At 55.4% G+C, this 48,217-nt stretch carries 41 protein-coding genes (1 of these 41 running past the window's edge); 13 read left to right on the top strand and 28 right to left on the bottom strand.

Annotated elements, in window-relative coordinates; all coding sequences use genetic code 11:
- Positions 1-176 precede the first annotated feature (176 nt).
- Entirely contained in the window at positions 177-4,019 is a 3,843-nt protein-coding gene (locus KQX66_RS37560; protein WP_253957498.1) for a CBM96 family carbohydrate-binding protein, read from the bottom strand.
- 341 nt (positions 4,020-4,360) lie between these two features.
- Between KQX66_RS37560 and KQX66_RS28835 the strand changes: the two genes are divergently transcribed.
- Complete coding sequence (locus KQX66_RS28835; RefSeq protein ID WP_216796326.1) at positions 4,361-5,638, top strand: serine hydrolase domain-containing protein; 1,278 nt, start codon at positions 4,361-4,363, stop codon at positions 5,636-5,638.
- Positions 5,639-5,850: 212 nt separating this feature from the next.
- Here the strand turns inward: KQX66_RS28835 and KQX66_RS28830 are convergent, their stop codons facing one another.
- The 5 genes from KQX66_RS28830 to KQX66_RS28810 all read right to left on the bottom strand — a co-directional run bounded on the left by KQX66_RS28830 (position 5,851) and on the right by KQX66_RS28810 (position 11,027).
- Positions 5,851-7,542, bottom strand: coding sequence for a long-chain-fatty-acid--CoA ligase (locus KQX66_RS28830; RefSeq protein ID WP_216796325.1), 1,692 nt, complete (start codon positions 7,540-7,542; stop codon positions 5,851-5,853).
- 394 nt (positions 7,543-7,936) lie between these two features.
- A complete protein-coding gene (locus tag KQX66_RS28825) occupies positions 7,937-8,689 on the bottom strand; it encodes an HAD family hydrolase (RefSeq protein ID WP_308647294.1) in 753 nt (250 codons plus the stop codon).
- A 261-nt stretch (positions 8,690-8,950) separates the two neighbouring features.
- Positions 8,951-9,391, bottom strand: a complete 441-nt coding sequence (locus KQX66_RS28820) for a flavodoxin (protein WP_216796324.1) — start codon at positions 9,389-9,391, stop codon at positions 8,951-8,953.
- A gap of 224 nt (positions 9,392-9,615) precedes the next feature.
- Positions 9,616-10,371 carry a DUF429 domain-containing protein gene (locus tag KQX66_RS28815; protein WP_216796322.1) on the bottom strand — a complete coding sequence of 252 codons (756 nt, stop codon included), beginning with the start codon at positions 10,369-10,371 and terminating at the stop codon, positions 9,616-9,618.
- Entirely contained in the window at positions 10,368-11,027 is a 660-nt protein-coding gene (locus tag KQX66_RS28810) for an HAD family hydrolase (protein WP_216796320.1), read from the bottom strand. The genes KQX66_RS28815 and KQX66_RS28810 overlap by 4 nt, the downstream gene beginning before the upstream one ends.
- A gap of 201 nt (positions 11,028-11,228) precedes the next feature.
- On the opposite strand from KQX66_RS28810, the gene KQX66_RS28805 reads away from it, so the two are divergent.
- The 3 genes from KQX66_RS28805 (at position 11,229) to KQX66_RS28795 (ending at position 13,972) form a co-directional block, all read left to right on the top strand.
- Complete coding sequence (locus KQX66_RS28805) at positions 11,229-12,107, top strand: hypothetical protein (protein WP_216796318.1); 879 nt, start codon at positions 11,229-11,231, stop codon at positions 12,105-12,107.
- Positions 12,108-12,249: 142 nt separating this feature from the next.
- Positions 12,250-13,437, top strand: a complete 1,188-nt coding sequence (locus KQX66_RS28800) for an acyltransferase (protein ID WP_216796316.1) — start codon at positions 12,250-12,252, stop codon at positions 13,435-13,437.
- Positions 13,438-13,597: 160 nt separating this feature from the next.
- Entirely contained in the window at positions 13,598-13,972 is a 375-nt protein-coding gene (locus KQX66_RS28795; RefSeq protein ID WP_216796314.1) for a hypothetical protein, read from the top strand.
- Here the strand turns inward: KQX66_RS28795 and KQX66_RS28790 are convergent.
- Positions 13,966-14,415, bottom strand: a complete 450-nt coding sequence (locus KQX66_RS28790; protein WP_216796312.1) for an SRPBCC family protein — start codon at positions 14,413-14,415, stop codon at positions 13,966-13,968. The genes KQX66_RS28795 and KQX66_RS28790 overlap by 7 nt on opposite strands.
- A gap of 147 nt (positions 14,416-14,562) precedes the next feature.
- Here KQX66_RS28790 and KQX66_RS28785 point away from each other — a divergent pair, with 147 nt between their 5' ends.
- Positions 14,563-15,372: a helix-turn-helix domain-containing protein gene (locus tag KQX66_RS28785; RefSeq protein WP_216796310.1), complete on the top strand. Its 810-nt coding sequence runs from the start codon at positions 14,563-14,565 to the stop codon at positions 15,370-15,372.
- 65 nt (positions 15,373-15,437) lie between these two features.
- On the opposite strand, the gene KQX66_RS28780 is transcribed toward KQX66_RS28785, so the two are convergent.
- Positions 15,438-16,229: a GntR family transcriptional regulator gene (locus KQX66_RS28780; protein WP_216796308.1), complete on the bottom strand. Its 792-nt coding sequence runs from the start codon at positions 16,227-16,229 to the stop codon at positions 15,438-15,440.
- 230 nt (positions 16,230-16,459) lie between these two features.
- Between KQX66_RS28780 and KQX66_RS28775 the strand changes: the two genes are divergently transcribed.
- Positions 16,460-17,443 carry an N-acetylglucosamine kinase gene (locus tag KQX66_RS28775; RefSeq protein WP_216796305.1) on the top strand — a complete coding sequence of 328 codons (984 nt, stop codon included), beginning with the start codon at positions 16,460-16,462 and terminating at the stop codon, positions 17,441-17,443.
- Positions 17,440-18,762 carry a 6-phospho-beta-glucosidase gene (locus tag KQX66_RS28770; RefSeq protein ID WP_216796303.1) on the top strand — a complete coding sequence of 441 codons (1,323 nt, stop codon included), beginning with the start codon at positions 17,440-17,442 and terminating at the stop codon, positions 18,760-18,762. The genes KQX66_RS28775 and KQX66_RS28770 overlap by 4 nt, the downstream gene beginning before the upstream one ends.
- Positions 18,763-18,838: 76 nt before the next feature.
- On the opposite strand, the gene KQX66_RS28765 is transcribed toward KQX66_RS28770, so the two are convergent.
- The 9 genes from KQX66_RS28765 to KQX66_RS28725 all read right to left on the bottom strand — a co-directional run bounded on the left by KQX66_RS28765 (position 18,839) and on the right by KQX66_RS28725 (position 28,746).
- On the bottom strand, positions 18,839-19,747 hold the full coding sequence (locus KQX66_RS28765) for a polysaccharide deacetylase family protein (RefSeq protein ID WP_216796301.1): 909 nt from the start codon (positions 19,745-19,747) through the stop codon (positions 18,839-18,841).
- Positions 19,748-19,786: 39 nt separating this feature from the next.
- Positions 19,787-20,308, bottom strand: a complete 522-nt coding sequence (locus KQX66_RS28760; RefSeq protein ID WP_216796299.1) for a GNAT family N-acetyltransferase — start codon at positions 20,306-20,308, stop codon at positions 19,787-19,789.
- A gap of 213 nt (positions 20,309-20,521) precedes the next feature.
- Positions 20,522-22,378, bottom strand: a complete 1,857-nt coding sequence (locus tag KQX66_RS28755) for a hypothetical protein (RefSeq protein ID WP_216796297.1) — start codon at positions 22,376-22,378, stop codon at positions 20,522-20,524.
- Positions 22,375-23,529, bottom strand: a complete 1,155-nt coding sequence (locus KQX66_RS28750; protein WP_216796295.1) for an ABC transporter permease — start codon at positions 23,527-23,529, stop codon at positions 22,375-22,377. Before KQX66_RS28750 ends, KQX66_RS28755 begins: the two co-directional genes overlap by 4 nt.
- A complete protein-coding gene (locus KQX66_RS28745; protein WP_216796294.1) occupies positions 23,510-24,715 on the bottom strand; it encodes an HlyD family secretion protein in 1,206 nt (401 codons plus the stop codon). Before KQX66_RS28745 ends, KQX66_RS28750 begins: the two co-directional genes overlap by 20 nt.
- Positions 24,716-24,749: 34 nt before the next feature.
- A complete protein-coding gene (locus KQX66_RS28740; protein ID WP_054972498.1) occupies positions 24,750-25,364 on the bottom strand; it encodes a TetR/AcrR family transcriptional regulator in 615 nt (204 codons plus the stop codon).
- A 230-nt stretch (positions 25,365-25,594) separates the two neighbouring features.
- Positions 25,595-26,422 (bottom strand): carbohydrate ABC transporter permease, encoded by an 828-nt coding sequence (locus KQX66_RS28735; protein WP_054976296.1) that lies wholly within the window; start codon positions 26,420-26,422, stop codon positions 25,595-25,597.
- A 1-nt stretch (position 26,423) separates the two neighbouring features.
- Positions 26,424-27,308, bottom strand: a complete 885-nt coding sequence (locus KQX66_RS28730) for a carbohydrate ABC transporter permease (protein WP_216796292.1) — start codon at positions 27,306-27,308, stop codon at positions 26,424-26,426.
- Positions 27,309-27,369: 61 nt separating this feature from the next.
- Positions 27,370-28,746 (bottom strand): extracellular solute-binding protein, encoded by a 1,377-nt coding sequence (locus KQX66_RS28725; protein ID WP_216796289.1) that lies wholly within the window; start codon positions 28,744-28,746, stop codon positions 27,370-27,372.
- A gap of 258 nt (positions 28,747-29,004) precedes the next feature.
- On the opposite strand from KQX66_RS28725, the gene KQX66_RS28720 reads away from it, so the two are divergent.
- The gene (locus KQX66_RS28720; protein WP_216796287.1) at positions 29,005-29,256 is read left to right on the top strand and encodes a YkgJ family cysteine cluster protein; all 252 of its coding nucleotides are present in this window, start codon (positions 29,005-29,007) and stop codon (positions 29,254-29,256) included.
- A 33-nt stretch (positions 29,257-29,289) separates the two neighbouring features.
- Here the strand turns inward: KQX66_RS28720 and KQX66_RS28715 are convergent, their stop codons facing one another.
- The 5 genes from KQX66_RS28715 to pdhA form a co-directional block, all read right to left on the bottom strand.
- Positions 29,290-29,733, bottom strand: coding sequence for a hypothetical protein (locus KQX66_RS28715; RefSeq protein WP_216796285.1), 444 nt, complete (start codon positions 29,731-29,733; stop codon positions 29,290-29,292).
- An 866-nt stretch (positions 29,734-30,599) separates the two neighbouring features.
- The gene (lpdA, locus tag KQX66_RS28710) at positions 30,600-32,018 is read right to left on the bottom strand and encodes a dihydrolipoyl dehydrogenase (RefSeq protein ID WP_216796283.1); all 1,419 of its coding nucleotides are present in this window, start codon (positions 32,016-32,018) and stop codon (positions 30,600-30,602) included.
- A gap of 6 nt (positions 32,019-32,024) precedes the next feature.
- Positions 32,025-33,368 (bottom strand): dihydrolipoamide acetyltransferase family protein, encoded by a 1,344-nt coding sequence (locus tag KQX66_RS28705; protein ID WP_216796280.1) that lies wholly within the window; start codon positions 33,366-33,368, stop codon positions 32,025-32,027.
- Between the two features lie 34 nt (positions 33,369-33,402).
- Positions 33,403-34,383, bottom strand: coding sequence for an alpha-ketoacid dehydrogenase subunit beta (locus KQX66_RS28700; protein ID WP_025850255.1), 981 nt, complete (start codon positions 34,381-34,383; stop codon positions 33,403-33,405).
- A 19-nt stretch (positions 34,384-34,402) separates the two neighbouring features.
- Entirely contained in the window at positions 34,403-35,473 is a 1,071-nt protein-coding gene (pdhA, locus tag KQX66_RS28695; protein WP_216796278.1) for a pyruvate dehydrogenase (acetyl-transferring) E1 component subunit alpha, read from the bottom strand.
- A gap of 216 nt (positions 35,474-35,689) precedes the next feature.
- On the opposite strand from pdhA, the gene KQX66_RS28690 reads away from it, so the two are divergent.
- A complete protein-coding gene (locus KQX66_RS28690) occupies positions 35,690-36,418 on the top strand; it encodes an alpha/beta hydrolase (protein ID WP_216796276.1) in 729 nt (242 codons plus the stop codon).
- Between the two features lie 19 nt (positions 36,419-36,437).
- Here the strand turns inward: KQX66_RS28690 and KQX66_RS28685 are convergent, their stop codons facing one another.
- On the bottom strand, positions 36,438-37,310 hold the full coding sequence (locus KQX66_RS28685; RefSeq protein WP_216796274.1) for a lipoate--protein ligase family protein: 873 nt from the start codon (positions 37,308-37,310) through the stop codon (positions 36,438-36,440).
- Between the two features lie 235 nt (positions 37,311-37,545).
- Between KQX66_RS28685 and KQX66_RS28680 the strand changes: the two genes are divergently transcribed.
- Complete coding sequence (locus KQX66_RS28680) at positions 37,546-38,430, top strand: RNA polymerase sigma-70 factor (protein ID WP_216796272.1); 885 nt, start codon at positions 37,546-37,548, stop codon at positions 38,428-38,430.
- 91 nt (positions 38,431-38,521) lie between these two features.
- Here KQX66_RS28680 and KQX66_RS28675 read toward each other — a convergent pair whose 3' ends face one another.
- The 3 genes from KQX66_RS28675 to KQX66_RS28665 all read right to left on the bottom strand — a co-directional run bounded on the left by KQX66_RS28675 (position 38,522) and on the right by KQX66_RS28665 (position 41,928).
- A complete protein-coding gene (locus KQX66_RS28675; protein ID WP_216796270.1) occupies positions 38,522-39,061 on the bottom strand; it encodes a GDYXXLXY domain-containing protein in 540 nt (179 codons plus the stop codon).
- Entirely contained in the window at positions 39,054-40,283 is a 1,230-nt protein-coding gene (locus KQX66_RS28670; RefSeq protein ID WP_216796268.1) for a DUF2157 domain-containing protein, read from the bottom strand. The genes KQX66_RS28675 and KQX66_RS28670 overlap by 8 nt, the downstream gene beginning before the upstream one ends.
- Positions 40,284-40,521: 238 nt before the next feature.
- Positions 40,522-41,928 (bottom strand): HEAT repeat domain-containing protein, encoded by a 1,407-nt coding sequence (locus KQX66_RS28665; protein WP_216796266.1) that lies wholly within the window; start codon positions 41,926-41,928, stop codon positions 40,522-40,524.
- Between the two features lie 245 nt (positions 41,929-42,173).
- Between KQX66_RS28665 and KQX66_RS28660 the strand changes: the two genes are divergently transcribed.
- The 3 genes from KQX66_RS28660 to KQX66_RS28650 all read left to right on the top strand — a co-directional run bounded on the left by KQX66_RS28660 (position 42,174) and on the right by KQX66_RS28650 (position 44,957).
- Positions 42,174-42,563, top strand: coding sequence for a metallophosphoesterase family protein (locus KQX66_RS28660; RefSeq protein WP_438804215.1), 390 nt, complete (start codon positions 42,174-42,176; stop codon positions 42,561-42,563).
- A gap of 132 nt (positions 42,564-42,695) precedes the next feature.
- Complete coding sequence (locus KQX66_RS28655; RefSeq protein WP_216796264.1) at positions 42,696-43,613, top strand: NAD-dependent epimerase/dehydratase family protein; 918 nt, start codon at positions 42,696-42,698, stop codon at positions 43,611-43,613.
- Positions 43,614-43,679: 66 nt separating this feature from the next.
- Positions 43,680-44,957, top strand: coding sequence for an ATP-binding protein (locus KQX66_RS28650; RefSeq protein WP_253957497.1), 1,278 nt, complete (start codon positions 43,680-43,682; stop codon positions 44,955-44,957).
- Positions 44,958-45,027: 70 nt separating this feature from the next.
- Here KQX66_RS28650 and KQX66_RS28645 read toward each other — a convergent pair whose 3' ends face one another.
- Together KQX66_RS28645 and KQX66_RS28640 are read right to left on the bottom strand one after the other, a co-directional pair.
- Positions 45,028-46,833 carry a peptidoglycan D,D-transpeptidase FtsI family protein gene (locus KQX66_RS28645; protein ID WP_216796261.1) on the bottom strand — a complete coding sequence of 602 codons (1,806 nt, stop codon included), beginning with the start codon at positions 46,831-46,833 and terminating at the stop codon, positions 45,028-45,030.
- Positions 46,834-46,950: 117 nt separating this feature from the next.
- Positions 46,951-48,217: the 3' portion of a methyl-accepting chemotaxis protein gene (locus KQX66_RS28640; protein ID WP_216796260.1), read on the bottom strand. Its footprint extends 911 nt past the window's final position; 1,267 of the gene's 2,178 nt are visible here — the last part of the coding sequence; its start codon lies beyond the right edge, outside the window; the stop codon is at positions 46,951-46,953.

Raw genomic sequence — 48,217 nt, 5'->3', positions numbered from 1 at the left:
TCCTAGCTACGCGGGGGCTTGGCCCCTCCCGCGACCGGATTTTCACCGGCTAGAAGATGCGTGCCTCTGGGCACGCTTCATAGAAAAGAGACATTCCCTCGTGAAGAGAGAATGCCCCCATGCTAATGTGCCGATTGGTCGCAAGTCATATCAAAGTCAGCAGCTGCTCCCCGCGATTATTTGTTCACATTTTTGTTGTATAAATTGCCGCCGCCGATTCGGACGTCGTCGTGCGCTTTCGTGCCCGTAGCGGCGCTTGTGGCATTGACAACGTATCCCGGCGCGTTATCGAGATTCACCTTATTGTTATAAAACGTATTGTCCTTTCCGGTCGGGTACTTGGAGCCGTGGGTCCGTACCTGAAACGCGTCCGCCACCTTCGCATTCCCGTTCCGATAGCCCTCGTTAAAGCGAATCACGGAATTGACGCCCTTCACGTCAATGAAGCTATCGGCGCTGTTATCTCCCGTCATGCCGGTCCCGTTGAAATAGCAATTCTCCACCACGGTGCCGTCGGCGCCCTCCTTGATATCGATGTGCTCTGCCGTAATTCCGCCGTCGAAGACGGTGTGCCGGATCGTATTTCCGATCACGGTGTGCTCGTATGGCGAGCTCTCATCTGATCCGACATAGGCTCCTTCCCCATACCCCGGCTGGTAGTTGCCCGTATCGTAAATTTTGGAGTATTCCAGCGTATTGTACGAGCTGCCGTCCCGAAAATGGACGCCCTCGTCCCCGATCCGATGCACTTCAACGTTGTTCAGCAGGTTGTTGTTGCCGTTATCGACCACGATCCCCTTTTGGGCGTTCGTAACGATCAGATCGCGGACTTCCCAATAATCCCCCGTCAAATGGATGCCGTAGGACCCGTCGTTTACCGCTTTTCCCGTTAAAATCGCCCGGTTGCCGGGATCGCAGCTTTTCAGCACGATGTGAGCGGCAGCCGTCCCGTTTTTCGGCGAAAAGAACAGTCCGGGCCCATAAGGATCATCCGGCGTTCTGGGCGTATCCCCGGACGTCGACACGTCGCCGAGATAAGTTCCCGGAGCAATGCTGATGATATCGCCGGGCTTCGCGTTTTTCATCGCGTTTTGAATCGCCGGCGTCGAATTCAGCGCGCCCGGGCACCCTGCTCCGACCGCATCCGTCCTCGCGCTGGCCGGAATGCTTGCGCCGGAAGCGTTGCCGGCCGCATCCTTCGCTTTGACCGTGAAAGTGTATGCCGTATTCGGACTTAATCCGCCGACGGTCGCGGTTGTTCCCGTCACCGTAGCGGCCAATGCCGAGCCGTTATACACCTCGTAGGCCGCGACACCCGTATTGTCGGTCGAGGCATTCCATGCGAGCGATACGCTGGAGGAGGTTTTGCCCGTAACGGACAGCCCGGTCGGCACCGAAGGCGGCTGCGTATCGCCGCCGCTTCCTCCTGCATTCACGACAAGAACGGGGCGTATCGCCGCATTGGCATGTTCCTTGGTCGCGTAATCGGCGCCCAAATCCTCGTCCAAGCCGACAAGCCGGAAGCTGACGGTTCCATCGGTATGGCTTTTCACAAAGGCGGTCGCATCAAAGCTGACGTATGCGCCTTTTTGGTTGATAGTTGCCGTGCCTATGAGGGTTCCTGCTTCCGTGGGCTGGTTCGCAGCGTTAATCGTCGCTTCGCTCCATGCGTCGTTTTGCAGACCTCTGGCTTCCAGCTTGTAGGACGTCGTGTTGCTGTGAATATTCGTGACATACAGCTTCAGGATCGCCGAGCTGACATTTCCGCTGATCGAAGACAGGTTGAATTTCAGATAGCCCTTGCGGTCGTAGGAGGCATTGGAGGCTCTCCGCTTGACGCTCATGGTGTCCGAGGAGCCATAGTTGTCGTTGGCATACGTCCCGCCTCGAACAAAGCTGTCTTCCGCTGCCGTCAGCGTAACCGGCACAGGGTTCTGCGTGCCTCCGCTGGTCGTTACCTGAACGGCATTGCTCGCTGCAGAGACATTGCCGGCCGCATCCTTCGCCTTGACCGTAAACGTGTACGCCGTATTCGGGCTCAGCCCGCTGACTGTTGCGCCGGTGCCGGTCACGGTGGCGGCCAGCGCAGTGCCGTTGTAGACGTCATAGCCGGTGACGCCGACGTTGTCCGTGGAAGCATGCCAAGAAAACGACACCGAAGAGGACGTGACGCCGGTTGCCGTCAAATTGGCTGGTGCCGACGGCGCCTGCGTATCCCCGGGGTTGCTGCCTTTGCAATTCAAGACGGCCGTTCCGCCGCCCAACAGAGAGGTTCCCGAAAACGTCAAGCAGTCGTAGACGCCTTTGTTTGGAGCGAGCGCATAGTCCACTTTCTCGTTATCGGTCCAGGTGCCGATCAGCGTCCCGGCCGGCTTCTCCAGGTGCGCCCACTTGCTTCCGTCCCAGCCGATTTGATAGATGCGGTGAGGGTCGTTATAAGGCGCATACGTCGTGTAGCTTCCGCCGTCCGTTTCCTGCTTGCTCATCGTGTTGTTGAAAAACACATTCTGCTCGCCGGTCGAGCCCGACCACTTGGACGCGTGAGGCCCTGCACCGTACCAGATGGGGTACCAGGTTCCGCCTTCCGGCTCCGAGCCGCCTTCTCCCTCGCCCCAGCTGCGATGCCGGAAAGGAACGGTAATCACGTTGTTCTCGATGAGATTGCGGCGCTCCCAGCCGCCGTGCAGATTCATATCCACCGTCATCGTATTGCCCGAAACGACGTTGCCCGTGGCCGACCATTGCAGTGTCAGATGGCGGACGCGGTCGATCGTATTGTTCATAATTTTGCTGTCGTACAATTTGGAGCCTCGGAAGTAGCCGTGGCCGCCTTTGCCTTTGTTCCACGAACCGAAAATGACATTGTCCCGAAACTCCATATATCTGGCGAATTCGGTGACAATCGGGTGCGAGCCCGTCATGTAGGTGCGGATGCCCTTCACCCAGCCGTTTTGCGCCCATTTGAACACAATTGCGTGGATCGCGTATTCCGGGGCCTCGTTCGTAAATTTCAAGCCGACGCCGTTCGGATTCGAGACCGGATCGTAATCGTTTACATTTTTATTGCTGTACTGCGTATAGGAAATATCTTGCGTAAAATAAAAATTTTCAAAACCGACGCCTTCCACAAGCTTGATCGGCATGACCTTGCTGTAGTAGGTCGTTCCCAGAATCGCTCCGCCGTTGCTGTACGGAATGTCAAATTCCAGCGGCTTGTCGATCGTCAGCGTATCCCCGCTCAGACTTGTCACTTTGAACATTTGGCTGCGCATATGCTGATTGATCCAATAATTTTGCGGGGCGCCCATCATTTGATAAAAGTCCGCCGTATTGGCCGCTCCGACGTAGATCGTGTCCCCGGTCTTGAATTTTTTGCCGCCTCCGCTGGCCAGCTTGATTTGATTGCCGCCCTTCGTTCCGCCGCCGGCATTGGCTACCTTGACGCCGGATTTCCAATGAAAGTTGATGCTGCCTTCATAGTCGGGCTCGCCCGGATCTTTGTCCCGGTCCTCCACGCGAAAAGCGCCGTATCCCGGCCACAGCTTGCCGTCGATGACGGGCAGGCCGTTATCCGATGTGTACGTGCTGGCAGGCCTGAACACCATCTTTGTTCCCGTGGCCGGGTCGGTGCCCGCGCCTCGGAAGGTCACCCAGCTGGCGTCCGCCCGGATGAACTTGCTCAGATTGATCTCTCCGGCGGGAAATTGCAGAATCGCCCGGTTCGTCTCGCTGACCTTGGCGCCGTTGACGGTTAACGAGCCGCTGCGAATCGCGTCGATGACTGCCTGCAGCGCATCGGAATCGTCCTTGCCGTCATTGGCCTTTACGCCTTTGGATGCCAGATCGATGACCGTCCCTCCGGTCGGCAGCGGCACCCCGCCCTTGTAGCCCGCATGGGACCAATCCGGAAGCGACGGGTGCACCCCGGCGGCCTCCGCTTGCGAAGCCGAAAAAAAGCCCCAGGAGGTCAGGACAAGCGCCGCGCTCAGCATCAGTGTCAATCCTTTTTTAGCTGCCAATATAAACAATCCTCCTTCTGCTAAATAGGTTTTGCTGCTTTTTTTTGGACGGGTCAGGCCGGATATCGTGCCGGCCGATGAATCGTATGAAATCCCCCCTTTTATCGGCGAATGGAACGCCATTTTTTGGGATGTGTGATAAAATATTACGTTAATTAAGTTGTAATCCCATTTATCCAAATAAGGAAGCGACAAATTCTAGGCGGAGTGTTGTTTTCTTTAGGTACCCTCACTTCGGAAGTATGTTCTTTATTTGTAATATTTTATTAAATATTGTAAAATAAATCATGCAAGCGCTTTCTGCCAATCTATTACTATAATGTTAAGAGGTGTAACAGCACATGTCCAAGAAACCGTGGTTAATGTCAGCAGTTCTCAGCACTTTTGTCATCGGATCGTTTGGCAGCTTCTCTCCTCTCTACTCCGTGTCGCATGCGGAGGAATCGCAGATTGCGAGCTTGGAAGATTACGAGGATGTCCAATTGCCGATTGACAAAGAAATCGTCGGGCCGGAGGAGGAGCAGTTATCCGTTAGCTCGGCGACTTATGATCCGTCCAAATTTTTAACCCTGTTTGACCGAAAGAAGATCGTGCAAAATTTTCGTTCCATGGATAAAGTTTTCCCAAGCCGAACGATCCACCATGATAAACACAATGTGTACCGGTTCAAAAAAGATCTCCGCCAACTGCCCAATTTCACTTACACGTATAATGGACAGACCCGACAGTTTAAAGATTTGCTCGCACGCACCGTAACGACAGGTCTTCTTATCATACAAGACGATAAAATATTGGTGGAAAAGTATTACCTGGGCAATACGGCAAAAACGTTGAATACGTCCTGGTCCATGTCCAAATCGTTTACTTCCGCCCTCATCGGCATTGCCATAGACGAAGGGTACATTCGAAGCGTAAACGATCCGATCACCGATTATTTGCCGGAGCTGAGTCAGTCGGGGTATAACGGCGTGACGATTCAACATATTCTCAACATGGCGTCCGGCGTAAAATATCCCGTTTTTGAAGAGCCTTACAGAACCGTGTGGTACAATGAATTATTTGTGAATAAAAAATCTTTCAACAGCAAAATGGCAACCCTCCCTGCCGAAACCCCACCGGGGACCTTTACTTATAAAGGATCGGACACCCAGGTGCTGGGCATGCTCATTCACAGAGTAACCGGAAAGCAGCCTGCGCAATATTTGGAAGAAAAAATATGGAAGCCCCTCGGCATGGAAAGCCGCGCCTATTGGAACACGGATTTGCACGGCGATGACATGACATTCGCCTTTCTCAATGCAACGCTGCGCGACTATGCCAAATTCGGCCGCCTGTACTTGAATAACGGTCTCTGGAACGGCAAGCGGATCATCTCCGATAACTGGGTCAAAGAAACCTATGTCGGCAGTCCGGGAATGCCATACTATAAAAATCAGTGGTGGCTGCCCGGCGACAGCCAAGAAATTCTTGCAAGCGGCATTTATGGCCAATCCATTTATGTAAATCAAAAGGAAAACATCGTTATCGTCAAGACCAGCGTCAATACACAAGAGAGTGAAATGCTCGAAGAAGTAGTTGCCTTCCGGGAAGCTATTGCCGCCTTAAAGCAGACAAAGTGAACATCCTCCTAATCGCTGCCGAATGATCGAAACGAATAGGAAGAGGGCCGCCCTCCAGTCTTTTTACAAAGACCGATGATGGGCTGGCCCTTTTCGGCTTTCCTTTTGACATGGGGCCGGACGCCGGGGTGCCTGCGGCGGAGAAAGACGGGATTATCGCTCATGAATCGGACGATCCGTCCTTCGGTTCAGGGCCCCGGCCGCACCTGCCGTCAATCGCCGGGCGTTTCGCCTTCCGTCCGTTCCGCCTCTTCTTCCAGCAGCTTTCTGCGAAGCACTTTGCCGACCATCGTTTTGGGCAGATGGTCCCGAAATTCGTAAATGTGGGGCACCTTGTAGGCGGCCAGCCGCTCCCGGCACCACCGGTTGAGCTCCTCGGCTCCCGCCTCGCTGCCTTGCTTCATAACCAGATACGCCTTGACCGTTTCCCCCCGGTACGGATCGCGCACGCCGGCCACCACGGCCTCCGCCACATCCGGGTGCTCGTACAGCACCTCCTCGATCTCGCGCGGATAAATATTGAAGCCGCCGGCGATGATTAAGTCCTTTTTCCGGTCCAAAATGTAAAAAAAGCCGTCTTCATCCATCCTTCCCATATCGCCGGTGTACAGCCATCCGTCCTTCAGCGCCGCTGCGGTATCCTCCGGCCGGTTCCAATAGCCCTTCATCACTTGAGGCCCGCGGACGGCCAGCTCGCCAACCTCTCCGACCGGCAGCTCCTCCAGCGTCTGCGGGTCGACAATCCGCGCGTCCGTATCGGGGAACGGAATGCCGATGGAGCCGATTTTCCGCCGCTCCCAGATGTTGTTCCCGTGCGTGATGGGCGACGCTTCCGTTAAACCGTAGCCCTCGACGAGGCGGCCTCCCGAGATGGCCTCGAACTGCTCCTGCACCTCAAGCGGCAGCGGAGCGGCCCCGCTGATGCACAGCTTCAGCGAGGACAGGTTAAACCGCGGCTTGCGGGCTTGCTGAAGAAGCGCAATATACATCGTCGGCGCACCGGGGAACACGGTCGGCTTCGTCCGGCGGATGGTCTCAAGCAGCAAGCCGGTCTCGAATCGCGGCAGGAGCGCCAGCGTTCCGCCCAAATAAACGGACTGATTCAGCAGCACCGTCAGCCCGAACACATGAAAAAACGGCAGCGCCGACAAGTACGTTTCCTGCCCGGACTTCAAACGGTAGGACCACAGCCGGCTTTGAATCGAATTGGCGATCAGGTTATAATGCGTCAGCATCACCCCTTTGGCTCGCCCGGTCGTGCCTCCCGTATATTGGATCAAAGCCAGATCGCGCTCCGCATCCACCTCCGCTTGCCGAAGCTCCGGGGAACCCCGCTCAATAAATTGCCGGAACGGGTAAACGCCGTTGCCGTAAACGACTCTCCGGTCCAGTCCCTGCTTCTTCGCGAACAACGGGTAGAGCCATTTTTGCGGGACAGGCATGTAGTCCTTGATCGACGTGACGATGACATGTCTTAGCTCGGCGGACTCGGCAATTTCCGATACCCGCCGGTACAGCAGATCCAGCGTGACGATCGTCCGGGCCCCCGCATCCTTAAGCTGATACTCCAGTTCGCGCGGGGTGTACATCGGATTGGTCATCACGACGATACCGCCCATAAGCAGCGTGCCGAAATACGCAATGACCGTTTGCGGGCAGTTCGGCAGCATGAGCGCCACCCGGTCGCCTTGGCGCACGCCGTGCCGGACAAGCGCGTCCGCAAATCGGCTCGCTTGCTCCAGAAGCTTGCGGTAAGTCATCGTTTTGCCCATAAAATCCAAGGCGGCACGCTGCGGATACATACGGGCGGACTCCGTCAAAAAACAAGCCAGCGAATGTCGCGGGTAGTCGAACGTCGGCGGCACCTCGGCAGGATAGTGACGCAGCCAAGGCTTGTCGGGCATTAAAACCACCTCCATGCAAGGTTGCCTGGGTCTGGGGACCGACGCCGACGGTTTCACCGGTCACGCATGATGCCTCGGCGGCGGCCGATTGGGGAAACGGTTAACCGCCTGGCGGCTGAACCGCAGGACCACCCGCTTTGCCCGCTTGCGGCAAACGGCCGGCCAGGTTGTCCGAAAGCGTTGCCATCTCCCCTGTACTTGGTAATTTATGCGCTGTCGGAGGCGTCTATGCCATATACGAGATTCAAGCGAGAAGGTAATCGACTGAACAATGGGGACTAATGGGGTTCTTTCTGAGGAAGGAGAGAAAAACAGAAGCGCACCGGCCGGGCTGCGAATTACGCTTCTGCCCGCAAAGGTGCGCTTCTCAGTATTGGACCGACTACGCGGGAGCTTAAGCTCCCGCTTCGGCGGATGGGATCAGCCTCTCGAGCTCTTCAAGCCGGATCTGGCGGATCGAGCCGACGATCCAATCGGCTTTCGACAAATCCTGCTCCCCGGAATTTGCATTTTGAAACCCGATGCACGTCATGCCTGCAGCTTTGGCCGCAGCCACGCCATGACGGGCATCTTCCAGGACGATGCATTGGTCGGGCGAGGCTCCGAGCATTTCAGCGGCTTTCAAATAAATATCCGGCGCCGGTTTGCCATGGTCCACCTCTTCGCCGCTTATCACAAAATCGAAATACGAAAGCAGATCGAACTTATTCAGCACCGCCTCGATGAACACCCTTGGCGAGGAGGAAGCCAGACCGATCCGCTTGGTGCCATGGAGCGAATGAAGCAGCTCCGTGATCCCCTCGATCGGCCGGTCGTCCGAAGCCTCCAAGTACGCCAGCTTCCGCTTCAGTTGCAATTCGATGATGTCTTCGACGGATGGCGTCAAGCCGTACTTGAGCCGGATTCGGGTCCACATCTCGGGATTGGTCATCCCGACATACCCTTCCAGCTCCTCCTTCGTAATCGGGACGCCAAGCCCTCCCATCACTTCCATATCCACCTTGAAGTGAAGCGGCTCGCTGTCAATGATGACCCCGTCCATATCGAATATAAAGGCCGTAAACATATCGTTTTCCCTCTCTCCTTTCCCGATCTCGATAGCGTGAAATCGATCTTCGACAAAGTTCGTCTGAATTGATTTTATCACGCTCTCTTCGGAGCTCCAAGCCGCATGCCGTAAGATGATCGGGAGGCGAATGCCGATGCCGGGAGAAAACGCGGATCAACGAGGGAAGCAAGCTGCGCACACCGGTCGGCGTGCTTGGGATTCAAAGCGTGAGGCCGTTGCGGAAGAGGAGCGTTCGACCGAGGAAGATGCCGGGGGTAAGACGAGCTGACGGCCGAACTGGATGAGTGGATGCGCCGGCTGAAGCGCTGCGATAAGGCGAACCGGCGCACAGCAGCCGTATCAGGCCAAAGCGTCTGCCACCTGTTTGCCGAGTGCCCGGCAGGCGGCTTTATCCGAATCCGACGGGTTTAACTCCACCTTCAACCCTTCTGCGACAACGTCCGCTCCAAGCTCCTCCAGCTTCTCCTTGAGGAGGTCGACCGCCTTGCCGAACTGCGCGTACGAGGAATCGGCCGAACCGAAGACCGCCGCCTTTTTTCCGCTCAGCTCCAGACCGTCCATCTCCTCGTAGAAGTCCAGAAATTCGTCGGGCAGCTCGCCGTCGCCCCAAGTATAGGCTCCAAGAATAATACCGTCATACTCTCCCAGCTCATGACCGCTTGTATCCATCACGTTTTTGACGACCGGCTCGATCCCCGCTTCGCGGACCCCCTCTGCGACCTCGTCGGCCATCTCCTCCGTATTGCCCGTCATGCTGGCAAACACAATAATCAGTTTCATATCCAAGCCCCTCCGTTTTCCGTAATGTTCCATGTACTTCCTCAACCATATTAAGTGATAATGATTATCATTGTCAATTGTGTTTTTTCAAGAAGCCGCCTATTTTCGGACCCGGTAAAAAGTACAAGGCCGGAATCCCTTTGTTTCAAGGAATCCCGGCCTTTGCAATTGACGCATAATGATTAAGCCAATCCGAACCGCTGTAAACCCCGGTGCCGCCAGATCTACTGCCTCCCGGCAGCAAGCGTGCGTCCCTCCGGCTTGTAAAATGAAATCGTACGCCGCAGCCCCGTTCGGTCCGCATCGCCTTCGGCGGGCACCTGGCGCAATGCGCCGCCGCTGAGCCAGCCGGTGACCGCGAGCACCAGCGCGTCGAGCACGTCGTCGCGGGCCAGCACCTTGCGCGGATACCGCGCGAGCCGCTCGGCGACGATGGCATCGGCGTGCGCGCAGACCCGCCGTAAATGCGCGAGCCGCTCGGCGAAGCCTTCCGGCGTTTTCTTACCGTGGCGCATCGGCCCGCCGAAGAGCTGCGCAAAGCACAGCTCCGGATGCGACTCGCGGAAGCGCCCGCGCGCCTCCATGTTCTGCTGGAGCAGCTCGTCGAGCCGGCGAATTTTCGGCACGAGGCCCCAAGACTGGCGCGACAAGCCGCGGCCGCTAATCTCCCGTTGCAGGGCATTCGCCTCGGCGTAGCCAGCTGCTCCCAGTACCTCGCGTACCGGCGCGGCGAAGATCGAGGAAGCCCGCCCCGGCTTCAACAGCTCCCGCGCGAGCGCGTCGCAAGCCCGCGGCTCCCGGCCGTCGGTCAAGCCGATCGGCATGTCGATCAGCATCAGCTTGGCCTCCCGATGGGCCTCCCACAGGAGATGGGGGTCTTCATATACGTCTGCCGCCCAGCTCTGTCCATCCTCCGACAGCCTCACCGCAAGCCAGCCGCCCGGACAGCCGTCGACGCCGACATAGCCCCCGCGGCTCATCCGCGCAGCAGCTCCGCTAGCGAATGTACCGTTGCGGCGCTATATGCGGGCTGCGCCAGCCTGAGTTCTTCGGCGGTGCCGTAGCCGTAAGCGACGGCCGCCGAATCCATTCCGTGAGCCCTCGCCCCCTCGATATCGTGTTTCCGGTCGCCGATCATCAAGCAGGCGGAAACGGGAGGGAAGCCCGCCAGCTCCAGCGCATAGGCGATCACGTCGGCTTTGTCCGAACGCGTCCCGTCAAGCTCGCTCCCCGCCAAATGGGCGAAATGCCGGTCCAGCCCGAAATGCTCCAAAATTCGCTTAGCATATACGATCGGCTTCGATGTCGCGACGATCAGCTTGCGGCCCTCTGCCCCGAGCTCCGCCAACAATTGCGGGATGCCCGGGTACACTTCGTTTTGAAACATGCCCCGTTCCGTGAAATATTCCCGGTACCAGCCAATGGCTTCCCACGCCTGCTCCGGGGTGAAAACATACCGCTCGCGCAGCGACACCTGCAGCGGCGGACCGATAAACGGCGTCAGCTTGTTCAAATCCGGCTCCTCGATTCCCATACGCCCCAAAGCATATTGAATCGACCGGGTAATACCGTCCTTCGGATCGGTTAATGTCCCGTCCAGGTCGAACAACAAATGCGTATACCGGGTCATCCCCATAAGCCTCTTTCTCCTCTCGTCCAGCAGTCAGGCTGCTCTCTGTTCCAGCTCCATTATACCGTGTTTCCGGGACCGTAGCCTTTTTTTCGTTATAGCTGCCTCGGGGACACCTGTACGTACCATGGGACGACGGGCGACATACCATATATAAATGCAAGCAGGACGTCAGGAACTTACATCGGAATACGGGAGAGGATCGAAGTGGCTAGAGGACTATTCGATGTCGTAGTGAACCCGGAGCACGGCGAGGATACGATGACGGTAGTCGCGAATTGTATAAACGGCTACGAACACGAGCTGCATACACTTCGGGACGGAACGATGGTCGTTTTGAAAAAAGAAGGCAGTCCGGACAAACAAATCCGCATCGTGCGGGGACTCGACGACGAATGCCTGTTTCATTACATCGAAATGGGACCAGCCACGGCCCAAGCCGTCGACCTGCGGGGAGGAGCCCGCTGTCTGCTGGAATATAACGAGCTCGAGCATACCGTGACTCTGACCAAAATTACCGTTAACAAAGAGCGGGTAGTCGTGCTTACCGAAAAGGGCCGAGCGGAACCGAGAGTAAGAATCGGGTATTCGTTATTGAACAAGCTTGGAATGGCCGGCGCACGAAGGAGCGGGACCGTGCGGGCCAGACACGGGAATGCTTCCGTCAAGCTCCGCCTCTCGGTGCCCCCAAACGAGCTTAGCGAACAATTCGTGCTGTCGGCGGGCGCTGCGGCCAAGCTTCGTCTGGGCAACGGGCAGCCGTGCCTGCTTGCTTATGATCAAGGGGCCCGGACGCTGTTGTTCTCGCCGCTATCGGACGTACCTGAATCCGTCGACCCGGCGACCGGTTCTGCACCGAACACTTCAGCTCAGTATATGAGATCGTCATACCGGTCGAGGTCCGCACAACGAGCCGACACCAAAACCACGGCCGCCAGCCGGAGCGGCAAATCGCAGACCCGCAAAACAGCCCCTTCCGGCCTGTTCGTTTCAAAGCAAACGAAGGCTCCAAAGCCAGGACGCTCTTCCAAAACCGGAGAATCCGCCGTGTGGATCAGCCCGACGCTTCATAGAGGACGCCGGTAAATCACTTTATTGTTTTCCTGAAATTCCAGAAATCCTAAACCCTCTTTTCTTTCATAAAGCTATGCTTTTGCACTATAATGATAGAGTTGTTTGAATCATAGCCGTAGGGTTTATTGTCATCAGGGGGTCAGAAAGGATAGAAATGAAAAAAAACAACATCGAAGAAATACATGTTTTACGGGCGCTCGCCTTTCTGGCCGTTGTGCTGCAGCACTCGATCGGCCACTATTTGTCCGAGCCGGATACAACGCTTTCGGATGGCGTGATGTTTACACTTTTTCTTCTTATTTCCAAGTTTGCCGTTCCGGTGTTCATCTTTATTACAGGTCTCGTGCTGTTTTACAATTATGACGGGCCGCTTCGGTACGGTTCGTTTCTGCAAAAACGGCTGAAGGACATCGGCATCCCGTATTTGTTCTGGTCCCTCATCTATGCTGCTCCTGCATTGCTGCAGAGCAACGGCCTCTTCCCAGGCATACAGCAGTTCGCGGGGCTGGCATTCACCGGCAAAGCCTCGTATCACTTATGGTATATCGTGATGATCATTCCGTTTTATGTGACGTTTCCGCTTTGGCGCTGGGCGATCCGGAATGTGCGAAGCCGAATCTTGACATCTGGGCGCGCGATCGCCGCCATGGTGCTTTTGGCTGCCGTGTATGTGTATGGCATGACTCTAATATGGCCGATTTACCAAGCGGCGGAGCAATGGAATGTGCCGGTGCTGACCCCGATGCTGACCGAATATGCAGATCGCAACTCGCTCTATTTCTTCTACTACTTCGTTCTTGGAGCGGTTTCCGGTTTGGCGCTAACGCAATGGAGGGAATGGCTGAGACGCAACGGGCCGCTGGTGTATGCCGTCTTTTTTAGCTTGTCCGCTTACTTGACCTATCGTGTCGTTGCCGGCTTCGAAAATATCCCTGCATCTCAGAATCACTACGAGGACTTGCTTTTGCTGCGCCCAATGACGGCGGTTTTCTTGATCGCTTCGATTCTTGTGGCATATAAGTTCGGCATGAGGGCCGCCGAATCCGCGAAGGGGCTTACGCGCCGTGTGCTCTGGATGGTCAGCCAATATTCCTATGGCGCTTATTTGATCCATGCGCTGCTGCTGACCTGGGCTACCTTGCTCTCTGACGCACTGCTTCCGCAGGTGAACGTCACGCTTCGCATGATCCTAGCCTTTATTCTTTGCTCGGCGATGTCGGTGCTGGCCACATTTGCGCTGTCCAGGCTTCCGCTCCTCGGGCAATGGATGACCGGTTTGGGGAAAGCCAAAAAGAAGCCGCAGCCGATTCCCGGCCTGTCGGCTGACAGCATGAAGGGCTAAAATCGCTAAATTCGGGAGCTTCGTGTCGGGGAGCAGATTTTCGAGCCTCGCCCGGCACCTGCTTTTGTAACCCAATTGTCAGCGGCGCGTCATTGTCACACCGCTTCGTTCTTACTATGCTGAAAGAGACGATATCTTTTGGCAAAAGGAGGATCGCTGTATGCTTTATGCGGCTCTGACGCTGCTTGCCGTGCTGCTGGTCGCAGGCGTGCTCAAGCGGCTGGGCGCGAAGGCCGTCTATTCCACGGCTCTGCTCTTGTCGGTGCTGTTATCGCTTGTCGCTAACTTCGGTCTGGGGCAAAACTACTTTTACAATTTGCTTCCCGGCATGCATGACGGAGGCTTACGTATCTCCAATCGGGTAGCTTATTTTATCATCGGCGACGGCCTGTGGACGCAAGCTCTCTTTCGCATCGCCTTCGAACGGTCCGTCTGGATTACGCTCTCTCTGATCGTTGTCTATGCCGCCGCAAAAATCGCAGAAAGCAAAACGGAACGAAGCAAGTCTCCGTCCCGTTTGACACGATATCAATAACCGAAATCAAGCGTTTTGCCCGTTTCGGCGTAGGTTTTGATGTTGCTCAAAATCATAGGCCAGCTTTGCCGCGTGTTTTCGTACGACGGATGGTCGGCCGGCCACTGGTCGTTGACGAGCGTCAGCTTGGTGCAGCTGCCCATAGGCTCCAGCGTGAACGTGATCCGGGTCTCCAGCTCGGCGTGGTTTTCCCGGTAAGACGGTCCGGCATGCTCGGTCACGCTGAGCAGACGGTTTGGCTCAATGGCGAGCACCTTGCCGTAAACGTGGACGGTTTCGTCGCCGTCGTTTCCGGGTCCCACATACGCGTAATCGGCGCCGACCTCGAAGGTGGAGCGGATCGTACAGCCGAACATTGTCTTTTTCACGCCTTCGTCCGAAATCAATACCTGCCAAACGTCCTCAGGCGACGCCCCGATATAGTAATGGTAAACAAGATCCATTCTTATCCCTCCGCGCAACAATGAATTTTGGAATTGCAATCGGATGTCCCGACTGCTACTCTTACTATACATTCGGCTGCGGACAAGCGTATAGGAAAAACGCGACAGAACGATTTTCCCACTATACCGGAGCAAGGGAGAGATTTGATGCATAGGACGGCCGACGAGACCCCCAGAGGAATATTGCATCCGAAAGCCGGCGAAACAAAGTTTATGCTGTCCCGCTTCCAGCCTTCAGCGGACATTGGTTTTTTTGTGCAGCGCTATTGGATCGTCAAGTGGGACTTGCGCGGAGAAGTGCCGTATCGTCAGACGGTATTGACCCATCCGAACGTCAACCTGGTTTTCGAACCTGAGCTTACGCGCATCTACGGTGTTGCCAGCGCGACCTCCTCGCATTTGCTGCAGGACCGAGGCTGGGTGCTTGGCCTGAAATTCAAGCCCGGAGGCTTCTACCCCTTCCTGAACGAGCCAGTATCCCGGTTGACGGACAGCTCCGTCAGCTTTCGCGAAGTGTTCGGTATGGACAGCGGACCGCTCGAGAAAGAAATTTTTGCCCAAGAAGAGATTGAGCCGGCGCTAAGCCGGGTGGAAACGTTTCTCGGCGAGCGACTCCCGGCACAGGACGACAACGTCAGCTTTGTGAACGACATCGTCAGCCGCATCCGAAACGACCGGACCATCGTCAAAGTGGATGACGCCGTGCGCCAGACCGGAGTGCACAAGCGGACGCTGCAGCGCTTGTTCGACCGCTATGTCGGCGTAAGCCCCAAATGGGTCATTCGGCGCTACCGGCTTCATGAAGCGGCCGAGCAGATGCACCATGGCTCTGTTCCTGACTGGTCACAGCTCTCCTTGGCGCTCGGTTACTACGATCAGTCCCATTTCATCCGCGATTTCAGGTCGATCGTGGGGCCGTCGCCGGAGCAATACGTCAGGAAGCATCATTCCGGCTAACCCGAATAGCGTGGAAATGGTCCGGTTCGTTGGAACCGGGCCGTTTTGTCGTGCCTTTTTTAGAGTCATTCGGCGCCGTCCGGCTCGTGCTGCCACGGATCGGGCAGCAGTCCCGTGTACTTGGCAGATGGCGACTGGAGGTCGCGCTCCAGCACGAACTTCGAACGGTCGCCGCGGAATATTTCCTGCGAATGCTCCAGCGGCAGGCCCGCCGTATCATAGGTGACCGAGCGAACCATCAAGGCGGGAGCCCCGACGGCAACCTCCAAATATTCGCTGTACTGATCGTCGGTCAGGATCGGCTCGATCCAGTCGACGCATTTGCTTAATTGATGCCCGTACTTGCCGCGGAACACATCGTACAGCGAGCCTTGAATTTCCTCAAAGGCAAGACCCGGCGCGACCTTCCACGGAATATACGTAATGGAATATTTCAAAGGTGTCCGGTCTACATACCGCATGCGGATCAGCTTGAAGAGCGGGTCCGTTTCGGCGACGTGCAGCATCTTGGCCAGCTGCGCGGTTGCCGGCACTACGGCGAATTCCAGCACCTTCGTTTCGCCGGATAGCCCCAGGCGCTTCATATAATCGTCAAAGCTGATATAGCTGGACAGCGGCTGCTGAATTTTGGAAGAAGCGACGAAGGTGCCCTTGCCTTGCGTTTGTTCGATATGCCCCTCCAGCTTCAAATGATGCAGCGCCTGCCGCACCGTCGTCCGGCTCACCTCGAACTGCTCGCACAGCTCGTATTCGGTCGGCAAGCGGTCCCCCGGCCGGTACCGTCCCGACTCGATCAGCTCCAGAATGCGGTCCTTCAGTTTATGATAGAGCGGAGCGTCCGCTTTCGTTTTCGTCACGTTGAAACCTCCGATATGAACTCATAGTCATTGTTCCAATACATTCGATACAAATTTAGATACAACTATAGGATACAACGTTGAAGATAGGTATTCAAGAGCCTGTTTTATCCGAAAATGACCCGTTGACGCCGCTCGGAAGGCATGTTAAATTTGTAATGACAAATACAAATTAATAATATTTGTAGTAACAAATGCTTCTTAGGAAAACGAAAGGAGTCGGCTTCAGCATGCGCTACATCATCGGCGTAGACGGCGGCGGAACCAAAACGTACGCGGTCGTTATCGACGAGCAAGGAAACAAGCGGGGAAGCGGCATTGCCGGATGCGGCAATCACCAGATTGTCGGCATCGAGAAGGCACTGGGGCATATCCGGCAATCGGTGGAGCTGGCGATCCAAGGGGCCGGTCTGACCTATGCCGATATCGCCTTCGTCCAGTACGGCCTTGCGGGTGCGGACCGGGAGCACGATTTCTCGATTCTTCGTCCTGCGCTGGCAACGCTGCCTTTTGAGAATTGGGACCTCGTCTGTGATACGATGGAAGGCCTTCGCATCGGCTGTCCGGACAATGCGGGCGTCGTGCTTGTCTGCGGCAGCGGCACGAATGCGGCGGGACGCAACGAGGCAGGCCGCACGATTCAAACCGGAGGCCTCGGAACGCTGTACGGCGACGCCGCAGGCAGCCACTATATGGCGACGCGGACATTCCAAGCGGCGGTTCGCTCCTGGGAATACCGGGAAATTCCGTCCGTTCTGCAGCACAAAGTGCCCCGTTATTTCGGTTTCGACACCGTTGAGCAGATGGTGAACGATTTTCTGGACCGGGATATCTACTCGCTGAGGGAGGGGAATCTCGCGATCGTGCTGCACGAGGCGGCTGACGAAGGCGACGCTCTGGCGATCCGCCTCCTGCAGGAAACCGGCCGGGAGCTTGGCATTGCGGCGTGCTCGGTCATTCGTCGGCTCGGCGGCTTCCGGAAGGAGACGATTCCGATCGTGCTGGTCGGCAGCGTCGTACAGAAAGGCCGCAATCCGCATTTGCTCGCCGCCTTGGAGGAGACGGTCCGGCAGGAGCATGGCTCCATTGAACTGATCATTCCGGAGATGGCTCCGGTTTACGGCGCCGTGCTGCTCGGCATGGACCATCTGGGTCTGGCGGCAGGCGAAGCGATTCATTCCAAATTTGCAGCTTACGGAGGGTATGAAGCATGAAAAAGGAATCGTTAAAAGTAGCCGTTATCGGCGGCGGCTCTTCCTACACGCCGGAATTGATCGAAGGCTTCATCAAACGGTATCCCGAGCTTCCCGTGAAAGATTTATACCTGGTCGATATCGAAGCAGGTAAGGAAAAGCTGGAAATCGTCGGCAACCTGGCCAAGCGCATGCTGGAAAAAGCGAACGTCCCCATCAATCTCCACTTAACGCTGGATCGGCGGGAGGCGATCCGGGATGCCGACTTCGTCACGACGCAGCTCCGCGTCGGCCTGCTCGCGGCCCGCGCCCGGGACGAGCGCATTCCGCTGCGCTACAATCTGATCGGGCAGGAAACGACCGGCGCAGGCGGCTTCGCCAAGGCGCTCCGGACGATTCCGGTTATTCTCGATATTTGCAAGGACATGGAAGAGCTTGCGCCCAATGCCTGGCTGCTCAACTTTACGAATCCGGCGGGAATCGTGACGGAAGCCGTGCTGAAGCATTCCAGCATCCGGACGATGGGGCTCTGCAATTTGCCGATCGGCACCCGGATGCAGATCGCCAAGGCGCTGAACGTCGACGTCTCCCAAGTGGACATCGAGATGATCGGCATTAACCATCTGAACTGGACGACCCGCGTGATCGTCGATGGCGTCGACGTGACTCAGCAAGTGCTGTTCCAAGCGGCAAGCGGGCAAAGCGGGTTTACGATGAAGAACATCCCGGATTTCGGCTGGGATCTCGAATTTTTGAAATCGCTCGGCTCGTTACCGTGCGCTTACCACCGCTATTATTATTTGCGCGACGAGATGCTGAAAGAGCAGCTCCATGCGGCGGAAACGACCGGCACCCGGGCGGAAGCCGTAAAGAAGGTCGAAGACGAGCTGTTCGAGATGTACAAAGACCCGAACCTGAGCGTCAAGCCTCCGCAGCTCGAAAAACGCGGCGGCGCCTATTATTCCGAAGCGGCGCTGAATTTGATCTCTTCCATTTACAACAACAAAAAGGATATCCAAACCGTCAACGTGCGCAACAACGGCATCATCGGATGCCTGCCGGACGACGTCTCGGTGGAAGTGAACTGCGTCATCGACGCGAACGGCGCCCATCCGGTGCAGTTGACCACACCGATCGACGCCAAAATCCGCGGACTGCTGCAAGCGGTAAAAGCTTACGAGGAGCTGACGGTCGAAGCTGCCGTCACCGGGGACTACGGCATCGCGCTTCAAGCGCTGACCCTCCATCCGCTCGTCGGCTCCGCTTCGCTGGCCAAGTCGGTGCTGGACGATATTTTACGGGAAAATCAAGCGGAGCTGCCTGCCTACTGGCAGCGCTAACGCCCCCCCTATACAAACAAGATCCCGCCGGCTCCTTTCGGAGTCTGGGCGGGATCTTTTGATTTTGGAGCTCAAGCTAAGCTTCCTTTCGCATAAGGCGCTGCAGCTCCGACCAGCGTATCGGGCGGATGCCTTCGGAAGCGATCACCTGACGTATGACCGGATCGCGGAACACCTCGAACTCCATTCCCCTTTTTTCCCAGTGGGAATGAATGGCCTTGAGCTCTTCGTCAATCCGCGAAGGATGAATGATGATTTCCGTGATGCCGGGCTTCAGCGAACGAAGCAAAGCCGCCATCCCGTCCCGAAACGACTCGTATGTCTCCCCCGGCCCTTGCACAAAGGGCAAACTGCGCAGGTGATCGATGATCGCGACGCCCTTCCGGTCCGCCAGCGCTGCCCGCGCCTCCGCAATCTCGTACGCTTGCGGCGGAATGCCCGGGTCGCCGGGCTCCAAATACCGCGGCAGGCGGAACGGCAGCCGATAAGCGGCGCAGACATCCAGGACGATCTCCAGAAAGTCCCGGCCCGTATGCAGCCCATACAGGCTACCCATATGATTGTCCGCATGGCTCGGCTTCAGGCCCATTCGCAGCGCCAGCTCGATCTGATTCACGATCTCCCGGCGGATATCGTCCGGGTCCGCTTCGCATTCGACGGTCGCGCTGTCCGCCGGGAAATAGCCCTCCTCCGTCAGGAGCGAAGCGACCGAGCCCGTACGGGTGACGGGTCCCCATTTGTACGTCGGCCATTCGCTGGTGAAGGTCAAATGCACGCCGACATCGCAAGCCGGATGCTTTGCCGCCCAACTCACCGCTTCCTTGGCCCATGGACAGGGCATCATGACCGTGGCTGACGAAACGGCGCCTTCCAATAGCAGCTGCTGCACCGCTTCGTTCGTGGCATGGCACATTCCGAAATCGTCGGCGTTGACGACCAACAGTCTGTCGCTCTTACCGTATCCCAATGCTTCGGCAGTATGCACGGCAATCTCTCCTTATTCGGATTTTTAAACTGCACGTCATTACTCCAAGGAAAGGCTCAAGATGTGCTGCATTCCGATCGGCCCCAGACGCTGCCTTCCCGTATCCCGAAATCCCGACGCTTCATACAGCCGCTTGGCAACAAGGTTTCGTTCGTTGACCGCCAAGACGATTTCTTCCACTCCCGGGAAATGTTCCATTACAAAAGCGGCCGCGTCCTGCATGCCCCGTTTGGCATAACCGCGTCCTTGATGAGCCTGATTGACGGAAAGCGCCCGGAGAAGAATCGCATTCGGATTATCGGAAAACGGGGCTGTTACTTCACCACGATGCAAGACGAAAAAGCCGACCGGCATATCCCCGGCTAAAATAACGACCGGATACCGGTTCTCGTCGTTTAACGAAAGCTCAAGCACCTCGCCTGGGAGCGCCGTAAACCTGGCCTGCTCTTCCGGAAGCTCAAACGCCCGAAGCGCCGCTTCGTGCTCGCCCCGGTAAAAGCTAAGCTGAACGATCTGTTCCTTGGTCTCGTATGTATCTGACCCATAGGTATCGTTGCGCATCGATTCCGTCTCCATCTCCCGTTCGGAATAGAACTCCACATGCTGTTATTTTATCACACGTTTTCCAGCTTCTGAACCTCTGGTCCAAAATAAGAAAAGCTTCTTATCGAAGCTTTTTCGAGGATGATACACTCGTGTCTTAGAGGTATCATTATAAAAAAAGCAGGCCCTCGCTGAGAGAACCTGCTGCTTTCGGAATGCGCAAACGCCGTCCTATTGCTTCAAAACGCCGACAAGCCGCTTCGCTTCGCCCGTCGGGGTCGTGATCACTTCGTAAATATTGATATCCAGCGGATACTCGTGCTCTTCGGTACGCAGAGTATCGAACTGAATAAACTGTACGCCGCTGATCAACCGGTTGACGCCGCTGAACGGCAGCGACTTGGTCGACAATATTCTGCCCGTCTTATCTACCAGCTCCAACTGCATTTTGGACGAATTCGGATCGACGACGACATGCTCGTTGCGGGCAATGTCCATATCGAGCTTCATACGATACGTATAGCTGATTGGCGTGTTCGGAGAAAGCGCCGAAGGTACGTTATACCGTGCGTTCAGCGTCCAGTCGTTGAGCTTCACCTTGAACGGATAGAACGACATATTTGCCAGATCCAGCTTCGTTTCCTGCATTGCCACACGATACGCCCCGATCGCTGTCGAGGCTGGTGCCGCCGTCTTCGCATCCGTGAACTTCAGAACGTATTGCTCGTCCTGATTCTCGGTCGGCATGTTGAACGCATAGCTGACGGCATAGCTCGTTTGCGGCATAATTTCCGTTATCGTCCCCGCTTGCCGATTGCCGGAATACGTCATGCCCTGCGACGTAATCAGCTTCGTCTGGAACGTCGGCACCGGAACCGGCAAATCGCTGTTATTCGTGAGCAGCAGCTTCGCAATCACGGTCTGATAGCCTTCGCCGTCGTTTTCATGACGATGGAACTCGACCATCGACACCGACAGGTGCGGATCGATCGTATCGGACAAGCTGTCGAAGGCAAAAGGCTGGCCCAGTTCGTAAGGCTTGGCCGCATTGAATTCCGTCGTGCTGCTCGTGACCGGCAGCGCCACCTGATAACGTCCCACGCTGTAGGAAACCTGGCTTGGCTGGCCCTTGGGATCAAGCTGGCGGAACGTTTCCGGAGTCAGTACGTTGAAGCTCGTGAGCACGGTATCTTTATCGGTCGGGATGGCAAAATGGATGTACCGCTGCTCCTTCGGTTCAAGCACCAGCGGCGACGCCTCGACCCGTTTCCCCGGGAAGACGGTTTTATCGGTCCTGCCGTTTCCATTCGACTTGCCGTCTAAGGAAAAATCAGGAACAGCCTCTTTAGTCGCGGACGGATTCTCCACGCGCATTTTCACCGTCGTTACCGGGCCTTGCGGCGTATTGTCCCGGTTCACCGAAACCGGCGTGTAAACGAGCGGCGATTCCAGCGCCGGACTTAACGTAAAGGAGCGCTCCCACGGCAGCACCGATGAAGCGGAATTCGCGAAGCCCGACAGCGGTCCGGTCCATTCCTGCCCTTTCACGGGCACTGCAAGCTGCACGCTCTCCTTCTTCGGATACGAGTACCAATCAACAGCATACCAGACCAGCTCAGTCAGCTCCGAAGGATCACGGCGGTCCACCTTGACCAGAAAGTTCAATTCCTCGGTCGTGCCCGGGCGGATGGCATGGGCGTTAAACACGCTCGCTTGCATCGGATATTCGTAGCCGTCGGCGGTTTTAACGCGCAGCTCCAGATCCGGAATTTTCGCCACCTTGGCGTCCGAGCTCCGAACCCGCACGACCGCCGCGATGCGTGTGCCTTCGCTTGTCGTTTCGTTCAGCAAGCTCTTGATTTCGACCTGCAGCTTATCCGTAAGCGCATAGCTTTGCAGCTGCGGCGTTCCGGCGATCGTGCCGGATGCTTGGCCGCCCGAAGCCGCCTTCGACGCGTCCGCCGTTACCGCGGCTTCCGGCGTGGCCGAAGCCGCCATGGCAGACGGAATGGACGCCGTGCCAAGCAGGGAAGCCGTCAAAACGACGGACAGTGCTGTTTTTTTCCATTGGTGGTTCGAATTCGTCATGCTGCAACCTCTCCCACTGTTGAATTTACTTTAACCCGGCGCGTCTCCCATATCGTCAGCAAACCGACGGCAAGCGACATCACGCCGATCATCACTACAAATACACCGAGTTCCCTTGCGAAATATTCAAGCGCTCCGCCGCGGTAGCCGATGCCCCGAATGAATTTGAACAGCCAGGTCAACGGCAGCATGTTGCTGACCGCTTGAATCGGCCCGGGGAAAATTATCGTGGCCACCTGCACACCGGACAGCATGAAGGACGGGTACACAATCGCATAGGTACGGAGCGCCACCTTCGACGGGTCCGCCGCCGTCCAACCGACGACCATGCCCATCAGCGTGACCGTCAGCGTGTAGAGCAGCAGCGGAACCAGAAATTCCAGCGGGTTCCCGACAAACCTCAGCCCGCCAAGCTGCTTCAGAAGTCCGAAGGCCAGCATCAAGCTGATGCAGGAGATCACCGCGTACGGCAGCACGCGCGACCATAGCCCGATCGGCGAACGAAGCGCCTCCTCCAGCCGTCCCTCCACCCGCAGGCGAGGGACGATGGATGCCCCGGCGATGGCGGTAATCCCCAGAGCCACCACATTGACGAAGCCGATGACCATAAAGCCTATAAAATCGGAGGTCGGGTTAAACAGCAGCCGCTGCTGCAGCGAGAGCGGGGAAGCAATCCCCATCGCCGCATCGTCGCCGAGCCCCATCACCTTCAGCTTGCCTACGGACAGCGTCGTATTCTCGATCGTAATCAGCTCCTGCATACCGGAACGTATGTTCCCAATAGCCGACGGCATCGAGTTGTCGATGAGCAAACCTATATTAATTTGCTTCCCTTGGAAACGGTACTGCTCCATTCCCCGCGGCAAATACATGACGACCATATATTTTTCATTGGCCATCAGCTTTTCCGGCGGGATCGCCTCGTGGAACACGTCCACGACGTTGAGATATTGGGACGCGTTCACTTTGTCGATAAACTGCTGGCTGTATAAGCTATTGTCTTCATCGACGACCGCCATCGGCGCTTCGTTGATTTGACCGTTCTTGAACATGTAGCCGAACAGCGCCGCCACGATTAGCGGAGCGATCAGAATCGCCAGGACGAATTTGCCGGATAGCGCGTATTTCGTTTCATCGAGCAGGGATTTCATCGACACGCACCTCCGCTGTCATGCCCGGCAGCAGCTTGTCGGTCCGCTCTACGTAGACACGCACTTGGAACGAGTTCAAATCTGCGGTGCCTTTCTCCCGGCTCATCCGAAGCGCAGCGAATTGCGGCGCGGCCGTAACAAACTGGACTTTGCCCTCCACCTTGTCCGCCAGTGCGGCAAAATGCGTCGGAACAACGGAACCGGCCTGGAACTTGCCGACTTGGCGCTCGTCGACATACAAGTCGTAATAGAGCTTGCCCGTTTCCAATACGACGACCGGCATCCCGGAGCCGACATTCTCGCCCGTCTTCGGCATGATTCTGACCACTTTGCCGTCACTCGGGGCGCGCAGCGTGAAGCGGTCCTTCTGCACCTTCAGCGATTCCATCAAAATGTTCAACTGCTCCAGTTGCTTGTTCAGCGCCTCGATGCCGATCCGCTGATTCGCGATATCGCCCTCGGCGAGCTGATGCTGCTCGACGACTGCCTTGGCGCGGTCCGCTTGCAGCGCCGCCAGCTTGCGTTCTTTATCCGTCGCACCGGCGAGCATTTTATCCAGCACGGCCTGCTGCTGATTTCTCGCATTCTCCAGCGTCGTTACCTGGCTGCGCGCATTCTCGACCGCGTCGCGGTGATCCTTGTACGAATACGGATTATTATCGTACGTCTCCTCCGTATTAAGCAGCTGGTTGTACAGCTTGAGCGCATGCGTGTAGGCTTCCTCCGAAGCCGCGACGGCAAGCTTCTGCCGTTCGATATCTTCGCTTCTCGCGCCGTCCGCCACCTGCGCCTCCTGCGTCTCCGCCTGCGACAAGCCGAGCTGCGCCTGCTTCACCGCATTGTCCAGCTTGCTTTGGGCGACCTGGATGCCGTCTTCCGCCTGCTTGATCTTTAAGGTCGTAACCTCCACATCGGCCTGCGCTTTGCGAAGCTGCAGGTCGATATCCGTCGGATCAAGCGTCATCAGCACGTCGCCCTTGCGCACCGCCTGCTCCTCTTTGATCGGCAGATCGATGATTTTGCCGCCGACGCCTTGAAACGAAACATTCACCTGCTCCGCCGTCAGAATGCTTCCTTTATTGGAAGAAGCCAGCGTTACCGCATCCTTGCCCTGTGCCGCGAGCATCCAGCCTCCTCCGCTGAGCGCTAATGCCAATACGACGATCGCCGCCACTTGTTTCTTCATTTCCTCCGTTCCCCTCTCCCGATGCTTCTCTTCTCTATATCTTGCTTTTGATTCCGTTCAAAATGAATTTGGTTGTCAGTTCGACAACCATTTTTTCGGTCTCAGCCGCCGTAGGCTGGTTCGATTCGTTCTCGTCCTGAAATACGGGGTCCAGAAACGGGCTGCTGCGCGAAAATACGAGCGTACCTACGATAAAATGCACCGTATGGCGGGTCGAATCAAACTCAAACTGCCCCTTGGCTTTGCCTGCTTCAAGAATGAGGCGCAGTTGTCGCCACAGTACGTGGATGATCGACTGAAGCTTCTCCAGCCGCGGGCTCTCCATCATGACCTCCTGTTGAAGGATATTGATCAGCTCCGGCTCCGCCAAGCGGAAGAGCGCAAACTCACGGACGAACGCTTGCAAATCTTGCGCAGGATCTTCGAGGTCGTACTCCGCTGCCAGGAACGCCGGGGCGAACGTTTCGAACAGTGCGTAGAACACGTTTTCCTTGCCGCCGAAATGATAAGACACCAGAGCGAGCGCCACTCCCGCTTCGTCGCAAATCTGCCGTACCGTCGTGCCTTCGAAGCCTTTTTTTGCGAACAGCTTCTTGGCGGCGTTCAATATTTTCAGCTTGACGTCTTTTCCCTGCGCTTCCGGTTTCATGAAGACCTCCCTTTCGATTTGAACACGAATTTGAACGTTTGTTTTGAACATTTGTTCAAGCGATCTCTGATTGGTATTTTATACTGGATAATCTAACCTGTCAATAGAAAACTAACCATTTTTTTTGCCAGCTTCAGGCATCCGCTATTTCGGATGAACGCAAAGAAGCCCGTGCCGAATGCGGCCGGAGCTTCGAAGCTTGACGCAGCGAAGGCGGGCAGAAGGGGCGATTACCCCTTTACGCTACCCGCCGTGACGCCCTCAATAATTTGTTTTTGCAAAAAGGTGAAGATGATAATGATCGGGATGACGCTGATACTGATCGAAGCGCACAGGGCGCCATAGTTCATGTTGAATTTGTCCGCAAACCCGACGACCGCCACTGGCAGCGTCCGGAGCGTCTGTGTAGACAGGAATAGGTTCGCCATGACGTATTCGTTCCAATGGCCGAGGAAGTTAATGATAAACACTGTAACGAGCGTCGGCAGCGACAGCGGGAACACAACTCGGAACAGCAAACCGTAAGCGGACAGCCCGTCCATGATGCCGGCCTCTTCAAGCTCGGTAGGAATAGCTTTCATGAAAGCCGCTACGACAAAGACGGTTAACGGGATCCCAAACGCCATATACGGAATAATGAGCGCCAAAGGGGTGTTGTACAGCCCCATGTCCTTCACCATAATATACAGCGGAATCAGCAGCGAAGCGGGAGGAATGAGCAGCGAGAGCAGCAGCAGACCGTACACCAGCTTGCTGATCGACGGAAACCGCATTCTCGTGACCGCGAAGGCGATCCCCATGGCAAGCAGCAAGGACCCGACCGTAGCGATGGTAGCGATATAAAGGCTGTTAATAAAATACGTGCCCAAATGTGAATTCGTCAGCGCACTCTCATAGTGCGAAAAGGAAAACTCCGAAGGCAAGCCCCATGGATTCGTGATGATCTCGTTATTTTTCTTTAAAGACGAGATCACAATGAAGTAAATCGGGTAAACGACGATAAGCACATACGGAATCAGGACGAGATGAGGAATACTTTTGGCCAACGCTTTCTTCATGTCAGTATTTAACCTCCTCTACCCTGCGTGAGAACAGATGGAAAATGAGCGTGACAACAGACGTAAACACAAAAATGATAATCGCAATGGCATTGGCGTAACCGTATTCGCCGGCCGAGTACGCCTGCTTGTACATATACGTGGCCATGACTTCCGAACTGCCGAAAGGTCCGCCGCTGGTCATAATCAATACGATATCCAGCGCCTTCATCGCGCCCGTGATCGACAGCAGCATGACGACGACAATGACCGATCGAATGAGCGGCACGGTGATGTGCCACGCCTTTTTGAAGCCGACGGCGCCGTCGATTTCCGCCGCCTCCAGCACTTCCGAAGGAATCGCGAAGATGGCCGCGAGCACCAGAACGATATAAAATCCGGTCCACTGCCAAGCGTTCGCTACGAGCACCGCAGTCATAGCTGTATCCGGGTTTCCTAACCACGGCTTGGCCACATCGGCGAACCCGGTAGCGCGGAGAAGCTGATTGAGCAGCCCGGCATCCGGTTGGTATATGAATTGCCATATAATCCCAACGGCGGCCGTCGACAGCACGCTCGGCAAAAATACCGATACTTTATAAAGTCCCAACATTTTTTTCGCCCTGCTGATGATAATGCCGACCGCGATAATGATCGGAACTTGAATAATAAGCGAAAACCCGACAAAATAAACGTTATTTTTAAATCCGATCCAAAACTTTTCGTCTTGGAGCGCTTTAAGGAAGTTATCGATTCCGTTGAACACCGGTTCGTTAATCCCGTTCCAGCTTGTGACGGAATATCTTAAGGACGAGAACAGCGGGACGATATAAAACGTCACATACAAAACCAGGGCCGGGACGACAAAAATCAAGTAGGCCACCGGATTCCTCAGCACCTTATTCATGGATCACCCTCCGATAGCAAAATGCGGGCGCCGCGCGATGGCGGCACCCTCGTTTAGCTGTTTATTTTTTTTCGCCGTCGGCTTTATTCGCTTCTTCCTGCGTTTTTTGCATGCGTTCGGCTACTTTCTCCGGTGCGATTTGTCCGCCTAGCAGCTCTTGCATCGAAGTTTCAAGCGTTACCTTCACTTTCGGCTGAACCAAAGCGTCGAACGCCGGGAATGCGCCTTTGGACGACCCTTGAGCGTCGCTGATTTCTTTAACCAGCGGATGCGCGTCATTCGAGCCTTTAACGTTTTTCATGGCCGGAATCCGGTTCGCTTTGTTGAGCTGATCGGCTTGATTTTCAACCGTGTAGAAGTTTTTGATGAACGTTTTCACGGCTTTCAGTTCATTGTCGTTCAGGTGAGCGGAGAAGCCGTAGCCGTTACTCCAGCCGCCGTTGATGTAGCCGTCGCCTTTGCCGCCCACATCCGGGAGACGGAAGAAGCCGACATTGTCTTTCACGGTCGATTTTTCTTTGTCAAGCACTGCGGAAGTCGCCCATGTGCCGTCAAACAGCATAGCGGCCTGGCCTGTGTAAAACTTCGCCTGACCTTCGGCATATTTCAGCCCCAACACGTTAGGATCGATATAGCCTTTTTCCTTCAATTCCTTCATCCGCTTGAACGCTTCTACAACCGGAGCGTCAGTCCACTTGGTTTTGCCCGGTTTGAAGCCTTCCTGCAGCTCGGTACCGCCTAAGCCGACAAACAAGCTGTTGCCCAGCATGTTGATGGCCCAAGCGCTTTCCGGACCGCCGCCCAATGCGATCGGCGTAATCTTTTTCGCTTTCAAAGCTTCGCATACTTTGAGGAACTCTTCCCAGTTTTTCGGAACCTGTACGCCGGCGTCCTGGAACATTTTCTTGTTGTAGTAGAACCCTTCCACATAACCCGATTCCGGCAGACCGTAGATTTTGCCGTCTACCGTAAATTCACTGAGGTTGTAGAATTGGTCCGACAAGCCAAGCTCTTTAAGAATATCGTTCAACGGGAGCAAATGGCCTGCTTTGGCATAGTTCTGGGTATCCGCACCGCCGAATAAGTTGAAAATATGCGGCGGCTTACCGGAGGACATTTCCGCTTTCAGCTTCACATCGCGGTTGACGGTATCTTCGACGCCGTCGAGGTTCAGCTTGAGTCCCGGAACTTCCTGCTCCGTTTTCGCCGTCACCTTTTGCAGCAGCTCGAGCGTCGATTTTGCCGTGTCCCGGACGTTGATGTGGCGCACCGTCATTTGGAACGAGCCGGCTTTCGCCTCCGTACCGGCTGTCGACTTGCCGGCCTCCGCGCCTTTGTCTTTGTCGTTATTCGCAGCCGGCGTAGAGCTGCCGCAGCCAGCCAGTACGGTGGTCAGCAAGAGCGCTGCGCTTGCGGAACAAAGTACACTTTTCTTCATCTGGGAATCCCCCTATGTCCATATTTGTATCGGTGACCTTCACCTTGCTTTTATTATAAAATCGCGCCATGACGCGTCACAGGTATACATTTCAACTTTGGTGGGATAAAATTATCTACTTCATTATATTTTCCATTTTTAATAGTGTCTTCCTGACATGAAAAGGGACAGCCCGCAGGCTGCCCGATAATCGGAAAGGATATGGTATAATAAGAGGATTAGTCGTAAGAGCACAAAAAAGAATAGGAGGTAAGACCTATGGAGTGCCGGATCGGATGCGCCGCTTGCTGCATCGTCATATCGATTTCTTCCCCCATTCCGGGCATGCCGGAAGGCAAGCCTGCCGGGGTCCGCTGCGTCCAGCTCACGGCGGATAACCGCTGCGGATTGTTCGGGAGTCCGGAACGCCCGGCCATATGCGGCAGCCTGCGGGCCTCGGAGGAAATGTGCGGCCATTCGAACGAAGAGGCCTTTGCGTATTTAGAAGCTCTGGAGCGGGCGACAAGCTGAGGCTGGGACGGCCCGTTTCCAATGCTCCATTATTCACGGTTCATTCGGCACTCTTAAATAACCGTCGCCATAGCATTCCATCGCATGATCCGTTTCGCATTCAAACTTAAGAGAATACCAGTCCGTTCTGGTTGCAGTATAGTATCCCCCAGCGCCTTTTTCCGGAGGCACAACGACTTCGGATTTGACGACACCGTCATTGAGACTCATGAGAGAAACAGTCGTACTATAAACGTTTTCATAGATGCTTACGTAGCTATAAGTAATTACCATTCCTTCCTTGACATAAATGTCTCTGGTTTGTGACCCTCCATAGCCTGGGGGAAGGAATGCCCCTTGACATGAATAGAACTCGTCGCTGCAATCGTACGTAACGCGAGCAAAAGCTTCCCTCGTGCCAAAGCCTGTGGAAAGCGCAAGAATGATAAGCACTACGATTATTTTTTGAACCGCTTTTTCTTTGAACGCCAGATTCATTTCATCCACCGTCCTCTCGAATTATTAAATTTTTAGAACGCTGCATCGGCTAAGGGAGCGTTCTTTCATCTCGTTAGATACAATTTGTATCAAAAATAACAGACTAAGCCGCTTAGCAAGGCGACATCCTATTATTTCGATGTGCGTAAGTAACCTGAGCCGTCACAATCGCCTCCATAATAACATTGTATCGTAAGATAATAATAGTCCGATCTTGGCGCAATCAGTTCTCCTCCGGCTTCGCCCCCTATAGGAACATTCACAGAAGCAACTTGTCGTTGCTGACCCCGGTCGTCATATGAAACTAAAATTTCCGTGTATGAACTGTCATACCTATTTTTCGTTCTGAGATCCATGTAATGGTATGACATGACCTTCCCTTCGGAAATATAGAGTCTAACAGTGTGCGCTAGCTGTGCAAGTTCAGGCACAAGATCGGCTGCTTGACAGTCATAAAGGTTATCGCTGCAATCCCAATACGTCTGATAGGGCGAGGCCAAAGCTTCCCTCGTGCCCATGCCCGTGAAACAAACCGCACTTAGAAGTATGGCAATTATTTTGTTTAACCCTTGCCCTTGAAAGCCAAAGCTCATTTCAAAACTCCCTCCTCTTAAATTGGAAACCGTTAAACTGCATATGTTGTATCGGAAACGGACGGCGCCTTGTCCGTGTTCCTTCGTTCCGCAAATACAAATTGAAAATTATGGTTTTATAGTTTAATACTACCTTTTAATACTTATAAGTAAATATGCCTCTGGGAGTAGGCTTTTAGTTTCAAATCAATCGTCGGAAATCATTTTGAAATAAAAAAACCAAGGCGACGCAGCTCTAAAGCCGGTATCGCCTCGGTTTTTGGTTATGTGGATTTATTTTTTTGCCAGCTGGTGAATCGGATGGCCGAGCGCGCCTTCGGCGGCGTCCATCGTGATTTCGCCAAGCGTCGGATGCGCGTGAATCGTCATCGCAATGTCTTCAAGCGTAGCGCCCATCTCGATGCCGAGCGTCAGCTCCGCGATCAGGTTGGATGCTTCCGCGCCGACCACCTGCGCCCCGATCAAAAGGCCGGTGTCTTTGTCGCCGACAAGCTTCACAAAGCCGTCCGTGACGTTCATCGATTGCGCGCGGCCGTTCGCCCCGTAAGGGAACTTGCCGGTGAACACATTGATGCCTTTGGCTTTCGCCTCGGTTTCGCTGAGGCCTACGCCGGCGATTTCCGGATCGGAGAAGACGACGGCCGGAATGACTTTGTAGTCCACAACGCTCGGCAGTCCGGCAATGGATTCTGCCGCCACTTTCGCCTCATACGAAGCTTTGTGAGCGAGCGCCATGCCCGGTACGATGTCGCCAATCGCGTAGATATGCGGAACGTTCGTCTGGCATTTTTCGTTGACCGGGATCAAGCCGCGTTCGCCGACCTGTACGCCTGCAAGCTCCAGCGACAAGTCGCCGTCGGTATTTGGACGGCGGCCGACGGTAACCAGCACGTAGTCCGCGGTGATTTTATGCTCTTCGCCTTTAACGGTGTAGGTTACCGTTACGTCCTTGTCCGTTTGCTCGCAGCCTTGGGCCATCGCTTCGGTAACTACTTCGACGCCGAGCTTTTTCAGGTTGCGCGCCACCGGCTGCGACAGTTCTTTTTCGAAGCCCGGCAGGATCGAGTCGGAGCCTTCCAGCACCGTCACTTTCGCGCCGAACTTGGCGTACGTTTGTCCCAGCTCGATACCGATGTAGCCGCCGCCGATGACGACAAGGCTCTTCGGCAGTTCACTAAGCGACAGCGCTTCGGTCGACGACAGAATGCGTCCGCCGTACGGGAATGCCTTCAGCTCGATCGGACGGGAGCCGGTCGCAATAATGCAGTGGTTGAAACGATAGCGTGCCGTTTCGTTATCGTTGAAGACGCGCGCTTCATGCTCGTTGATGAACAGCGCCTCGCCGTTAAAGATTTGAAGTTTGTTCCCTTTCAACAGCATCCCTACGCCGCCGCTTTGCTTCTTGACGATGCCGTCTTTCCACTCTTGGATCTTCGCCCAATCGACGGTCACATTATCCGCCGAAATCCCGATCGACGTGGCATGCTTAATCACTTCGTAATGGTGCGCCGCAGAAATCAGCGCCTTGGACGGTATGCAGCCACGGTTCAGGCACACGCCTCCAAGCTCGGATTTGTCCACGATCAGCACGCTTTTGCCGAGCTGAGCTGCGCGGATACCGGCTACATAACCGCCGGGGCCGGCTCCGATGACCAGAACGTCAATTTCAACCGATGCGTCTCCTACTACCATCTTGGATTACACCTCCATGACAAGCAGTTCCGGATCGGCCAGCAGCTGCTTGATATAGTTCATAAAGTTTTGAGCCGTAGCGCCATCGATAATGCGGTGGTCGAAGCTGAGCGACAGCGCCATGACCGGAGCGATGACGATTTCGCCGTTTTTGACGACCGGCTTCTCGCTGATGCGGCCCGTTCCGAGGATCGCCACTTCAGGGAAGTTGATGATCGGCGTAAAGAACATGCCGCCGGCGGAGCCGATGTTCGTAATCGTGATTGTGGAGCCTTTCAGCTCGCTCGGACCGAGCTTGCCTTCGCGGCCGCGCACCGCAAGATCCTTGATCGCGCCGGCAATGGTCCAAATATTTTTGCGGTCCGCGTCCTGGATAACCGGTACGATCAAGCCGTTGTCCGTATCCGTCGCGATGCCGACATGGTAGTACTTTTTGTAGACGATTTCCTGCTTCTCTTCGTCGATCATGGCGTTCATCGCCGGGAATTGACGGGCCGCCGCCACCAATGCCTTCACGATGAAAGGCAGGTAGGTCAGCTTGACGCCCTTCTTCTCGGCAACCGGCTTCGCTTTTTCGCGCAGCGCGACGAGACGGGTCACGTCGACTTCATCCATCAGGGTCACGTGCGGAGCGGTATAAGCGCTCTTGACCATCGCATTCGCGATCGCCTTGCGAATGCCTTTCAGCGGTACGCGCTCTTCCTCGCGGTCGCCGCTGACAGGCGCTGCTGCCGGAGCCGCTGCCGCCGGCGCTTCAGCCGCTTTCGGCGCGGCGCCCGGTGTGAAGCCGAGCACGTCCTCGCGAGTCACGCGTCCGTTTTTGCCTGTCGCGGGTACCTCCGCGATGTTGACACCCTTCTCGCGCGCCAGCTTGCGCACGCTTGGCGTCGCGAGCACTTCGCGCTCGCCGCCTGCCGCTTGGGCACCGCCGGCCATCGGCGTATCCAGCTTCGAGGCGTTCACGTTCGCCGCTACGGCGCCGCCAACCGCGCATTCTGCGTCTGCGCCGCCTTGCGCAGCCGAAGCTTCCGCTTGCGCTGCCGCCGGAGTCGCCGCCTGTGCAGCGCTCGGCGCTTCGCCGTGGCCATGGGCCTGCTGCGGCACCTCGCCGGTCACTTCGATGACGGCGATCACGTCGCCGATCGTACATACCGTACCTTCGGAGACCTTGAGCTCGATGATTTTCCCTTCTACCGGAGAAGGTACTTCCACCGTCGATTTATCGTTTTGAACGTCCATCAGGATCGTTTCGTCATTTACCGTATCGCCGGGTTTTACGTGCCATTTCACGATCTCGCCTTCGTGGATGCCCTCGCCCAGCTCGGGAAAGCGGTATTCAAAGTTTGCCATCGGTCGCTCACCGTCCTTGCGTCTTAGTAAAATATTAGAAATCCAATACTTGATTCAGGCCTTTAACGATACGAGCCGGATTCGGAAGCCATTGATCCTCGACTTGCGCAAAAGGATACACCGTATCCGGAGGCGCTACGCGCAGCACCGGCGCTTCGAGATGCAGAATCGCCTTCTCGTTGATTTGCGCGATCACTTCCGCAGCGATACCTGCGGTTTTTTGCGCTTCCTGCACGACGATCGCACGGTTCGTTTTCTTGATCGACTCGACGATGGTGTCGATGTCCAGCGGCATCAGCGTACGCAGGTCGATCACTTCGACTTTCGCGCCGCGCGTTTTTTCGATCTCCTCGGCCGCTTTGAGCGAAGTGTGCACCATGGCGCCGTAAGTAATGATCGTGACATCCGATCCTTCGCGAACGACGTTCGCCTTGCCGATCGGTACCGTATATTCGCCTTCCGGCACTTCCGCGCGGAACGAGCGGTACAAGTTCAGATGCTCCATGAAGAACACGGGATCGTTGTCGCGGATCGCCGAAATGAGCAGCCCTTTTGCATCGTAAGGGTTGGACGGCACAACAACTTTAATACCCGGCGTTTGCACCATCAGCCCTTCCAGCGGGTCGGTGTGCAGCTCCGCCGCTTTAACGCCGCCGCCAAAAGGCGTACGGATCGTAATCGGCGCGTTGTAACGGCCGCCGGAACGGTAGCGCATGCGCGCAGCTTGTACGGCGATTTGGTCGAACGCTTCAAAAATAAAGCCGACAAACTGGATTTCCATGATCGGACGGAAGCCTTGAATCGCCATCCCGACCGCCATCCCGCCAATCGCGGATTCCGCAAGCGGCGTATCGAATACGCGGTTTTCCCCGAATTCGGCCTGCAGACCTTCCGTTGCGCGGAATACGCCGCCGACCTTACCTACGTCTTCCCCGAATATGACCACGTTCGGATCGCGCTGAAGCTCGACTCGCATCGCGTCCTTGATCGCTTGAATCATTGTCATTTGAGCCATGGCTGAAAGTTCCTCCCCTTTACGCTAAGTAATCCGCTTTTTGCTCTTCCAAATGCTGCGGCGTCGTTTCGAACATGCTGTCGATCAAGCCCGGCACCGTCATTTTTTCCGTTTCTTCGGCCTTCTTGATCTGCTCAGCGACGGTGTTTTTCGCATCCTCGACGACTTTGGCTTCTTCCTCTTCGGACCACAAGCCTTTGGAAACGAGGTACGCGCGGAAGCGGTTCAGCGGATCCCTAAGCTCCCATTCAGCCGTTTCTTCTTTCGTGCGGTATTTGGACGGGTCGTCCCCGGACATGGAGTGCGGCAGGAAACGATAAGTTATCGCCTCGATGAGCGTCGCGCCTTCACCCTTGCGGCCGCGCTCTGCTGCGTCTTGAACGGCTTTCACAACCGCGAGCACGTCCATCCCGTCTACTTGTACGCCTTCGATACCGGCAGCAACCGCCTTGTGCGCTACAGAAAGCGCAGCCGTTTGCTTGGAGAACGGCGTCGTAATGGCGTAGCCGTTATTTTGCACCATGAAAATCGACGGCAGCTTGAACGCCCCCGCGAAGTTCATTGCTTCGTAGAAATCGCCCTCGGACGATCCGCCGTCACCGGTGTACGTAATGGAAACGCGTTTTTCCCCACGCTGTTTGAACGCCATCGCCACGCCCATTGCATGCAAATATTGCGCGCCGATGATGATTTGCGGCATAAGAACGTGTACGTCTTGCGGAATTTGTCCGCCGTGCTGATGTCCGCGCGAATAAAGGAACGCTTGGTACATCGGCAGACCGTGCCATACGATTTGCGGCATGTCGCGGTAGCCCGGGCAGATGAAATCGTCTTTGTTCAGCGCGAATTCGCTGCCGACCATCGTTGCTTCCTGGCCGGAAACCGGCGCATAAAATCCGAGGCGTCCTTGACGCGTTAAATTGACAGCGCGCTGGTCCCACGTGCGCGTGAACACCATGCGGCGCATTAATTCTTTCAATTGGTCATCCGTCAGGTTCGGCATAGCTTCGGGATTCGTAACGGTACCGTCGGTGCCCAGAACGGACAACGGCTGTACTTCCTGTACGCCTACAACATAAGGCTTGCTCATTTCCATATTCACCTCAGCGATAGATTTTGAAGGGATGTCGAAATTGGGGTGTTTCTGTTATAGTATTATTATAAACCTGTTTTAGTGAATTGCACAAGAACATACTTGTAAAATATGATTTCTTTTCGATTAGACGTATATAACAGTTTATAAAAAATAATAATACAGATTAATAAAATCCATAAAACTATTATAATACAATGGGAGGTTTGTCACATGGACGACAGCTTGTACTACAAGCGCACCATCGTAAAAGAAACCGTATTTTCCAGCGCGCTCGGGCAGGAAAGATCCTTGCGCGTTTACCTTCCGCCAGGCTACAACGAGCTGTTGTCGTATCCTGTTATCTATTGCCAGGACGGCGAAGATTTTTTTAATTTCGGCCGAATTGCTACAACGATGAACCGGCTTATTTTCGATGATAATGTAGAGCCTGCCATCATCGTCGGCGTAGACGTGGACAAAACGGTCCGCACTTCCGAGTACGCGCCCGAGGGAGAGCGTTTCGCCGCTTACTGCGCGTTTTTTGCCGAGGAGCTGATTCCGTTTATACAAGATCATTACCCGGTCCGCGCGGATTTGAACGAGCGGATTTTGGCCGGCGATTCCCTCGGAGGCACCGTATCGCTGCATCTTGCCTTAGATTATCGTAGCCTTTTTTGCCAAGTTATATCCTTATCCGGCGCATTTTTACAAGCGACGCAAGAGCGGATCGAAGCCGAGGACGACTTGTCGTGGCTGAAGCTGTCCATGGTTATCGGACTCGACGAAACGGAAGTGACGACGGAGCGCGGCACGTTCGATTTTGTGGAGGCGAACCGCAAAACAAAACAGCTCCTCGTCACGAGAAGCTGTTCGCTGCATTATGAAGAAAAGCCGGGAAAACACATTTGGGGCTTCTGGCAAAATGAACTGCCGGGCATGCTGAAGCGATTTTTGGCTTAAAAGTCCGTTACAGACCCTCTTATTCGCCGGACCCCTTCCCGCGAATACCGTAACGTTCGCGGAGCAGGGCCGCCATTTCCCGCACCCGGGAGGGTTCCGGAACCCACAGTCCCGCAGCCGCCCGCTCCATCCCTTCGGGGGTTTGCCGCTCGCGCACGACCCGCTTCACCGCCTCGATGAACTTGAGCGCCGCGCCGTTGCCCAAATCGGTCAGCTCTTCCAAGCTGGCCATGCTGTCGGCCGTCACCCGCGGAAAATCGATATTCTGCGCCCCGGCGGAGGCCCGCTCGTAAAACTCGCGCGCTTGCCGCGCCTTCTCCGCCCCGGCCCCCTCGGCAATAACGAACGCCTGCACGACGTACGCATGGGCTTGTCGCCGCTGGGCGATGCCGCAAAATTTGCGGCCGCCGATGCTCAGATCGTAATCTCCGGGGCAGTAGGCCCCTTCAATTTCCCCTTTGCGCACTTCGCATCCGGTCGCTTGAAGCGCCAGCCGGATCAGCTCGAACATCCGTTCGAAGTCGTCCCGGAAGTCGATTTCCCCGGCCCGGCGTTTCGGCATGATCAACGACACGTTGACGACGCCCAGATCAAGCGGCACCGCCGCCCCGCCCGAATTGCGGACCGCGACGTTGTAGCCCTGCGCTTCCAGATGCCGCGCCGCTTCCGCCGCGCCGGGCAGCCGGCTGTCGCGCAGCCCCATGACGAACGCGCGCGGGTGACGCCACAGATGGCACAGCGGCGCCCCGCCTTCACCCACTTGCTTGCACAGCAGCTCCTCCAGCGCAAACGGATACAGCACGTCCTGCTCCGTTACGTCTTGCGAACGGTCCAGCAACAGCAAATCCGAAAGCCCGTTCTTCTTCGGCTGCGTCATCTCTTGCTTGTCCATAGCGGCTAATCCGCTCCTTTCCCGATTCCGCTTCGCAGGCTCGTCTAAGCTACCCCCATTCTAAAAGCGTCCGGCGTCCGTTGCAAGTACCTCGGATTTCCCTGCCGGCGGAAAGCGATCCGTGCTACAATGAAAGGACTTGTCACAAACCGGCCCGCCGTCTCGTCTTATTTTCTTACGAGCGAACCGCGCCGAACCCGGCAGTTCGATGTTTACCGCAAAGGAGAATCCGCCAATGACACAGCTTCCGTTGGAAGACTGGTATACCGAGTATAAACCGCTGTTGTTTTCAATCGCATACCGGATGTTGGGGACGGTATCCGAAGCGGAGGACATCATCCACGATCTGTTTCTGGCCGTATCCCGCACGGACCCGGGCGCGATTCAGAACCCGAAGGCGTATTTGTGCAAATCCGTTACCCGCCGCTGCATCGATCAGCTCAAATCCGCCCGCTCCCGCAGGGAAGTGTATGTCGGCCCGTGGCTTCCCGAGCCGTTGCAAACTTCGGACAAGGAAGACCCGCTGCTGCAGGCGGCTCGAAATGACGACATTTCCTTCGCCTTCCTGCTGCTGCTGGAGCAGTTGAACCCGGTTGAACGGGCGATATTCGTCCTGCGCGAAGCGTTCGATTACGATTATAAGGAAATCGCCGACATGCTGGACAAAAGCGAAGCCGCCTGCCGGAAAACCTACAGCCGTTTGAAGCAAAAGCTGCATCCCGAGGCGGCCCTGCCCCCTCAGCCCCGCCTCCCGGAATCGGAATCGCTCGTCCGCAGCTTTTTGAAGGCGGTCAGTACGGGAGACGTGCTTCAGTTCATCCATCTGCTGACGGAGGATGCCGTCCTGCACTCCGATGGCGGAGGCAAGGTGCGCGCGGCGCTCCGGCCGATTCTCGGCGCAGACCGGATCGCTGCCTTTCTGCTCGGCATAGCGTCCAAAGGCACCGTCCTGACGCGGAGCGTCACCGTTTCGTTCAATGGTGGAGCCGGGCTGCTGGTTGACGGCTCCCGCTCCCGCATCGCCATATTATTCGAATTCGAAGGTACGCGGATCCGGACGATGTATTTTGTGAACAATCCGGAAAAGCTGAGCCATCTGCCGGAACCCTCGGAGCTTTAAATCCTTGCCTCAGCTGCAAAAAAGCAAAAAACTCGATTTCCCCTGGACAGCGGGAAGCCGAGTTTTTTTATATCATTTCATCGCCGCGGCGCTACGACCGCTCTTCGAGCCCTTCGATTTTTGCTTGACCCCACGGGGCCACTTTCATGTGCACGATCAACCGGCTGGCCTTATCCTCAAGCGATTTGCCGGTCCCCTCGGGCACGTAATATTTTTCGACTCCGTATTTGACGAAAATCTCTTCCCTCCAGCTATTGTCGATCCGGCCTTTCATCACAACCTCGCCTTCCTGCACCGCGGGCTTCGAGCCATATGCGGCCACCGGCTGGGCAATGCCGTCCGTTCCCGGCTTCAAAACCACGTAGACGGGTTGGCCTTTCTCCGGCTTCTTTGCCGTGTCCTTCCACAGCGACGGGTCAAGACGGCTGATGTCATAGCCGAGGGTAACGTAATCGCCGTACAGCAAATCGCGCGGGTCCACCGGCACCGTTCGGACGCGGATGTCTTTTCCGAACCAGCCAATCGCGTAGAAGGAAAGGGCGATTCCGATCAGCACAAGCGTCTGCAGCAGGACTACGACGACCTTAAGCAGAGAACGCCGGCTGCCGCCGGTAACAGCTTTGTCAGACATGTCCGTTCCCCTCCTTCGTATCGTCGAAAAACCGTTTTTTCCGCCGGTTCAGGAACCAGCTGAGGCCAATCAGGATACAGCCTCCGAGAATGAAAAACAGCGATTTGTCCATAAAATCCCAGGTCAGCTTGCCGTAAGCCACCATCGTGCTGCAGATGAACAGAACCGTCCCAAAGTTGATCTTGAACCGCCATTCCTCCGCATAGCCGCGCCACAGCACGTACAGCGAGAAGAAAAAGAGCGCAAGCAGATACAGAACGTCGACGCCGGAAGGCAGGTAAACGAACGGTGCGAGCAAAATCCACTCGAAGGCGCTGGAGGCCCGGCCGTTTCGCAGCTTGCCGGCCAGCGAGATGGCAAAAAGAAGGAGGAGCGCCCCGAAGTAATAGAGCGGTTGGGCAAGTAGCCAGCCGTCATCGACAGCCCCTCTTTCATGTCCGATCATCACCATGGCGATCGCGAAAATAAAGGCTGCGGCAAGCGGAGCCGTCTGCAGCGCATAGCCCCCGTGACGCTCGTCCTTCAGCCAATCGCCGAGGACGTAGAGCGCCATGGCCGGAATAAACATCCAGAGGAACGGTACGTCCGCGGCGATCGCCCACATCAGCGCCTGCACCGTTACGCTGAAGCTGAAGCACCAGATCAGCAGCGGATGACGCCATTTCCAGCCGTACAATCCGAGACCGGCAACCAGAAGCGCGAATGCGGTATAGCTGAAGGAACCGAATTCCGCCACGCCGTACCATTGGGCGATATCAAAGAGAAGCAGGCTTAGCAAATACAAGTAACGGCTGCGGTATATAAAGGTCGCGACCATTCCCGCGCACGCCCACAAAATAAACGTTCCCGCGTTGTAAGCGACCAAGTGAAACATCTGGCCGATCAACACGATGCCTCCACCGAAGCTGACAACCCCGAGGCTGATCAGCGCGATGCCCAGCTTATCGTGACCGCGACGCAGCGCCAGCTCGCCTCCGGCGTAAAAACCGATCATCAGCAGCACGATCATGGCAAGGCGGACAAGCTGCGGGATATCCTGCCAGTTGGCTGCTATAAAACTGAGAATGCCCAGTCCGACCAAAATGCTTCCGAGGATCGGCAGCAGGCCGACGGCATGCTGTTTCGTTTCGTACATGCTTAGAAGCTGATCTGCCTGCTCGCGGGTAACGATGCCCCGCTCCACCCAAATCGGGGTTTCTTTCTCCAACCACTTTCGGCTCATCGGAATGCACCCCTTGTTTGCGTAAAATCTTGTGCGAGTGTTGATACCTCAAGTATATCCCGTCCAAGAGGAAAAGGAAGTACTAACTTCCGCTAGTACTGCGAACGTTCGTTCCCACAAACACATGCACAAAACTCTAGCGGATCGTATGCTTCTTTACCCGGTCGGCCGGTCCATAAACCTAATAAACCTCGTCCCGCATTCACGGGACGAGGTCGGATCGAACAAGCCATTAAGGTTAAAAGGTGCTCTGCGGCGTAGTTGTCGGACACCAGCGGGAACTGAGCAGGAAACGGATCAACACCTCCTTGGCCGCGTCGGTGCCGATGTAATGCAGCGCTTCGGCGGCATGCGCCCGAACGTATCGGTTGTCATCGTCCAGCGCCTGTTCAAGCTGCGGCACCGCGGCTTCCCCGGCCGACCCGACGCGGCACAAGGCCAAGCCGGCCATGAAGCGGACTTGAACGTCCTCATCCTGAAGGCAGCGGATCAAGGCGGAGACAACCTGATCCGCAGGCGCGCCGATCATCCCGAGCGTCTCGGCGACCGTCTGCCGCACCGGTGCGGACGGATGATCGAGCAGCTTGACCAGCGACGGTACGGCTTGTGCCGCCAAGTGCCTCAATTCGCCGAGCGCATAGGCCGCATGGACGACCGTCTCATCCCGTTCGCTTCCCAACGCTTGTTCGAGCGGCACGACCGCTTCGGCCCCGGCAACCGCCAAGCCGTAAGCTGCCGTGCGGGAAACCTTCACATGCTCGTGAAGCAGACCGCGCATCAATGCTTTTATCCCCTCATGGCTCATGCCTGCAAGCTCATACGCGGCGTTCAAAGCGTTTGGCTCGTACGGATCTTCCAGCTTTGTCGCTATCTCTTGAACAACCCCCGCTCCCGAAGCGAGAGTGCCTGCCAAGCTCCCCAACTGGCCGGATAACCAATTCCACGTTTCTTTCCACATCGCATCATGCTTCACAATCGGCCTACTGAACGATGCCGGCTGCTTCCATTCGGTTTCCCGGCAATTCCAGCTCGGCGCTTGCGGCGCTTCCGTCCGCATGAACTCGAATTTGAGCATATACCTGTGCCGTCCGAGAAGATTCGGGGTCGACCTGTGCCAGATGTCATAATGGATCAGCGCAAAAGTCCCCGCTTTGCCGCTTGCTACCGCCTCGCCTTCCGGATTGTCCGCTTCGAAGGTCCGGCTCTCGTAATTTTGCGTGCCCGGCATGATGCCTGTCGGTCCGAGCTCTACGGGCGTGTCTTGGGGAAAATACATGATCATCGCCCACCACGGATGATGATTGCGCATTCTTTTGTAGCCCCAATAGCTGTCTTTATGCCAGCCCCCGGCCACGGGAGAAGCATTATAATGTCCGTGGCGGTGCGCATGCAGCATATAATTCGGCCCGAGCACGCTTGTCAGCGCTCCCGTAACGATCGGGTGATCGAATACTTTCTGCAGTTCTCGAATGCGCGGCAGCAGATTGTTTCCCAGGTTCCCCTCATGGGCGTACACGTGATTCAACTGATCCGTCAGTGCAAGGTGAAACGATTCGGGGAAATCCGTTTGCAAGATCAGGAAACCTTCGGTAATAAACGTTCTCATTTGCTCATCGGTTAACAAAACAGGGGTTGGACGGCTCATTCCTTTTTCCTCCCGGGAAGTGAAGTATGACGATGCCCTCATTATAGAGAAGAAGCCGGGCCGCGCACATGCAGGAAGGTAATTCGAATTTGCACAAAAATAAGGATTTTTCCGACGCCAATTCCATTCCTTACGCATATTTTATTTTTACAAACGGTCCGATATAATGGTAGAATAGCTATTTTGAACCACACACCGGAGGGAAACATGTTCAGACAACAATTTGTCAAGCGCATGCTCGCTCGGTGCGATGGAAAAAAAAACTGCATCTGGCGCTGAAGGACATCAGCTCGTTCGAATCCGATGTGGATGCGATCATGCTCGGCGGCGATTTGACCGATTTCGGCCGAACGATCGAATACAAAAGATTGAAGGCGATCATGGACGCTTACAAGCTCCCTCCGGTTTACGCCAATATGGGGAATCACGATTATTATGACATTTGCCTGACGTCCGAGGGCGCCTTTTCTACGGAAACGATGCCAAACGGCAAGACTGATGCCATGTCCAGAGAGCGGTTCCCGAAGTTTTTCGGCTACGAGAAACCTTATTTCGATGTGTGGGCTAATGACGTTCATTTGATTTTGCTGTCGACCGTTCCTGGATCGACTCTGCCGTTTGGACGGTGCCGCTGAAAGGTGCAGCTCCGGCCGAAGCCTAGCTTACGCAATATTTGCAAGATCGTTCTTCATGGAGAACGTCTGTCTTCCACCTGATTGATCGCAGCACATCAAATGAACAAAATTAAATTGATGGAGGTTTTTTACATGAATATTTTGGTAACCGGCGGTGCAGGATTTATTGCATCTCACATTGTAGATGCATTGATAGAAGCAGGCCATCGTGTTTACGTGATCGATAATTTGTCTACCGGAAACCGGGAGCATCTAAATGAACAAGCGTCTTACTACGAAGTAGATATTCTGGGCGAACAGATCGCCGAAATTTTTGCCGAAACGAAACCCGAGATCGTCATTCATCACGCTGCGCAAATCGATGTGCAAACCTCCATTCAAAATCCGATGTTTGACGCAAAAGTCAACATATTGGGAACGATTGCCCTGCTTGAACAGTGCCGTAATCATGGCGTTCGTAAGATCATTTACGCTTCGTCGGCTGCGGTTTACGGAACTCCGGAATATTTGGGCGTAGACGAGCGACACCCGCTGCGGCCATTATCCTTCTACGGTATCTCGAAGCATACACCGGAGCATTACATTGAAGCGTTCTCTCATCTGTATGATTTGGATTACACCATTCTGCGTTATGCAAATGTCTATGGCATCCGGCAGGATCCAAAAGGCGAAGGCGGCGTCGTATCCATTTTTGTGGACAAGCTGCTTCGGGGCGAGCAGCCGATCATTTTCGGTGACGGTGAACAGACCCGCGACTTCATCTACGTTAAAGACATCGTCTCTGCGAATATGGCCGCTTTGGAAAAAGGCAGCCGCGGCTTGTTCAATGTAAGCTGTAACGAGCAAACATCGGTTAAAGAGCTTTTACAGCTTATGAGTGAGCTGTGCGGGGCAACATTTGCGCCGGAATACAGGGCTCCGCGACCTGGCGACATCGTACATAGCCGATTGGACAACACAGCTGCCGCACAGTTGCTTGACTGGCAGCCGCGTTATTCGCTTCGCGACGGACTGAAAGAGACATGTGACTACTATCGCAAACTGTATTAAATCCTTGCCAGATTAGGACCGGAGAGGCTTCTCAAAACACGCTGCCAAAAGGTGATAACATTGAACTTGCTCCACCAATTGCTGTTAAACATGCTTATCGTGATTACGCCGGTCATGCTGTATCATCTGTTTTGGATTGACCGTCTGCAGCATGTGAACGTGCGCACGAACCAGATCATCGTTACCGTCATCTGCACGGTCGCCTCTTTGGTCAGCATGATGCATCCGTTCGAGCTCTCCCCCGGATATTTGTTCGATTTCCGCTTGATTCCGCTCGCCTTATGCTTTTTTTATGCCGGACCCTTGCCGGCGCTAGGCGTAGCCGCCATTATTATGGCCTACCATTGGAAGTCGGGACGGTACGGTCTTCATACGCTGCCGATTTCCCTCGGCTTCAATCTCATCCTGCTGTGGTACTGCAAACGCCGGATCGCCGATGCGGCCCGGCTGCTCAGTACCGCGACAGCAGCAGGGCTGGGATTCGCTTTATCATTGATTACGGCATTTGTCGCCTTGTTCTCGCTATGGCAGGAGCACATTCCAGTTACCGGATATTTTTTCCTGTTTTTTGCTTCATTCAGCCTTATCCATTCGTTTACCGCCGGACTTGTCGTCTATATCATCAGGCAGATCAAGCGAAATATCGAATTGCGCAAGCAGGTGCAGCATAACGACAAAATGAATATGCTGAGCGAGCTGGCAGCCTCCTTTGCCCACGAAATCCGCAATCCGATGACGGTCGCCCGCGGGTTCGTGCAAATGATGCGTCAAAACGACTTGGCGGAAGACAAACGGCAAATTTACAGCCAGATGGTCTTGGAAGAAGTCGATAAAGCGCAAGCGATCATTAACGATTACTTGTCCTTTGCCAAGCCCCAGCTGGAAGAGATCGAGCTGGTGGACGCCAAGCCGCTTATTTTGCAGGCGGTCCAAACGCTGCAGTCGTACGCCGACCTTCGGGGCGTATCGGTGGAAACGCAGCTGCAGGACAAGCTGATGATCAGCGCCAATCCGGATAAGTTCTCGCAGTGCATCATGCATTTGTGCAAAAACGGCATTGAAGCGATGCCCGGCGGAGGCAAGCTGCAAATCGTCGGCGTGTTGCAAAATCAGACGGTGTGCATCGACATTATCGATCAAGGGATCGGCATGACGCAGGATGAAGTCGGACGGCTCGGCACGCCGTTCTATTCCACCCGCGGCAAAGGGACCGGCCTTGGCATGATGGTCACCTACCGGGCCATTCAAAACATTCACGGCCGAATCGACGTGACGAGCGAAGTAGGCAAAGGCACCTGCTTCTCGATTTTGATTCCTTCGCTGCACTCCTCTACCTATCATTAACCTCAATGAACAAAAGGCTGAGTCTTCGCCGTACATCTCGCGAAAACGCAGCCTTCCTTCCTAATCGCTCCTACTTTTCAGAGCGGTCAGCCAAAATATTCATCACTTCCTTAAAAAGCGGGATCGCCTTATGGCTGCCCCCTTCCGGAACGTTCTGGACGAGCACCGCGACGGCATAGCGAGGCTGTTCCGCCGGACCGTAGCCGATAAACCAATGGTTCTCACCGGGTCGTCCATTTTTTAACGGAACCTGCGCCGTCCCCGATTTCCCCGCCAGGCTCCATTTCGCCGTGCGCAGCGCCTTCCCGGTGCCGTGCTCCACCGTCTCGGCCATCCAACCCAGCAGCCGTTTCACCGTCGCCGGCTTGATCGGTTTAGCGGCCTGCTCAAGCTCATGAGGCGGAAACGACTGGTATAATCGATCGTTCCGGAACCGGATCTCCCGCACGATTCGCGGCGATGCAACCTTCCCTTGGTTGTACAGTGTCACGACCAAGTTAGCTGCTTGCAGCGGCGTCATTAACACGTCCCGCTGTCCGATAGCCGTCTGCACCAGCGCTCCTTCGTCCGACTTGTCCGAAGCAGCGGCATAGATTTGCCCTTGCTCCTCGGCATCCCACTGCCGAAAGCCCTTCCGGTGCGGCACATCTCCGCTCCAGCCGATGGGCATTTCCAGCCCGAGCCTGTGCGCGTAAGCCTCGAGCTTGTCTCCCCCGAGCCGCTGCGCCACCTTCGCAAACACGATGTTGCAAGACTGGGCGAAGCCTTCTTCCAATGTCAGCATGCCGTGTCCTTCCTTCTTCCAGCAGGTGAAGCCGTATTTTCCGAGTGCGCCTGTGCACTCGAACGTTTCGTCCGCTTTGACCGCCTTCTCTTCCAAGGCAGCCGCGGCGGTCACGGTTTTAAAAATCGATCCGGGGGCGACCGCTTTTAACGCCTTGTTGCTCCAGTTTCCTCGAGCCAAATCGACATGCTCCGGCTGAAACGCGGGCGTGCCGGCCATCGCGATCGTATCCCCATTCCGAATATCCAATACGACGACGGTAGCTTCCGTCACGTGCAAGCGTTCCAAGGTCCGTTCGACTTGCTGCTGTATCCCGGAGTCGAGAGTCGTGACGACTTTAAGCGGATAATACGGATTGCTTGGAGCGATTTGGCGCATATCGAGTCCGGGCAGCGGACGCTTCAAGCCGTCGGTAAAAAGCGAGACGGAGGACGACCCAATGCCCTGCAGCCAAGGTTCAAACGTTTTTTCCAGCCCGGCATTGCCGATTTTGCTCGTGAGCTGCAGCTCTCCCTTATGGAATTGGTCGGTGAACTGCCGCGTAATCCGCTCCGGATTTTGCCCGATGAAGCCGAGCACCTGGCTTGCCGGCTGCCGCTCGGCGTAGCGCTGCTTAAAGGTCATGGCCCGGACGGATTTCAGACCTAAAGCCTCGATCTTGGCCGCCTGTGCGTCGGTCAAAGGAACCGGACGGCCGGATACGGACCAAATCGCCGGACCTTTCAACTGGCGGACAAACGACTGCCAAGCGGAAAGCGGAGCGTTTACGATGCTTGCCACCCGGTCCATCGCATTAGACGTATCTGCAGTCTCTTCCTCATGAATAGGGAAGACAATCAACACTTTCTGCGCCGTTCCCGTCAAAGGAACGCCATTTCGGTCCGCAAAATCGCCCCGTCCGCTATCGAGCACAAGACCTTGAGCCCGCTGAATGACCGAATTTTCCACCAAGTCGATCCTTCGTTCCGTCAAGCTGCGGGAGGCTGCCACTTGAATCCAGAACAACCGTAAATTCCAAGCGGCCAAAATCGCGATGACCAGCAGCAATACGATAAAAATCCGGTTCTTTTGCAGCTTTGTTCCGTTGTCCATCCCGAGCACCTGCCAGCACCTTGTATGATGATACAAGTATGGTCAGGAACCGTCCTCTGCAAACGACCAAACAAAAAGCGCCTTCCCCGAATGGAGAAGACGCCGTGCAGACCTGCATTAAACTTGGAATTTCGACAACTGTTCCTTCAACGAATTCGACAGCTCTTCGAGACTGTCGGACAGCTTCACAAGACCGGAGCTGATGCTCATTTGCTCCGAGCTCAAGGATGCCACCTCTTGCGAAGTCGCGGACGATTCTTCGGCCACAGCGCTGACGTTGGACATCGCATCGCTCAGCACCATCTGCGACGCTTCAAGCTCGCTGATCGATTCCGTTACTTCGGACAACCGTTCAATAAATTCGCCCATCTGCGAATCGACTTGCTTAAAGATCGAATCAGCTTCCTTCACGGATTCGATTTGCTCCTGGAAAATCGGGTAAGCCTGTGAAAGCACGTTAACCGTCTCGTCAATCTCCTTCTGAATCGTTTCGGTAATTTGACCGACGATCGCGATCGATTGTCTGGATTGGTCGGCCAGCTTGCGGATTTCGTCCGCGACGACCATGAAGCCTTTCCCCGCCGCACCGGCCCGGGCCGCTTCAATCGTCGCATTCAACGACAAAATGTTCGTTTGCTTCGTCATGTTGCTAAGCACATCCAAAATTTTGCGGATGGAACGGGTGCTTTCCTTCAGATTATCGACCTTCTCGACCATCGAACGGGTCATCGCTTCCGTTGCGTTCGTTTTGCCGATCAGCTCGGACATATACTCGATCCCTTGTTTACTCGACGCTTGAACTTCCGAAGCTGCGGAGCCCATGACAATGTTGGCGTCGACCACGCTTTTCATCTGCATGCCGATATTGTGAGTCAGCTCGTTGCCGCGTTCGGATTCCACAGCCAGGCTGGATGCGCCGCTGGCGATCTCTTCCGTAGCGACGGCGATTTCTTTAGCCGACGTAGCCGTTTTCTTCGAAGCGTCCGACAAGCTCCCTGCCGTTTGCAGCACCTCTTGAGCGGAATGATTCGTCTGCTGCACCAGCGTCGTGATCTTTTCCATCATTTGGTTGAAGCTTTGACCCAGCTGCCCGATCTCGTCCTGGCTTGTGACGGTCATCCGCACTTTCAGATTGCCTTGCTCTCCTTCTTTCATCAGGTTGCGGAGCTGAACGACGGGACGGCCGATCATTCGTACGATAAAGTATCCGATCACAACCGCGATAATCGCCGCCACAAAAGCCATCAACCATGTCATGCCGAAGATGACTCCCGCATCCCTCACAAGCTCCGCCACCGGCATTGCACCGATCAAGAGCCAATTCGTTTTGGCCGATTTGAAATAAACGAGCTGCATGTCGCGGCTGCTGTTTTGCAGGTTTCCT

This window comes from Paenibacillus oleatilyticus, assembly GCF_018998565.1.
Classification (GTDB): Bacteria; Bacillota; Bacilli; order Paenibacillales; family NBRC-103111; genus Paenibacillus_G; species Paenibacillus_G oleatilyticus.
Note: the sequence above shows the minus strand (reverse complement) of the source record. Positions and strands in the feature narration are given on the sequence as shown.

Coding starts and splice junctions, on each gene's coding strand:
- KQX66_RS28835 (WP_216796326.1), top strand. CDS start 4,361: ATGTCCAAGAAACCGTGGTTAATGTCAGCAGTTCTCAGCACTTTTGTC.
- KQX66_RS28830 (WP_216796325.1), bottom strand. CDS start 7,542: ATGCCCGACAAGCCTTGGCTGCGTCACTATCCTGCCGAGGTGCCGCCG.
- KQX66_RS28820 (WP_216796324.1), bottom strand. CDS start 9,391: ATGAAACTGATTATTGTGTTTGCCAGCATGACGGGCAATACGGAGGAG.
- KQX66_RS28815 (WP_216796322.1), bottom strand. CDS start 10,371: ATGAGCCGCGGGGGCTATGTCGGCGTCGACGGCTGTCCGGGCGGCTGG.
- KQX66_RS28810 (WP_216796320.1), bottom strand. CDS start 11,027: ATGGGGATGACCCGGTATACGCATTTGTTGTTCGACCTGGACGGGACA.
- KQX66_RS28800 (WP_216796316.1), top strand. CDS start 12,250: ATGAAAAAAAACAACATCGAAGAAATACATGTTTTACGGGCGCTCGCC.
- KQX66_RS28795 (WP_216796314.1), top strand. CDS start 13,598: ATGCTTTATGCGGCTCTGACGCTGCTTGCCGTGCTGCTGGTCGCAGGC.
- KQX66_RS28790 (WP_216796312.1), bottom strand. CDS start 14,415: ATGGATCTTGTTTACCATTACTATATCGGGGCGTCGCCTGAGGACGTT.
- KQX66_RS28785 (WP_216796310.1), top strand. CDS start 14,563: ATGCATAGGACGGCCGACGAGACCCCCAGAGGAATATTGCATCCGAAA.
- KQX66_RS28775 (WP_216796305.1), top strand. CDS start 16,460: ATGCGCTACATCATCGGCGTAGACGGCGGCGGAACCAAAACGTACGCG.
- KQX66_RS28770 (WP_216796303.1), top strand. CDS start 17,440: ATGAAAAAGGAATCGTTAAAAGTAGCCGTTATCGGCGGCGGCTCTTCC.
- KQX66_RS28760 (WP_216796299.1), bottom strand. CDS start 20,308: ATGCGCAACGATACCTATGGGTCAGATACATACGAGACCAAGGAACAG.
- KQX66_RS28755 (WP_216796297.1), bottom strand. CDS start 22,378: ATGACGAATTCGAACCACCAATGGAAAAAAACAGCACTGTCCGTCGTT.
- KQX66_RS28750 (WP_216796295.1), bottom strand. CDS start 23,529: ATGAAATCCCTGCTCGATGAAACGAAATACGCGCTATCCGGCAAATTC.
- KQX66_RS28745 (WP_216796294.1), bottom strand. CDS start 24,715: ATGAAGAAACAAGTGGCGGCGATCGTCGTATTGGCATTAGCGCTCAGC.
- KQX66_RS28740 (WP_054972498.1), bottom strand. CDS start 25,364: ATGAAACCGGAAGCGCAGGGAAAAGACGTCAAGCTGAAAATATTGAAC.
- KQX66_RS28735 (WP_054976296.1), bottom strand. CDS start 26,422: ATGAAGAAAGCGTTGGCCAAAAGTATTCCTCATCTCGTCCTGATTCCG.
- KQX66_RS28730 (WP_216796292.1), bottom strand. CDS start 27,308: ATGAATAAGGTGCTGAGGAATCCGGTGGCCTACTTGATTTTTGTCGTC.
- KQX66_RS28725 (WP_216796289.1), bottom strand. CDS start 28,746: ATGAAGAAAAGTGTACTTTGTTCCGCAAGCGCAGCGCTCTTGCTGACC.
- KQX66_RS28720 (WP_216796287.1), top strand. CDS start 29,005: ATGGAGTGCCGGATCGGATGCGCCGCTTGCTGCATCGTCATATCGATT.
- KQX66_RS28715 (WP_216796285.1), bottom strand. CDS start 29,733: ATGAATCTGGCGTTCAAAGAAAAAGCGGTTCAAAAAATAATCGTAGTG.
- lpdA (WP_216796283.1), bottom strand. CDS start 32,018: ATGGTAGTAGGAGACGCATCGGTTGAAATTGACGTTCTGGTCATCGGA.
- KQX66_RS28705 (WP_216796280.1), bottom strand. CDS start 33,368: ATGGCAAACTTTGAATACCGCTTTCCCGAGCTGGGCGAGGGCATCCAC.
- KQX66_RS28700 (WP_025850255.1), bottom strand. CDS start 34,383: ATGGCTCAAATGACAATGATTCAAGCGATCAAGGACGCGATGCGAGTC.
- pdhA (WP_216796278.1), bottom strand. CDS start 35,473: ATGAGCAAGCCTTATGTTGTAGGCGTACAGGAAGTACAGCCGTTGTCC.
- KQX66_RS28690 (WP_216796276.1), top strand. CDS start 35,690: ATGGACGACAGCTTGTACTACAAGCGCACCATCGTAAAAGAAACCGTA.
- KQX66_RS28685 (WP_216796274.1), bottom strand. CDS start 37,310: ATGGACAAGCAAGAGATGACGCAGCCGAAGAAGAACGGGCTTTCGGAT.
- KQX66_RS28680 (WP_216796272.1), top strand. CDS start 37,546: ATGACACAGCTTCCGTTGGAAGACTGGTATACCGAGTATAAACCGCTG.
- KQX66_RS28675 (WP_216796270.1), bottom strand. CDS start 39,061: ATGTCTGACAAAGCTGTTACCGGCGGCAGCCGGCGTTCTCTGCTTAAG.
- KQX66_RS28670 (WP_216796268.1), bottom strand. CDS start 40,283: ATGAGCCGAAAGTGGTTGGAGAAAGAAACCCCGATTTGGGTGGAGCGG.
- KQX66_RS28665 (WP_216796266.1), bottom strand. CDS start 41,928: ATGAGCCGTCCAACCCCTGTTTTGTTAACCGATGAGCAAATGAGAACG.
- KQX66_RS28655 (WP_216796264.1), top strand. CDS start 42,696: ATGAATATTTTGGTAACCGGCGGTGCAGGATTTATTGCATCTCACATT.
- KQX66_RS28645 (WP_216796261.1), bottom strand. CDS start 46,833: ATGGACAACGGAACAAAGCTGCAAAAGAACCGGATTTTTATCGTATTG.